Source organism: Pseudoalteromonas atlantica, assembly GCA_007988745.1.
Lineage (GTDB): Bacteria > Pseudomonadota > Gammaproteobacteria > Enterobacterales > Alteromonadaceae > Pseudoalteromonas > Pseudoalteromonas atlantica.
This window is the reverse complement of the sequence record BJUT01000018.1, coordinates 1-57,671: the sequence shown is the minus strand read 5'-3', so window position 1 is coordinate 57,671 and position 57,671 is coordinate 1. Positions and strand designations below refer to the sequence as shown.

General features: G+C 42.1%; 51 protein-coding genes and 1 riboswitch (1 of these 52 running past the window's edge). Of the genes, 24 read left to right on the top strand and 27 right to left on the bottom strand.

From position 1 onward, the window contains the following. The 3 genes from acnA to PAT01_RS09715 all read right to left on the bottom strand — a co-directional run. On the bottom strand, positions 1-62 hold the start of the coding sequence (acnA, locus tag PAT01_RS09725) for an aconitate hydratase AcnA (RefSeq protein WP_154945400.1). It extends 2,680 nt beyond the left edge of the window; only the first 62 of its 2,742 coding nucleotides appear in the window; the start codon lies at positions 60-62; its stop codon lies off the left edge, out of view. A 218-nt stretch (positions 63-280) separates the two neighbouring features. Then, entirely contained in the window at positions 281-709 is a 429-nt protein-coding gene (locus PAT01_RS09720; protein ID WP_126005522.1) for a hypothetical protein, read from the bottom strand. Between the two features lie 107 nt (positions 710-816). Continuing rightward, positions 817-1,200 carry an RNA-binding S4 domain-containing protein gene (locus PAT01_RS09715; RefSeq protein WP_024031994.1) on the bottom strand — a complete coding sequence of 128 codons (384 nt, stop codon included), beginning with the start codon at positions 1,198-1,200 and terminating at the stop codon, positions 817-819. Positions 1,201-1,469: 269 nt separating this feature from the next. Between PAT01_RS09715 and PAT01_RS09710 the strand changes: the two genes are divergently transcribed. Both PAT01_RS09710 and PAT01_RS09705 read left to right on the top strand, forming a co-directional pair. Then, positions 1,470-1,772, top strand: a complete 303-nt coding sequence (locus tag PAT01_RS09710; RefSeq protein ID WP_138578063.1) for a hypothetical protein — start codon at positions 1,470-1,472, stop codon at positions 1,770-1,772. Between the two features lie 81 nt (positions 1,773-1,853). Beyond that, complete coding sequence (locus tag PAT01_RS09705) at positions 1,854-2,519, top strand: hypothetical protein (RefSeq protein WP_154945399.1); 666 nt, start codon at positions 1,854-1,856, stop codon at positions 2,517-2,519. Positions 2,520-2,528: 9 nt separating this feature from the next. On the opposite strand, the gene PAT01_RS09700 is transcribed toward PAT01_RS09705, so the two are convergent. From PAT01_RS09700 to glnA, 5 genes are all read right to left on the bottom strand, one after another. After that, entirely contained in the window at positions 2,529-2,987 is a 459-nt protein-coding gene (locus tag PAT01_RS09700) for a cyclic nucleotide-binding domain-containing protein (RefSeq protein ID WP_004589450.1), read from the bottom strand. 27 nt (positions 2,988-3,014) lie between these two features. Continuing rightward, entirely contained in the window at positions 3,015-4,400 is a 1,386-nt protein-coding gene (gene glnG, locus PAT01_RS09695; protein ID WP_004589451.1) for a nitrogen regulation protein NR(I), read from the bottom strand. A gap of 15 nt (positions 4,401-4,415) precedes the next feature. Then, positions 4,416-5,486 (bottom strand): nitrogen regulation protein NR(II), encoded by a 1,071-nt coding sequence (gene glnL, locus PAT01_RS09690; RefSeq protein WP_004589452.1) that lies wholly within the window; start codon positions 5,484-5,486, stop codon positions 4,416-4,418. A gap of 89 nt (positions 5,487-5,575) precedes the next feature. Beyond that, complete coding sequence (locus tag PAT01_RS09685; RefSeq protein ID WP_154945398.1) at positions 5,576-6,088, bottom strand: DUF4124 domain-containing protein; 513 nt, start codon at positions 6,086-6,088, stop codon at positions 5,576-5,578. Between the two features lie 131 nt (positions 6,089-6,219). Further along, positions 6,220-7,626, bottom strand: coding sequence for a glutamate--ammonia ligase (gene glnA / locus PAT01_RS09680; protein ID WP_024031998.1), 1,407 nt, complete (start codon positions 7,624-7,626; stop codon positions 6,220-6,222). Positions 7,627-8,133: 507 nt separating this feature from the next. Here glnA and typA point away from each other — a divergent pair. Together typA and PAT01_RS09670 are read left to right on the top strand one after the other, a co-directional pair. Next, a complete protein-coding gene (typA, locus tag PAT01_RS09675; protein WP_004589455.1) occupies positions 8,134-9,957 on the top strand; it encodes a translational GTPase TypA in 1,824 nt (607 codons plus the stop codon). 144 nt (positions 9,958-10,101) lie between these two features. Then, positions 10,102-10,701, top strand: coding sequence for a hypothetical protein (locus PAT01_RS09670; RefSeq protein WP_154945397.1), 600 nt, complete (start codon positions 10,102-10,104; stop codon positions 10,699-10,701). A 123-nt stretch (positions 10,702-10,824) separates the two neighbouring features. On the opposite strand, the gene PAT01_RS09665 is transcribed toward PAT01_RS09670, so the two are convergent. From PAT01_RS09665 to PAT01_RS09655, 3 genes are all read right to left on the bottom strand, one after another. Next, complete coding sequence (locus PAT01_RS09665; RefSeq protein WP_154945396.1) at positions 10,825-11,559, bottom strand: CBM9 family sugar-binding protein; 735 nt, start codon at positions 11,557-11,559, stop codon at positions 10,825-10,827. Positions 11,560-11,622: 63 nt separating this feature from the next. Then, positions 11,623-12,714 (bottom strand): MBL fold metallo-hydrolase, encoded by a 1,092-nt coding sequence (locus tag PAT01_RS09660; RefSeq protein ID WP_154945395.1) that lies wholly within the window; start codon positions 12,712-12,714, stop codon positions 11,623-11,625. A 130-nt stretch (positions 12,715-12,844) separates the two neighbouring features. Continuing rightward, positions 12,845-13,501 carry a DUF2959 domain-containing protein gene (locus PAT01_RS09655; RefSeq protein WP_004588426.1) on the bottom strand — a complete coding sequence of 219 codons (657 nt, stop codon included), beginning with the start codon at positions 13,499-13,501 and terminating at the stop codon, positions 12,845-12,847. A gap of 85 nt (positions 13,502-13,586) precedes the next feature. Here PAT01_RS09655 and PAT01_RS09650 point away from each other — a divergent pair, with 85 nt between their 5' ends. Together PAT01_RS09650 and dtd are read left to right on the top strand one after the other, a co-directional pair. Further along, positions 13,587-14,489 carry a virulence factor BrkB family protein gene (locus PAT01_RS09650; protein WP_029773504.1) on the top strand — a complete coding sequence of 301 codons (903 nt, stop codon included), beginning with the start codon at positions 13,587-13,589 and terminating at the stop codon, positions 14,487-14,489. Then, on the top strand, positions 14,490-14,927 hold the full coding sequence (dtd, locus tag PAT01_RS09645; RefSeq protein WP_096040994.1) for a D-aminoacyl-tRNA deacylase: 438 nt from the start codon (positions 14,490-14,492) through the stop codon (positions 14,925-14,927). It begins immediately after the preceding gene. Here the strand turns inward: dtd and PAT01_RS09640 are convergent. Further along, positions 14,924-15,625 (bottom strand): spermidine synthase, encoded by a 702-nt coding sequence (locus PAT01_RS09640; protein ID WP_096040995.1) that lies wholly within the window; start codon positions 15,623-15,625, stop codon positions 14,924-14,926. The two genes, dtd and PAT01_RS09640, sit on opposite strands and share 4 nt — an antisense overlap. A gap of 430 nt (positions 15,626-16,055) precedes the next feature. Here PAT01_RS09640 and PAT01_RS09635 point away from each other — a divergent pair, with 430 nt between their 5' ends. After that, positions 16,056-16,949 (top strand): bifunctional GNAT family N-acetyltransferase/hotdog fold thioesterase, encoded by an 894-nt coding sequence (locus PAT01_RS09635; RefSeq protein WP_138578053.1) that lies wholly within the window; start codon positions 16,056-16,058, stop codon positions 16,947-16,949. Between the two features lie 72 nt (positions 16,950-17,021). Here PAT01_RS09635 and PAT01_RS09630 read toward each other — a convergent pair whose 3' ends face one another. The 5 genes from PAT01_RS09630 to dapA all read right to left on the bottom strand — a co-directional run bounded on the left by PAT01_RS09630 (position 17,022) and on the right by dapA (position 22,238). Continuing rightward, positions 17,022-18,056: a phospholipase A gene (locus PAT01_RS09630; RefSeq protein WP_004588421.1), complete on the bottom strand. Its 1,035-nt coding sequence runs from the start codon at positions 18,054-18,056 to the stop codon at positions 17,022-17,024. A 209-nt stretch (positions 18,057-18,265) separates the two neighbouring features. After that, the gene (locus PAT01_RS09625; protein WP_064386563.1) at positions 18,266-19,387 is read right to left on the bottom strand and encodes a succinylglutamate desuccinylase/aspartoacylase family protein; all 1,122 of its coding nucleotides are present in this window, start codon (positions 19,385-19,387) and stop codon (positions 18,266-18,268) included. Between the two features lie 5 nt (positions 19,388-19,392). Beyond that, positions 19,393-20,598, bottom strand: a complete 1,206-nt coding sequence (locus tag PAT01_RS09620) for a PLP-dependent decarboxylase (protein WP_138578052.1) — start codon at positions 20,596-20,598, stop codon at positions 19,393-19,395. Continuing rightward, positions 20,598-21,338, bottom strand: a complete 741-nt coding sequence (locus PAT01_RS09615; RefSeq protein ID WP_029773501.1) for a 2,3,4,5-tetrahydropyridine-2,6-dicarboxylate N-succinyltransferase — start codon at positions 21,336-21,338, stop codon at positions 20,598-20,600. Before PAT01_RS09615 ends, PAT01_RS09620 begins: the two co-directional genes overlap by 1 nt. Positions 21,339-21,353: 15 nt before the next feature. Then, positions 21,354-22,238 carry a 4-hydroxy-tetrahydrodipicolinate synthase gene (dapA, locus tag PAT01_RS09610; protein WP_029773500.1) on the bottom strand — a complete coding sequence of 295 codons (885 nt, stop codon included), beginning with the start codon at positions 22,236-22,238 and terminating at the stop codon, positions 21,354-21,356. Between the two features lie 128 nt (positions 22,239-22,366). Beyond that, a riboswitch (Lysine riboswitch) is annotated at positions 22,367-22,563 on the bottom strand. A 194-nt stretch (positions 22,564-22,757) separates the two neighbouring features. On the opposite strand from dapA, the gene PAT01_RS09605 reads away from it, so the two are divergent. From PAT01_RS09605 to PAT01_RS09580, 6 genes are all read left to right on the top strand, one after another. After that, entirely contained in the window at positions 22,758-23,462 is a 705-nt protein-coding gene (locus tag PAT01_RS09605) for a DNA-3-methyladenine glycosylase I (RefSeq protein ID WP_096738934.1), read from the top strand. Between the two features lie 2 nt (positions 23,463-23,464). Beyond that, complete coding sequence (locus PAT01_RS09600; RefSeq protein WP_154945394.1) at positions 23,465-24,871, top strand: protein adenylyltransferase SelO; 1,407 nt, start codon at positions 23,465-23,467, stop codon at positions 24,869-24,871. 335 nt (positions 24,872-25,206) lie between these two features. Next, positions 25,207-26,265 carry an OmpA family protein gene (locus PAT01_RS09595; RefSeq protein ID WP_138578050.1) on the top strand — a complete coding sequence of 353 codons (1,059 nt, stop codon included), beginning with the start codon at positions 25,207-25,209 and terminating at the stop codon, positions 26,263-26,265. A 308-nt stretch (positions 26,266-26,573) separates the two neighbouring features. After that, positions 26,574-29,171, top strand: coding sequence for a bifunctional aconitate hydratase 2/2-methylisocitrate dehydratase (gene acnB, locus PAT01_RS09590; RefSeq protein WP_138578049.1), 2,598 nt, complete (start codon positions 26,574-26,576; stop codon positions 29,169-29,171). A gap of 198 nt (positions 29,172-29,369) precedes the next feature. Beyond that, on the top strand, positions 29,370-30,002 hold the full coding sequence (locus PAT01_RS09585) for a 2OG-Fe dioxygenase family protein (RefSeq protein WP_004588163.1): 633 nt from the start codon (positions 29,370-29,372) through the stop codon (positions 30,000-30,002). Positions 30,003-30,011: 9 nt separating this feature from the next. After that, entirely contained in the window at positions 30,012-31,247 is a 1,236-nt protein-coding gene (locus PAT01_RS09580) for a cysteine desulfurase-like protein (protein ID WP_138578048.1), read from the top strand. A gap of 20 nt (positions 31,248-31,267) precedes the next feature. On the opposite strand, the gene PAT01_RS09575 is transcribed toward PAT01_RS09580, so the two are convergent. After that, positions 31,268-31,972: a 2OG-Fe(II) oxygenase gene (locus tag PAT01_RS09575; protein WP_029774123.1), complete on the bottom strand. Its 705-nt coding sequence runs from the start codon at positions 31,970-31,972 to the stop codon at positions 31,268-31,270. A gap of 36 nt (positions 31,973-32,008) precedes the next feature. Between PAT01_RS09575 and PAT01_RS09570 the strand changes: the two genes are divergently transcribed. The 7 genes from PAT01_RS09570 (at position 32,009) to PAT01_RS09540 (ending at position 43,106) form a co-directional block, all read left to right on the top strand. After that, a complete protein-coding gene (locus tag PAT01_RS09570; protein WP_024032015.1) occupies positions 32,009-32,398 on the top strand; it encodes an acyl-CoA thioesterase in 390 nt (129 codons plus the stop codon). Between the two features lie 187 nt (positions 32,399-32,585). Continuing rightward, complete coding sequence (locus tag PAT01_RS09565; RefSeq protein ID WP_249318376.1) at positions 32,586-33,560, top strand: aldose epimerase family protein; 975 nt, start codon at positions 32,586-32,588, stop codon at positions 33,558-33,560. Between the two features lie 186 nt (positions 33,561-33,746). Then, positions 33,747-36,494, top strand: a complete 2,748-nt coding sequence (locus tag PAT01_RS09560) for a TonB-dependent receptor (protein WP_024032017.1) — start codon at positions 33,747-33,749, stop codon at positions 36,492-36,494. Positions 36,495-36,667: 173 nt separating this feature from the next. Further along, positions 36,668-38,194, top strand: coding sequence for a tryptophan halogenase family protein (locus PAT01_RS09555; RefSeq protein ID WP_138578045.1), 1,527 nt, complete (start codon positions 36,668-36,670; stop codon positions 38,192-38,194). Between the two features lie 12 nt (positions 38,195-38,206). Beyond that, positions 38,207-38,968, top strand: a complete 762-nt coding sequence (locus PAT01_RS09550; protein WP_138578044.1) for a SapC family protein — start codon at positions 38,207-38,209, stop codon at positions 38,966-38,968. An 81-nt stretch (positions 38,969-39,049) separates the two neighbouring features. After that, the gene (locus tag PAT01_RS09545) at positions 39,050-40,528 is read left to right on the top strand and encodes an SLC5 family protein (protein ID WP_024032020.1); all 1,479 of its coding nucleotides are present in this window, start codon (positions 39,050-39,052) and stop codon (positions 40,526-40,528) included. A 445-nt stretch (positions 40,529-40,973) separates the two neighbouring features. Next, the gene (locus PAT01_RS09540; protein WP_138578043.1) at positions 40,974-43,106 is read left to right on the top strand and encodes an alpha-galactosidase; all 2,133 of its coding nucleotides are present in this window, start codon (positions 40,974-40,976) and stop codon (positions 43,104-43,106) included. 63 nt (positions 43,107-43,169) lie between these two features. Here PAT01_RS09540 and PAT01_RS09535 read toward each other — a convergent pair whose 3' ends face one another. After that, positions 43,170-43,871, bottom strand: coding sequence for a FadR/GntR family transcriptional regulator (locus tag PAT01_RS09535; RefSeq protein WP_004588172.1), 702 nt, complete (start codon positions 43,869-43,871; stop codon positions 43,170-43,172). Between the two features lie 178 nt (positions 43,872-44,049). On the opposite strand from PAT01_RS09535, the gene PAT01_RS09530 reads away from it, so the two are divergent. Both PAT01_RS09530 and PAT01_RS09525 read left to right on the top strand, forming a co-directional pair. Next, positions 44,050-44,808 (top strand): SDR family NAD(P)-dependent oxidoreductase, encoded by a 759-nt coding sequence (locus PAT01_RS09530; RefSeq protein ID WP_054983386.1) that lies wholly within the window; start codon positions 44,050-44,052, stop codon positions 44,806-44,808. Position 44,809: 1 nt separating this feature from the next. Beyond that, positions 44,810-45,760 carry a 2-dehydro-3-deoxygalactonokinase gene (locus PAT01_RS09525; RefSeq protein WP_126005559.1) on the top strand — a complete coding sequence of 317 codons (951 nt, stop codon included), beginning with the start codon at positions 44,810-44,812 and terminating at the stop codon, positions 45,758-45,760. Between the two features lie 76 nt (positions 45,761-45,836). On the opposite strand, the gene glpD is transcribed toward PAT01_RS09525, so the two are convergent. The 7 genes from glpD to galE form a co-directional block, all read right to left on the bottom strand. Beyond that, a complete protein-coding gene (glpD, locus tag PAT01_RS09520; protein ID WP_096041020.1) occupies positions 45,837-47,342 on the bottom strand; it encodes a glycerol-3-phosphate dehydrogenase in 1,506 nt (501 codons plus the stop codon). Positions 47,343-47,543: 201 nt separating this feature from the next. Then, positions 47,544-49,046, bottom strand: a complete 1,503-nt coding sequence (gene glpK, locus PAT01_RS09515; RefSeq protein ID WP_039972273.1) for a glycerol kinase GlpK — start codon at positions 49,044-49,046, stop codon at positions 47,544-47,546. Positions 49,047-49,251: 205 nt separating this feature from the next. Next, a complete protein-coding gene (locus PAT01_RS09510; RefSeq protein WP_154945393.1) occupies positions 49,252-50,580 on the bottom strand; it encodes an alpha/beta hydrolase family protein in 1,329 nt (442 codons plus the stop codon). Positions 50,581-50,611: 31 nt separating this feature from the next. Beyond that, positions 50,612-51,613, bottom strand: a complete 1,002-nt coding sequence (locus tag PAT01_RS09505) for a Gfo/Idh/MocA family protein (protein ID WP_154945392.1) — start codon at positions 51,611-51,613, stop codon at positions 50,612-50,614. 19 nt (positions 51,614-51,632) lie between these two features. Next, the gene (gene galK / locus PAT01_RS09500) at positions 51,633-52,781 is read right to left on the bottom strand and encodes a galactokinase (RefSeq protein WP_024032028.1); all 1,149 of its coding nucleotides are present in this window, start codon (positions 52,779-52,781) and stop codon (positions 51,633-51,635) included. Beyond that, positions 52,771-53,835, bottom strand: a complete 1,065-nt coding sequence (locus PAT01_RS09495) for a UDP-glucose--hexose-1-phosphate uridylyltransferase (RefSeq protein ID WP_154945391.1) — start codon at positions 53,833-53,835, stop codon at positions 52,771-52,773. The genes galK and PAT01_RS09495 overlap by 11 nt, the downstream gene beginning before the upstream one ends. A gap of 1 nt (position 53,836) precedes the next feature. Further along, positions 53,837-54,850, bottom strand: a complete 1,014-nt coding sequence (galE, locus tag PAT01_RS09490; RefSeq protein WP_154945390.1) for a UDP-glucose 4-epimerase GalE — start codon at positions 54,848-54,850, stop codon at positions 53,837-53,839. A 306-nt stretch (positions 54,851-55,156) separates the two neighbouring features. Between galE and PAT01_RS09485 the strand changes: the two genes are divergently transcribed. Then, positions 55,157-55,984, top strand: a complete 828-nt coding sequence (locus PAT01_RS09485; protein WP_154945389.1) for an SDR family NAD(P)-dependent oxidoreductase — start codon at positions 55,157-55,159, stop codon at positions 55,982-55,984. 145 nt (positions 55,985-56,129) lie between these two features. Here PAT01_RS09485 and PAT01_RS09480 read toward each other — a convergent pair whose 3' ends face one another. Next, a complete protein-coding gene (locus PAT01_RS09480; protein WP_004588182.1) occupies positions 56,130-56,369 on the bottom strand; it encodes an HP1242/YdcH family protein in 240 nt (79 codons plus the stop codon). A gap of 301 nt (positions 56,370-56,670) precedes the next feature. On the opposite strand from PAT01_RS09480, the gene PAT01_RS09475 reads away from it, so the two are divergent. Continuing rightward, complete coding sequence (locus PAT01_RS09475; protein WP_154945388.1) at positions 56,671-57,660, top strand: zinc-dependent alcohol dehydrogenase family protein; 990 nt, start codon at positions 56,671-56,673, stop codon at positions 57,658-57,660. Positions 57,661-57,671: the final 11 nt, after the last annotated feature.

Genomic DNA, 57,671 nt, shown 5'->3' with positions numbered 1-57,671 from the left:
GAGTGAATATGGTATTGCTCGCCATTAATCGTTAATTGTTGTTGGGTGTCGAAACTATTCATTTTTTGCCCCTTTGATAGTTAGGATTATGTCCTTGATAAAATAACGTGTTTATTTGCCAATAGTTTGCAAAGTGCATACCAGAGATAATAAATATGACAAATCAGGCTAAAAAGCAGGTAGCGCAATGCATGTTTTTTAGACAGTACTAAGTATAGAAGTGCTACCTAAAATTGTTTTTTCAAGTAGCAAAATAATGAGTTTACAAAAGGGGGGGAAGTTAGTTCAACCAACCTTGTTGTTTGCTTTTTATACTTAAATATAAAAGCAAAAACGCAATAACAATCACTAAAATAGGCATAAACACCGCGCTTACCCCCAGCATTTTAATGCTATTTATCACAATGAAATTATAAAATTGCTGAATAAATATCGCTACCAACGATAGCGCAAAGGTAGGCGTTGCAAATGCATTTTTGACCAATAGTAGTATGCAGCCAAGGGTGCCACCAAATACCGCTACAGCAAATGCAATGGTAGACCATAAAGGCACGTTTGAATATGCAGCTTGTTGATCTAACGGAAGTTTACTTATCATCTCGGGGGTCATCATAAGGTGCATTATAAATGCAAACACACCTAATAAATTCCAGATAAGTGCTGCCCACAGGGCGGGTTTAAACCAATTGGGTGTAGCTGAGGTTGTCATATTATTACCTTGTTTTTATTGTACTTTACGAGGTAATTAAAGAGCAAAAAGGCTAACTGTTCAAGCTAGCCTATACACATAATAAAAACGGCACAAAGCGCTAAGGGCTAGCCAAATGAGATAGGGCGGCGCCCTGTATTTTCATCAACCTTTGGCTTTTTAGTGCGCTTTCTTTTATTTTTTGCCGGCTTTTGAGCTGTTTCATTAGGTGTTTTTTCTGGCTGTGGCTGGGTTGTTGCCACTGGGCGCTCTACAGGAGTCGCATCTTCACTTAAAGTGAGTTGAAAAAGCTCGCCATCAAATTCTAGTACATCGCCACTGTATAATTTTTTCCGTTTTATTGTACATATTTCATGGTTAACCCCAACATAACCTTGCGCTATTAGGTTTTTAGCTTGGCCGCCACCTTCTACTAAATCGAGTACTTTTAGTAATTTACAAAGCTCTATAGGTTCTTCTTCAAGTTCAATTTCAATGTATTCTTCTGACATGGTTATCTCTGTTGGTGGCGCATAAGCAGCAAGTATAAAGGCTTGCACTGTTTTTTGCACCTAGCAAGCTCGCCCGAGTGGGATAAAAAAGAGTGATAAATATAAAACTTTTTTCAACTTTAAAAAAACTGCAGCATTTGATGCGTATGCTCTAGCAAAAATTTGGTGTGCTATTTGCTATTGCTTTGGCAAATAAAAAATCGTACCTAAAACATGGTAATTATTTCACCGTTTTAATTGTTTAGGTCTGCATATAATTGGAGCAGTAAATGGGCATAAGATTAGCAATGAAAAAAGAGCTAATGGGCTTAGATAATTCAGATATGCTGACAGCAGATGATGTAAGAGCTCACTTAGCTAACTTGGTAAAAACACAAAAAGAGCAAGATGAACGCGGCTTTTCGGTTATTTCTAAGTTTAACGATACGCACAGTCGGCTAATTAGTGGTGATCCACTTAAAAAATCAAAACTGGAATTTGAACGTCATCGCTTATTTAATGAAGTTTTATATACGCGCCAAAGTGTAGATGCCTGGTTAGACAGCCAAACAAATTATACCAACGTACAATAATACTTAATTAAGCACATGAGTATTAAGTTGCTGTAGATAGTTTCCTCCAATAGACAACAATTGTAATCATTGGAGGAAACTATGAAAAATGGCATTTTAATCTGTATGTGGGTACTTTTATTAACTGCGTGCCAACAACCTACCGTTTATGTTTTTAGTGAAAACTTGCAAGATGAGCAGCGCAAGCAGCTCGATGCTGCGCTAAAAGCACAAAATCTCCCTTATGAATATGTTGAGCTAGAAATCCCATCTACCTTTGGTGAGGCTACATTACTCTTATCAAGCGATAAAATTTACCCAAAAGAGACTGAGCAGTTAGCTATTATTATGCAAGAGTTAGGTTATCAGCCCGAAATTAACTACACGACACGATCAAATCATTTTTATGGTGATGGCAATATAGGCTTTTATTTAAAGAGCACTGATGGAGAAGACGCTTTTACTATGCCGTCTCGGCTAAGAACAACCCATTGCAGCGAAGACAAGTACAATGATTTACTCGTCACATTTACAGATAAATATGCTGACTTTACCTTACCCAGTGGCGCTGTTGTAAGGTTAGGTTGGGAGTTTTTATATGGTTATGTTGTTATTTATTATAAAACCTACTCGCAAACATATAGCCACTCACAGCCGCTTGTAGCAACGCCCTTTGGCGCTAAGCCATCCGATACGTATACATTTACGGCGCATGTTAATAACCCCAGCTGGCTTGATTGCTCACTACAAATTGTTTATATGGACTGAGGGATAGAGTTAACCGTGGGTTTCTATGTGCTCACTCAGCTTTGCAATACGCAGGCTCATACCTTCTATGATTCTATCTTTAATTTTTTCGCGTATTACATTAGGCAAGCGAGTAAGTGCCTCTGGGGTAATGGCAAGTACTATGGTGTCGGTTTTAGCGCGAGCGCTCGTACTGCGCTCGCGGTTATTAATAAATGCGCCTTCACCGATAAACTCACCGGGCTCTATAGTGCCAAGCTCCAGCAAGTGGTTATGTTTAAAAACAAGTAACGCACCACTTAATACAATGTATAAGCGTTTGTCGTTATCGTATTGTTTAAATAAAAACTGATGCTGGTTAACTAAATACAATAACCCAAACGACTCTAGTAGCACTTGGCGTTCAGCAAGGGTGAAGTCTTTAAAAAAGTGCAATCTATTCACTATTTCCATTTGTTTAAACAATGGAATGTGTTCTATTAATTTCATCCTAGGGCCAACGAGTAACAGTAGAAACTAGCTAATATTGCGCTCTTTTAATTTGCGGGTCAACGTGTTGCGCCCCCAGCCAATTTTTATGGCTGCATCTTGTTTATGGCCAGAGCAATTAGCCAGTGCTGTTTTTATAAGGCGAGTTTCAAGCTGAGCTTGAATATCAGGCCAAATGTTTTCTTTACCTTGCTTAAGCTCTTGATTGAGCCATTGCTGAAACGCATCAAGCCAATCACCTTCTTGTTGAACAGGCGCTGCATCAATGATCTCTGGTGGTAGGTCTTGCTCACTTACTAATTCACCAGGGGCCATAACGGTCAACCAGCGACAGGTGTTTTCAAGCTGGCGAACATTACCAGGCCAGCTAAATAGCCTAAGCTGCTCTGTGGCTTTTGGGCTTAGTACTTTACTTTCTACTTGTAGGTCTTTTGCGCTTTTGTGTAAAAAGTGCTGCGCTAGGCGCTCAATGTCTTCAGTTCTTTCTCTAAGAGCCGGTAAACGAAGGCGCACAACGTTTAAACGATGAAATAAATCGTCCCTAAATTTACCCTGTTTTACTAAATCTTCTAAATTTTGATGCGTTGCAGCAATAATGCGTACATCAACTTTAATACTTTGGTGCCCGCCCACGCGGTAAAACTCACCATCGGCGAGTACACGTAATAAACGTGTTTGCACATCCAGTGGCATATCGCCAATTTCATCTAAAAACAGTGTGCCGCCATTGGCTTGTTCAAAGCGGCCTTTACGAACGCTATCGGCACCAGTAAATGCGCCTTTTTCGTGGCCAAATAGCTCAGACTCCACAAGCTCTTTTGGAATAGCGGCCATGTTTAATGCAATAAACTGGTTTTCTTTACGTGGGCTGTGGTTATGCAAAGCGCTGGCAACAAGCTCTTTACCTGTGCCAGACTCACCATTAATTAGTACGCTCATACTTGAAGCCGACAGTTTACCTATCGCTCTAAACACTTCCTGCATCGCAGGGGCTTCGCCAATAATGTGCGCGCTTTTAGGTGGAACTTGTTTACGCTTAGTTTTTTTAGTTGAGTTTGCTCTACAGGCACTTTCGATTAATGCCACGGCTTCGTTTAAATCAAATGGCTTGGCTAAGTACTCAAACGCGCCTTTTTGAAATGCGTTAACCGCTGAGTCTAAATCTGAGTGGGCGGTCATTATAATAACCGGCAACCCTGGGTTTTGCTCTGCTATGAGTTCAAGTAGTGCCATGCCGTCCATGCCTGGCATCCGTACGTCAGATACCAACACGGTTGGCTGGCTAAATTTAAGCGCGCTTAACACGTCTTGCGCATTTGCAAAGCTTTCTGCTTCAAACCCTGCGCGTGTCAGCGCTTTTTCTAATACAAAACGAATTGATGCGTCATCATCTACAAGCCAAACTGTTTTCATGCCAACTCCAAAACATTAATCTGCAAAAGGCAGATAGATATTAAATTCAGTATGGCCAGGCCAGCTATCGCAGTCTATATAACCGTCGTGCTGATCTATGAGCGTTTGTGCGATTGAAAGCCCTAGCCCTGAGCCACCTTCTTTGTTGGTGATCATCGGGTAAAACAATGTTTCGCGAACGCTAGGGTCTATGCCTGGTCCATTATCAGAAACCTGGATCAACAAGGCTTTTTTAGGGGCTTTTCCGGGGCGGCGATACTGATGATTAATGCGGGTTTTTATTTTTATTTCACCGCCATCAACTAACGCCTGTTGAGCATTGCGTACAATATTAAGTACAACTTGCTGAACCTTGCCTTGGTCAATAAACACATCAGGGATACTTGGGTCGTAATCTTTAACTAGACTAATATTTTTACAATTATCTAATGTGCTTAATTTAACAACCGACTCAAGTGTTTGGTGGATATTGCCATACGACTTTTGCGGAAGCTGATTTGGCCCAAGTAGCCTATCAACTAATTCGCGTAATCGGTCGGCTTGCTCAATTATAAGCTCAGCGCATTCGTCCCTTTCTTGTTGATCTACCTCATACTGCAATAACTGCGCCGCTCCGCGTATTCCCCCTAAAGGATTTTTAATTTCGTGAGCAAGCCCTCTAATTAAATTTCGTGCCGCTTGATATTGATGCATTTGGTTAGAGGCTTTGTCGTGTTTTATTTCTTCATCGGTTTTACGACACTCAAGTAAAATATAGCGCTCGTTTTTAAACTTAACTTGGCGCGATGTAATGGCTATTTTTGCATGGCGAGAATCTATAAAGACCACGTCAGCTCTGTGCTGGCTGCAATCTACACCATCAACAAGTGAGTACTGGGCTATGCGCTCTAAATCCACAGAATGGTAATTAAATAAGCTGTTAAAGGTTTGCCCAATAATGCGCTTTTTACCCAAGCCGAGTAGTTCGCTGGTGCTGGTGTTGGCATAAACAAGGGTAAAACTTTTATCAAGTAACATGACCGATGTAGTTTGATTTTGCCAAATGGCATTGAGAAGTTCAGGGCTAAAATTTTGTTCGTTTGACATCTTTGCACCACTTTAGTGCGTTAATATTTGCAAGCAAGTTTTAATCAGTAAATACTGCTGCGCTAATTTTGCTTCATGAGACATTGTACTTAGTTTACAGCCTTTCTTTGCATCACAAAGGTACTGGGCTGACTGATAGCAATGGCTTGATTTTGTTTATTATAAAGTTTGAGATACAAAGTATGAGCTCCGTTTTCTACATCCCGTATGGCAAACGTTGATAAATCGCTTGCGGGCCCATAAGCGTTACCGTTTAAAAATAGCTGTATGGTAAAGCCATCTTCAAAACGCGGCGTTATGCGGCTTGTTACGTACACCGAGCCAGTGTTTTCGCGTACGGTTTGGTTATGTGTAGGCGACGATATCATAATTTGAAAACGGTTAGGGTGTGTTGGCTGTGGTGAACCAGGGGTGTGTTTATCGGTTTCAGACAGGGTAAGATCTTGGCTGCTTAGTTTTATTTCGTGCGCGCCACTACGTGGTGTATCTGAGAACACTAAAACACCATTTTTATCTTTCCAAGCATAAATTTTCTTATTGCCTGCATAACTATAAATGCTTAATCCTAAAGCAAAAAATAGTAATAATATCCTGTAATTCACATTGCTACCCTGCATATTTTGTAATTACATAACTTTAGTGGAGATAACCCTAATTTACCATAAAAAAAGCCCGCTAAGCGGGCTTGAGAACACACATTTATTATCTTATCGATAATTTTGTCTACGGCGTATTAAACGCTGTAGTACATTTCAAACTCAACTGGGTGAGTTGTCATGTTAAGTTTTTCAACTTCTTGAGATTTAAGTGCAATGTAAGCATCGATTAAATCATCAGTGAATACGCCACCTTGCGTTAAGAATTCACGGTCAGCACTAAGTGCTTCTAGCGCTTCATCTAGTGAAGATGCAACTTGTGGAATTTCTGCTGCTTCTTCTGCTGGTAGGTCGTATAAATCCTTATCCATAGCATCGCCAGGGTGGATCTTGTTTTTGATACCGTCAAGGCCAGCCATAAGCATTGCAGAGAAAGCAAGGTATGGGTTAGCAGTTGGATCTGGGAAGCGTACTTCGATACGACGACCTTTTTCAGATGGTACAACTGGAATACGGATTGATGCAGAACGGTTACGTGCAGAGTATGCAAGCATTACCGGTGCTTCAAAACCTGGTACTAAACGTTTGTACGAGTTAGTTGAGGCATTTGCAAACGCATTGATTGCTTTAGCGTGCTTAATAATACCGCCAATGTAGTAAAGTGCATCTTCAGAAAGACCACCGTACTTATCACCAGCAAAAAGGTTAACACCGTCTTTTGCTAAAGATTGGTGACAGTGCATACCAGAGCCGTTATCGCCTACAACAGGCTTAGGCATAAATGTGGCCGTTTTTCCGTAAAGGTGAGCCATGTTATGAATAACATATTTCATCTCTTGGATTTCATCCGCTTTTAATACCATTGTATTAAAGCGAGTTGCGATTTCGTTTTGACCCGCTGTTGCAACTTCGTGGTGATGCGCTTCTACTACTTGGCCTAGTTCTTCAAGTACTAAACAAGTAGCTGAACGCCAATCTTGTGAAGAGTCAACTGGTGAACATGGGAAGTAACCACCTTTAACACCTGGGCGATGACCTGTGTTACCACCTTCGTAGTCTTTATCTGAGTTCCATGCTGCTTCAACAGCATCAATTTTGTACATAGAACCTGACATATCTGACTTGTATTTAACATCATCAAATAGGAAGAATTCTGGCTCAGGGCCAAATAAAACTGTATCTGCGATACCGGTAGATTTCATGTACTCTTCAGCGCGTTTAGCAACTGAACGAGGGTCACGCTCGTAGCCTTGTAGTGTAGATGGCTCTACAACATCACAACGTACGATTAGCGTAGCTTCTTCTGTGAATGGGTCTAATTTTACTGAATCAGCTACTGGCATAAGTACCATGTCTGATTCATTAATGCCTTTCCAACCTGCAATTGAAGAGCCGTCGAACATTTTGCCGTCTTCAAAAAAATCTTCATCTACTTGGTGATGAGGAATAGAAACATGTTGTTCTTTACCTCTAGTATCAGTAAAGCGTAAATCAATGAACTTAACGTCATTTTCTTTAATAAAATCTAAAACCGATTGTGACATGTGTCCTCCAACTGTTGGGTTTTATTATTGCTGCATTAAATGCTTTGGTTTTTTAGTAAGCCGATTTTATGCCATTATTTTAACTTGCTGTTTATTAAGTTAAAAATTATGATTGCACAAAAGTGGTCACGGGCTTTGCACTTTTGTGGTGCGTAAAATATCCACATTGGTGCAAAAATTTCACGCTCGATTCTGCACGTATTTTAATCACCTAAATCAGCTTAACTTAAATAGTAAATAGTGCCAAAGCAATCAACAAATTAGCTAAAAAACGACAATTTATGTAATTTGTCGAAATTTATTTCATATAATTGTCATATAAAAAACAGATACTTAGTAAAAGTATTAAGAAAGTTTTTAAAATTGTATTGGATAAACTTTCATCCATGTCATTAATGAGGGATAATATGCGCCCTTTTAAATCCTATGCTGGGACATCTGGTGAAAACGCAGATGAGTGCGTAGATCTTGCAGGATCAATGAGAATAAACTTCTCTGAGTAAAAATATGAGCATCGAACAGTTAAGAAATATAGCGATTATCGCGCACGTTGACCACGGTAAAACGACATTGGTTGACAAACTACTTGAGCAATCAGGTACATTAGAAACACGCGGCGGTAACGAAGAGCGTGTGATGGACTCAAACGACATTGAGAAAGAACGTGGTATTACCATTTTGGCTAAAAACACAGCCATTTCTTGGAAAGACTACCATATCAATATCGTAGATACCCCGGGACACGCCGATTTTGGTGGTGAAGTTGAACGCGTACTTTCGATGGCTGACTCAGTATTATTACTTGTTGATGCTCAAGAAGGTCCAATGCCGCAAACGCGTTTCGTAACGCAAAAAGCATTCGCGCAAGGCTTAAAGCCAATTGTTGTTATCAACAAAATCGACAAGCCAGGTGCACGTCCTGATTGGGTTATGGATCAAATCTTTGATTTATTCGACAACCTTGGTGCAACTGACGAACAGCTAGACTTTAAAGTAATCTACGCTTCAGCAATCAACGGTTGGGCTACACTAGATTTAGACGAGCCGTCTGACAACATGGAACCTATGTTCCAAATGATCGTTGACGAAGTATCACCACCGGATGCAGATCCTGAAGGTGACTTCCAAATGCAGATATCTCAGCTTGATTACAACTCTTATAAAGGTGTAATCGGTATCGGCCGTATCAAACGCGGTTCTGTTGTGCCTAACCAGCAAGTAACGATTGTTAGTGCTGATGGCTCTACGCGTAACGGCAAAATTGGTTCAGTACAAAGCTACCTAGGTCTTGAGCGTATCGAAACAGATAAAGCTTACGCTGGTAACATTGTAACGGTAACAGGTCTTGGCGAGCTTAAGATTTCAGATACTGTTTGTTGCCCTAACAACGTTGAAGCATTACCACCACTAAGTGTTGATGAGCCAACAGTAACAATGACGTTCTCTGTAAATAACTCTCCTTTCTGTGGTAAAGAAGGTAAGTTTGTAACATCACGTAATATTCGTGAGCGTTTAGACAAAGAATTAGTACATAACGTTGCACTTCGTGTTGCAGATACTGACAACCCAGATAGCTTCCGCGTATCGGGCCGTGGTGAATTACACCTTGGTATCTTAATCGAAAACATGCGTCGTGAAGGTTATGAGCTAGCTGTATCTCGTCCAGAAGTAATCTTGCGTACTGTTGATGGCGTATTAGAAGAACCGTATGAAACACTAACAATTGACTGTGAAGAAGAGCATCAAGGTTCTATCATGGAGCAAATTGGTCTTCGTAAAGGTGAACTTACTGATATGGCACCAGATGGTAAGGGCCGTATGCGTTTAGACTTTATGATCCCAAGCCGTGGCTTAATCGGTTTCCAAACTGAGTTCATGACGTTAACTTCAGGTTCTGGTTTACTTTACCATACATTCGATCACTACGGTCCGCACAAAGGTGGCGAGCTAGGTGTTCGTAAGAACGGCGTAATGATTGCAAATGCAACAGGTAAAGCACTTACTAACGCATTATTCAATTTACAAGAGCGTGGTAAATTATTCATCGGTCACGGTGTTGAAGTTTACGAAGGTATGGTTATCGGTATTCATAGCCGCGATAACGACCTTACAGTTAACGCCCTTAAAGGTAAGCAACTTACTAACGTTCGTGCATCTGGTACAGATGAAGCACAAACATTGACGCCACCATTGAACTACACACTAGAGCAAGCGCTTGAGTTCATCGATGATGACGAGTTAGTAGAAGTAACACCTGAGAACATTCGTATTCGTAAACGTCACTTAACTGAAAGTGAGCGTAAGCGTGCGGGTCGTGCTCCAAAATCATAATCTATTAATTTAGAAAAATGATTTCAAAAGCCGCTGTATTGCAAAATACAGCGGCTTTTTTGTGTTTGGTCGAATAAAGTTAGTGGTAAAAATGGCTTATACTAAGGTTTTTGATAATAGGTATTTTAATTTACAGGGTAAAAAATGATGAGCTCCATTACTGTAAAGTTTGAATCGCGCTCCGCTAAAGATAACTTTAGAGTTGCAACAACTAGCTATGAATTAGCTAAACGAGCTAGCGAAGAGTGGGAAATTGACCATCATTGTGTTACCGGAATTGTATTTGTGGCATTCTCAATTGAAGCAATGCTTAATCACTTTGGGCAGATTTTATTTGATGATTGGGATACTGATAGATTAGATAGAAAGAAGTTACATAAAAAATTATTTGGAGAAGTAAATTTACCAGACTACCTTGGAACAAGAGAATATCAAAACGCCAAAAAATGCTTTGACCTTAGAGATTTACTAGCTCATGGGAAAACTATTGAAGAAACTATCATTATTAAAATGCCAGATGATATTAGCAGAGATGAAGTTGTTCATGCAGTCACTTCAATACGAAGTAAGTCACATAGAAATACGAGTTGCGAGGTATTGAAAGTATTCATCGATACAGCTAGGAAAATAGAAAGAGATATTCAAATGAATGGATATTATCCAAATCAATTAGATTTACCAAAAGAAGATAGAGAGAGATTATTAGAATCCCCGCTAAGTGTGACAGGGATATATACATGGTGAAATATACCTACGAAGTATAAGAAGATTTAAAATAGCTAGGATGCAAAGCATCTGTCATTGTTGGTAGGGTATTTTTTCGTTGGGTTTCGCTACGCTCAACCCAACCTACTTCTCAACTATTTATTAGTTGTTACTTTTTGGCAGCAGGGTAATTTTGCCAATCACATCTGCGTCTATAAAACCGCGGTTTCTGTCGCCATTGACTGGCTGTACTTCGTGAGAGCCCATAAAGTGCTCGCGTACTTCGCTGCCATCGTTATCGCAATACGCGAGCATAAAACCAATGACTTGTTTTTCATTAAGCGTAATGGGCGTGTTTACAGCGCCTTCTTGGTAATCGTTAGGGTAGAGCTTTATAGCAACTTCCCAGGTGATGTTATAAGGGGCTTGGGTATTACGCTTCCAGTTACTTGTTAAGTGGTCGGTGTATAAATGGGCTTTTTTATCGGGGCCGTAATCGGCGGCTTGGTTATCAAGGCCAATATGATATGCCAACGCGGTATGGTTAAACTGGTGAATACCGCCTGAGGCGTCGCTATCGATAAAAATTTCCAGCGCATCGTCATCCCAATATTTTATGGTCGGGTCTGGGTGCGTATCAATAAGTACATCGTCAGTTATATCAGCTTGTAAATACAGGTAGTTTTTATCCCACAGCAGGCGGTAGCGGCCTTTAAAGTCGGCATCTGATGAGGGCAAGGTGCCATCCATTAAATACGGCATATCATGCCACGTTGCTTTATCCCATGCGCTTTCAGATACGCCATCAATAGTAATAGGGGTCGATGTGTGCGCTACATCAATGGCCATTACTGGGGCGCTTAATAAACAGCTTAAAGCTAATGCGTGTTTTTTCATTAATTTCTCAATGTTAATATGTATTTAGATATTACAATCATCCTAAAACAGTTCAGCAATGAGTTACAGTGAAATACTTTCGCCTTCGTTTAAAATATATAAAGGTGTGGTTGAAGCCATTTTATTGTGCATATAAAGCAACCTTAACAGTGCTGAATGGCTTGTCCGGTCGCCCATTTTCCAGCTTGAGTTACCATAGCCCCACGGTATCATTACTTTACAGTTAAGGTCACTAGCTGCATTTACAGCATCCTCTGGTGTGGTGTGTACATAACGATACCAAGTAGGGCTGTCTTCACTGTAATACGAGGCTATGGGCAGTAGGCATATGTCTATATCGCCATACTTTTGCTGAATGTCTTTAAAGTGTTTTGAGTAGCCGGTATCGCCTGCAAAAAACACGGTACTGCCGTTTTGCTCAAGCAACCAGCCATTCCATAGGTCTTTATCGTTATCTTCGTAAATAAAGGGTACCAATACACGGCTACTAAAGTGGTGCGCTGGTAGGGCATGAATCGTTAAATCATCAAGCTGTGTTTTTGCGTACCAGGCCATTTCGCTAATGTTATAGCCACCAGTAGGGAAGTTGTCGGCCATACCTAATGGCGTTAAGTAGCGAGGTTGATTACCAAGCTCTTCTATATCGGCTTTATTAAAGTGATCGTAATGAATATGCGAGTACATCACTGCACTTAAGTTTTTAAGCTCGGTTTGTGTAAGCCAATCGCCGGGTTGCCTGTAAAACCCTGAGGCTAACCTAAAGGCTAAATCAACAGGTGAGTCGAACTGCTCTTTTACAGGATCAAATAGCACGTGCTGTCCGTTAGGTGTGCGGATCATAAACCCAGCGTGTCCTAGCCAGCGCACGGTAAAGCCCGTATTTAAATTAATTGGCTTTTGCTCAGCAATAAATTGGCAATCTTCAGCGTCTTGTTTGCATTGTAATTTAGGGCTTGGCGTGTAGCAGCCGGTTTCGCAGGTGGTGGGGTAGGTTTTTTTGCCAGGGTAGAGGTTATAAAAGCGTCCTTTTCGCTCGCCTGTTTGATGCTGCGGGGTAAGCGTGCTTTCCCCTGCAATCACCTCAATGCGATTAGCGGTTTCGCAAGCGCTAAGCAATCCACAAATAAATACAAGGCTGGTGGTTTTTAGTTTCATTGTTGCTATCTATTATTATTTTTATAAAAGTATAACAACATCAAAAGATTAACAAATAGTTCAAAGGTAACAAAACGTAACAACAAAAAAGCCTGCAATATGCAGGCTTTGTTAGGCAGATTTTAATTGATTAGCCAGCGCTATTCATTTGCTCTATAAACTTGTTTGAATCGGCAATTGATTTATTCATGTCGTTCATCAGCACTTGAATATCACGCTTTAAATTAGTGAATTCGCCTTTAATAGCGGCAACCGCTTGTGCGTTTAAGTTATGCTTTAGGTACAGTACGTTATCTTGTAAAGACGATAGCACTGGTTCCATTTTGCTTTCTGCACTGCGCATAGAGCGAAGTAACTGGCTAAATTGGCGTTGTGTAGCCGCTAGTTTTTTACTGCTTTCGCGTTTAAGCGACGCGCTTTTGTATTGCTCAAGCTCATCGCTCCACTCGTCAAATAAAGCTTCTGCTACATCTTCAACTTTATTAATATTGCTCGACACTTCATTAGCGGCTGCTAAGCTCGACTCATAATCATCGTTAAGTTGATTGTAGGCATCTTGTAACTCGCCGCCATCAAAATTAATTAAAGTTGTTAGGCGCTCAAGTGCTGATTGAAATTCTTCTTGAGACTCTTCTTGTGAATCTTTGGTTTCTTCTACGCGGTCAATAAGAATGTCGCGCTTATGTACACCTACTTTTTCCATTGCAGAATAATAGGCCGACTGACAGCCCGATAAAGTAAGCGTAATGGCCAGTACCGAGGCGCTAAGTAATGTTTGTTTTTTCATTTGGATCCCTATTTACCAGTAAGTGCTGTAAATTATGGTGCTGATTGCTATCATAATCAAAATTCGATTAGCACAAGTCAATTGTATGAATGATAAGCTCTCCCTTTATAAACAGCAAGCTATCTCCTTTTTAAGGCAACAGCCAAGCTGGTGGATGCAGTACGTTAACCGCTGTATAGACGATCAAATTACAGTGAATGCAGGCTACCTTGCCTATGTTACTTTGCTTTCTTTAGTGCCTTTGATAGCGGTAGGCGTGGCAATATTTTCGGCCTTCCCGGGGTTTGAATCGACCCGTATAGCCATAGAAAGCTTTTTGTTTACTAACTTTGTACCTACCTCATCTGATGTGATTAAAGAGCATATAAGCTCCTTTGCTGGCAATGCGAACCAAATGACCGCCGTGGGTATTGGCTTTTTAGCGGCGATTGCACTGCTGCTTATACGTAATGTTGATGCCACGCTTAATCGTATTTGGCGTATTAAGAAAAAACGCCCCATGATGATCTCTTTTGCGGTTTATTGGATGGTATTGAGCTTAGGCCCCGTACTTCTGGGCGCAAGTATTGGTGTTACATCGTATATTGTTTCGTTAGTGTCGTTTGCCGATCAGGGCATTCCTGGGTTTAGTGGTTTTTTGTTAAAGCTGGTGCCTTATGGCTTTTCGATGATTGGCTTTTTAATGTTATACACTTTAGTGCCTAACACACCTGTATCTATTAGGGCTGCGCTACCTGGGGCTCTTTTTGCGGCAGTATTATTTGAGCTGACTAAAAAAGGCTTTGCGCTTTATATTAGCCACTTTCCTTCGTACGAAGTAATTTATGGCGCTGTTGCGACTATTCCTATTTTATTTGTGTGGGTGTATTTGTCGTGGGTGGTGGTGTTATTAGGGGCCGAATTTACCGCCTGTATAAGCCCTAATCATGTACCACAAACACCAGAAATAGACATTGATGAAGAACTAAAAACAGAGGAACGCAGTTAAATGCAGGGCTTAATACAACGTGTAAAAAGTGCCAAAGTAGAAGTTGATAACCAAGTTATAGGTGAAATTGGCCAAGGTATATTATTGTTACTCGGTGTTGAAAAACCAGATGATGAGCAAACCGCCGACAAACTATTGCATAAGGTAAGTAATTACCGAATATTTACCGATGAAAACGACAAAATGAACTTAAGCCTAAAAGATATAGGCGGTGAGTTACTCGTGGTGTCGCAATTTACATTAGCGGCTGATACTAAAAAAGGCATGCGCCCAAGCTTTTCATCAGCAGCCACACCTAGCCAAGCTAACGCGCTTTACGAGTACTTTGTAACTCAAGCTAAAGCGCAGGGTATTAGTGTTGCCACGGGAGAGTTTGGCGCCGATATGCAAGTGAGCTTGTGTAACGATGGGCCTGTTACGTTTAACTTATCGGTTTAATTACCAGCTTTAGTAACAATAATAATATGATTCACAAAGCCCGCAATTTTATGCGGGCTTACTTTTACGCCAAACACATTAAATAGTAATTGCTGTAACTGAATTAACTGCGACTCATGTTGCGATAAAAAGTTAATAAATAACGTGCCACCTGCGTTTAGCGCATCGTATATTTTTTGATAAAAAGTGCGTTCAAACAAAAATCGTGGTGCATCTATCTGGCTAAATAAATCAAGAATAATCCAGTCATGGTTATGTGCCTTGCTAAGTACATTTTGCGCGTCATCACACTGCACGTCACTTTGGTTTTTAACAGCGAAAAAATCTGTATAGCAGGCAATTATATCAGCATTTTTTTCAACTGATGTTACGTGTGCCTGCGGGTAAGAGTATTGTAAGTAATTACGTATAGCGCCACCGCCAAGGCCAAGTTCTAACACATGATTTGGTGGTGCTAAGGTTTGCCACTGCTTAGCTAAATAGGTTAAATGTGGAAATAGTAAGCGCTGTGGATTGTTAAGCTCTATCACCGATTGCAACGTATCGTTAATCAGCAGCCAGCGAAGCTGCCCGAATTGGCGAACCTGTATGTGATCGCCTGCATATTTATGCCAGTAAACTAGTTGCCCAATATCTTGGCTGTGACTAATAAAGTGGCTACTCACTACACCCGTTAAAGGGTTTATAAAATCGCTCATAACATTAAGGGCCTGTTGACCTTTCAGGATTAAAGTTTGTTCAATCTAGGGGCGATTTAATCGCGGCGCGAGATTTGTAACCTAGTGGGCTAGGTAACTGCTCCTGCGTTACTCTACTGGCTTATATCCATGTAGGCAACAAAGAGTAAATTCCCCCAAGGCAGAACCCTTCGCTCAGTGCATGTTCAATCTCTAAAGGCCCAGCATAAACTAGCTGATGCGATGGGTAAAACAGTTATTTTTTCGCTTGCTTACCAAAGTCGTATTGGCAGTGTTTAAAAGATGGAGTATGGTATTTGCCATAATAATTCCAACCAACTTAATCTTTAATTTTCTAATGTAAAAACCAATGTGCAGGTTAAAGAGTTATTCAGTTGGATTACATGCCGTAGCCTTTATTTTTATTTACGGCAAAACAACAGGAGTATATATGTTTCAAGTAACTACACCGCAGAGCAGCGAAGACTGGCAAGCGTACTATCAATTACGTTGGGAAGTACTACGTGCGCCTTGGAATGAGCCTCGTGGCTCTGAACAAGATGATATGGAACAAGACTCAGAGCATCGCTTTATAAAAAATAACAACGGTGATGTGCTTGGTGTGGCCCGTTTACATTTTAACAACCATGAACAAGCGCAAGTACGTTACATGGCCGTAGCCGAAGGCAACCGTAATCAACATATTGGTAGCCGTTTATTACATGAGCTTGAAAAAATAGCATGGACGCAAAATGCAGGCGAATTAGTGTTATTTGCTCGCGAGCGTGCGCTTGAGTTTTATAAGCGCCACGGCTACGAGCTAAAAGAAAAAGCCCACCTTGCGTATGGCGATGTACAACATTTCAAAATGATTAAGCAAAAGCCTAGTGAGCCGGGTTGGTTTCGCCACCCTGATTGGACGCAAGTACTGCAAAATATTTGGCGTGAATCAATCCCAATTAGTGATGCAATGGGTATAAAAGTAGAAAGCTACACTGATTGGCAGTTTACAACGCGTGCTGATTTAGACGCTAACTTAAACCTACACAACACCATGTTTGCAGGCTCTATATACAGCTTAGCAACCTTAACAGGTTGGGGCGCAACGTACTTAGCGCTTAAAGAGGAAGGGCTTGAGGGCAATATTGTATTAGCCGATGCCACTATAAAATACTTAAAACCACTTAATACCGACCCACGCGGTTGTGTTGATGTGCAAACCTGTAAAGGTAAGCTCAGTGAGCTGGAAACAACAGGCAAAGCAAGCTACGTAGTACCTGTTACTATATTTGATGGCAGCGATGTTGTTGCAGAGTTTGAAGGGGTGTTTGCCGTTAAAAAATAACGAGTAACGCTTTAATAAAAAAGCCAAGCACTTTATAAAAGGGCTTGGCTTTTTTTATGGTGTATTAATAAATTATAGTAAATCGGTAAGTAATATACCTACACCAATACGCTCTACATCAGCGTTATAATCAATTAGGCTCTCACCGTAACCGTTAAAGTACTGCGCGTAGCCACGCAAACGACCCCAAAGCGGGAATGACCAATCTAGTTGAAGTGCACCACGGTTATCTGAATTTAAATTGTTACGAGTCATAAAGCTAAACTCGTGATCGTGATAACGATACGCCCCGCCAAATTCAAAGTAACCCATGTATTTGTAAATATCTGGATTGTCGTCGCCATCGGCTTCTAATATATTGTCTTTTTCATCCTCGGCAATGCGATACCAAGGTTTAAAGCTAAATACAAAACCGCTCTTTTCCCATATAAAATCGGCGTAAATTCGGTTCCATGAACGAGAGTTTGGCTGGCTGCGGCCATTAGATTGGTGCGAAATACCCAGCGCTATGGCCATTTCGTCGCCCCAAAGTACGTTTTCTTGGTCTAGGTAGTTTACCCAAAATATTTCTGGTTCGTAGTTGGTTTCACGAAACGGAGAAGAAATCTCTGAGTTATAAATTTGCCAATACGACTGCAAGGTAAAGCCAAAAAAGATGGCTTGGTCGTCATCTGCAAAATCATCGTACAGTGGTACCTTAATAGAAAGCTGGTATTTAGCCTCTAGGTTATCAAGGGGTTCGCCATTTTCTTCATCTGTTAGCTCGTCAAAGCCATCAAACGGGCGATCGTTAGGGTGCGAGACATACGATAAAGGTAAAATGTAGTTACGTTTATGCGGCGTAATTACGTTACGATTTTTTTTACTTACCTCTTCGCGAGCCTTGCGTTTATCAAGTGCGGTAAGTTGTTTGTTTTCTTCAAGGGCGGAGCATTTTGTACGCAGCTCGTCTAAGGTTTGCTTACCATCGCCACCAATTACTTCATTTAAAATACATTGCTTAACTAGCTCTATGTCGTTGTCTTGTTCATTTTTTTTAACCTCTTGTTGGGCAAAAGAGGGTGTGCTTAGTAAAGCCGTAACTGCAATCCAATAACGCCAGCTCATTGTTTATTCCTTTGAGAGTAAGGTAGATTTATAAATTATAACGTGTTTTTACATTTGTAACGGTGAACTTTCACTGAATTTACACTTATTTGATTACCTTACGTTTACACCGTTATCACAGATCAAAAAAAGCGGCATATAGCCGCTTATATTGTAAGTTAGTTAACTTACTCTCACGCAATGAGAAGGGGGAGTTATAGCGCGGTGCGTTATAACTCAAATACGTTAGTAAAAAACTTATAAAGTTCAGTGCCTTGGTTTACGCTTGCTGAGGCAAAATGCAAAATAGCAATTGCATCGCAATCGAGGCTTAATGTTTGTAGGGGCTGCTCAGTTAAATAGCGCTCCATGCGCAATATATGGGCTATTGGCTCACCTGCCTTTATGTGTGCGCCTAATGGGGCAACATATTCAACCATGCCGCCAATCGGCGCATAATAAGCAAAGTAGTCATCTAAATGGCACGCATAACGGGTCATCTGCTTAGGTTGATGCACTGCATCTACCAATACATTTTTATGGTTCAAATAGCTTAAAATGCTGTTTGCATCGTCAAAGGCGGCTGCTAAATCTATTTTTTCTTGGCTGCCTAGCTCTACTGTAAAGGCTTCAACCTGTACATTAAAGTCCCTGCCTTGCGCACTAAGTGCATCACTTAGATGCCACCATGGGCAAAAGCTAGCTTCATCCATTGCGCCATCAAAGTCGCTTGGAATAAGCAGTACGTGTTCAATATTAAAATAACGTGCGCTGTCGCTGGCATACGTTGGACAGTACAGATGCTTACTTGAAATAGGCCCCGTGTGTAAGTCGAGCACGATATCGGCTTGATGCGCAAGCTTTTGCAGGTTAAGCGCAATGCGTTTACCGGTATTGAGCAAGTAAGCTGGGCCATTAAGTTTGGCATCTATTTCATCAAGCAGGGCTTTTTTAAAGTTACTTTTTAAAGCTGCATCGTCGTACTGGCTATGCTCGTGTGCAAACTGGGTAACTAAATCACTATTGTAGTGATACATACGGTTCCAGTTAGTGCCAGTAATAGGGTCGAATCGGCCAAGGGTAAATTCCCCTGACTTTTGATTACAACCAATAGGGTTAGCATAAGGTACTAAGGTAATGTCGCCTTTTAAATTGAGCTGTTTTAACTGCTCTAGCAGCTGAAAAATAACCGCGTTACCTTGTACCTCGGCGCCATGCATATTGGCTTGGATATACACGCTTGGCCCGCTGCCATCGCCTTTTAAGCGATACACCGGAATAGTTAGAGGTAAGCCGTTTGCTACTTCCCCTACTACAATATTTTCTTGGCTAATGGGTGTTGTTATGCTCATGTTTATTACCTTAAGTAGTGATTGGCATCTTCTGCTTGGCGCACACACGTGAGCTCGCCATTTTGTAACACGTATTCTGCAGCTAGTTCATGGCATAAAAAATAGGGCATGCTTTCGGTAAAACCATAGGCGCCACATTGGCTAAACACCAGCCAGTCTTGCTCGTTTAAATCGCTTGGTAGGCTATGCTCGCCTAAGCAATCAAGGGCAGTACATAATGGGCCGTATAAGCTCATTGCTTGTTCTGGCGCTGTTGATTCGCGCAGTAACGCCGCAGGAAAATCTTGGCTTGTAACAGCAGGGCGTAATAAGTGGTTAATACCACCGGTTAAAATAACTTGCTGTTGCCCGTAGTTTTGTTTGCACTCAACGACGGGGTTAGCGTAATGTCCGCATTCGCCTACAGCGTAACGGCCAAGCTCCATCCAAAGCTCGTCTACACCCGCATCTTTTTTAATTTTTGCCAGCGCGGTGATTAATCCATCCCACTCAAGTGTTGCATCGTTTGGTGTGTAAGGAATACCTAAACCGCCGCCTAAGTCTAAAATTTTCAGGTTTATATTTAAGTTATTAGCCAAGGTGGTAAGCGGTGCAATCATTTGCGACCACAGCTCGCTTAGCTTTTGTGTGCTAAGCATGTTGCCCCACTGAAAAATATGTAGGCCATCAAAATTAAGTGCTGGGTAATCGCCAGTATTGAGCGCTTGCCATTCATCGCAACCAAGCCCAAACGGTGTAAGGCTGTCACCCCCTAATGGGTTTTTTTCACCTTCTGGCCAGCGTAATTGCACACGCAGTAATACTTGCAGCTGCGTATTTTGCAGCTGCGCTTGCTGGTTTAACCAACGTACTTGATTGAGGCTTTCGGCAACAAAAATACGCACGCCGCGCTCAATAAAGTGTTTAATTTGTTTAGGGCTCTTTGCAGGCCCTGTGTTGAGCACGCGCTGTGAACTAATACCTTGTGCAAGGACTTGTTCAAGCTCACCTTTACTTGCTACGTCAAAGTTAAATCCGGCGCTGTCTAGGCATTGAATAACCTTAGAAAGCGGATTGGCTTTTACCGCATACCAAAGCTTTACATCGGTTTGCGCAACTAAACGGGTAAGGTGTGCGTTTAGTTTGTCTAAGTCGTAAACAAAAAAAGGTGTATCAAGTTGCTGAGTAAGTGTATTTACGGCGGCCTTGATAGGCGTGCTCAAAAAGCTCATTATCGTAAAACCTCTTCTAGCAATAACGATGCATCGCTTTGCTCGTCGCGGTATTTAACAATGAGTGCACACGACATGCTTAGGCCTTGCTCACGAGCCCATTCGTTAGACGCAGGGCGAGAACCTGGTATTACAATAGCGTACTCTGGAATTGGCTCGCCTTTATCTAGCTGGCGCTCGTTAACACAGTCGTAAACCGGAATAGTTGCAGATAAACGCACACCTGGTGCAAGTACAGCGCCTTTTTTAACCACTACGCCTTCAACAATGACACAACCTGCGCCAATAAACGCATCGTCTTCAACCACGACTGGGCTTGCCCCAATTGGCTCAAGTACACCACCAAGTTGAACAGCTGCGCTTAAATGTACATTTTTACCAACTTGTGCACATGAACCCACTAATGCGTGGCTATCAACCATCGTACCTTCGTCGATGTATGCGCCAATATTTACGTACGCTGGTGGCATAATAATAGTGCCTTTAGCTACGTAGGCACCGCGGCGAACACTGGTGCCACCTGGTACCATACGCACGCCATCGTCAGTGCTAAATTCTTGTGGTGCAAGGTTGTGCTTATCAACAAACCCGCCTGCAAACTCGGTGTTAGTGCCATTTTTAAAGGCTTCTAAAATGCCTTGTTTTACTTCTACGTTAGCTTCCCATTGGCCGCTTTCGTTTTGTGATGCTGCGCGTACTGCGCCCGATTCTAAATTATTTAGTAGTTCTAACCAGCTCATTATAAAAACCTGTGTTTAATGCCAAGATAAAATGGTGTCGTTTGCAGTGGTAATGCAATCGGTTTGCGTTAACTCAAGATGCGTTAAAGGTGGACGCAACAGTGGGCTATTTAAACGCCCTTGCTGGTGCATTAGCACTTTAACGGGAATAGGGTTTGCTACAGCAAATAGGCTATTGATAGCGCGAGTCCACTGAGCAAATAAATTGGGGTGTTGACCGCTTAGGCTGCGCTTTACAAATTCGTGTGTTTGCAAAGGCCATGCATTGGCCGCAACCGAAACTAAGCCTTTTGCACCTGCTTGGGCAAAGTAGGGCATAAGTGCATCGTCGCCACTGTATAGCGCTAAATTAGGCGCGGCTTGTCGGTATGCTTCAAATTGGGTGATGTTGCCACTGGCTTCTTTTAAAGCCCACAGTTTTGGGTGCGCTTTTAAGTTTTCAATGGTTTCGATAGGAATGCTTACACCGCTGCGCCCAGGTACGTTGTACAACATACACGGATGCGCGCTTTCGTTTAATAAGCTTTCGTACCAATGTGTTTGACCTACAGCCCCTGGTTTTGCATAAAGAGGCGAGCCTAATAAGTAGCTGTGAATAGGTAATTGGTTACAGTAGCTAACCCATTCTTTTTGTTGGGCCAAATTACTACCACCAACAGCAACCATAAGCGGTACACTGGGTTTTAATTGGCACACGTGCTCAACAATGCCTTGCTGCTCTTTAAGCGTAAGGGCTAAGCCTTCACCTGTGCTACCGAGCAGTAAAATACCGTTGTGTGCCGCTTCTTGTTCGCTAACAAGTGTTGTGAGCGTGTCGTAGTCAACATTACCTTGTTGATCAAACGGCGTAACAAGCGCTGTCCACAGTGCGTAGTCGTCTAAATTGAAGTTGTGAATCATCTCTTACGAACCTATAAGGTGTTCGAGATATTAAGGAGGCTGTATGATGTGAGCCGCATTAACGTCGTTCGAACAGTATTCGAAGAGCGAATGGGCTTAAAATAATAGGGCGCACGGCCTTATTATTTAAGACCAGAAGCTCTCCACCAAACTAATAAGCTGTTTTAAAACAGCTATTGGTGACAGTCGCTAGGATTCAACCTAGTCGCCCGAAGTAATTGCTTCGCAAAAGCGTTTACCTCTCGGCGGTATTCCCCTCACATATGCTCACTGGAGTTTGCGCTCCTAACATACGCTACCTGAATAACGCACCTCTTCTAGCCCTTTGTATTTTGTTTAACCGCAAAAGGTTTAACAAAATACAATTTAAATAGGGTAATTGCGGCGATTAAAACATTTTAGCCGTCTAGGTGTCAAGTTGCAGGATACAGATTAGTTCATCGAAAATGCGGGTGGTTACGTATTGGCTGCTTTTCTCGTAAACTAACCCTATGAGCAGTGATGAGGTATTTAATAAGTATGGAAAAATTTAGCGATATTTATAAGCGAGCAGTAGAGCGAAAAGGCTCTGAAAAAATGCTTAAGTTATTACTCGCAAAACCCTTATCTAAAAAAGCATTAAGCGCATTAAGTGACGACGACTGGCTTGAAGAGTTTACCCGTAAAGTATTTCAAAGCGGGTTTTACTGGTCGGTAATAAACAGTAAATGGCCAGGTTTTAGAGAGGTTTTTTGGCAGTTTAGTGTTGATAAATTACTTATGATGCCGCCCGATATGCTCGAGCAAAAAGCAACTGATGAGCGCATTATTCGTAATTATAAAAAGGTAAAAACAATTCCTGAAAATGCCTACATGATCCACGAAATAGCACAGCAACATGGCAGTTTTAGCCAGTTTGTAGCTAACTGGCCAGGCGATGACATTATTGGTTTATGGGCGCATTTAAAAAAACACGGCGCCCGTTTGGGCGGCAATACAGGCCCGTATGCCTTAAGAGCGCTTGGTAAAGATACTTTTTTACTTTCGCGAGATGTGGAAAGCTACCTAAGAGCGCACAAAATTATCGATGGCGGCCTGCAAACTAAAAAATCACTCACTGCCGCACAGGCGTTTTTTAACGAAATGCAAAAGCAAAGTGGTTTGAGCCTGCAAGAACTTAGCTTAATTGTGGCTTACAGCGTGGGCGACAATCGCGTAGGCATAAGCCAACAAACAGAGGATTAACCATGAAACTAGTGCCAAGATACACAGACATAGCAGATAACTTCGCAATAGAGGACAGTTCTTCAAGCGTTGCAGCCCCGCAATTACTTTTGTGGAACGAAGCGTTAGCACAGCAGTTTAATATAGATGTTGAGCCAGCGCTGCGGGCCAGTACTTTTGCTGGTAACGAGCCACAACCGGTAAATGCTGTAGCGCTTGGCTATTCTGGGCATCAGTTTGGGCACTTTTCGCCGCGCTTGGGGGATGGGCGAGCGCACTTACTGGGTGCTATCAGCGATGATAAAAATCAGCTGTGGGATATTCAGTTAAAAGGCTCAGGCGCCACGCCTTTTTCAAGAGGAGGCGATGGACGATGTGCACTAGGCCCCGCTATTCGCGAGTATATTATGAGCGAAGCTATGCATGGCTTAGGAATTAAAACCACGCGGTGTTTAGCTGTTGTCGGCACAGGCGAAGCTGTTTATCGTAATCCGCCGCAACCAGGCGCAATTGTTACCCGCTTAGCAAGTAGTCATATTCGCGTTGGCTCGTTTCAGTATTTAGCAACTCAAGGTGATGTAGAGGGATTAAAAAAATTAGCTGATGTAGCCATTGAACGCCATTACCCAAGTATTCAATCAACAGGGGCTCAGCGCTATTTAGACTTTTTAGAAGCCGTTATAAATAGTCAGCTAGCGCTGGTTATTAGCTGGATGCGAGTAGGCTTTATTCATGGCGTTATGAATACTGATAATACCTTGATAAGCGGCGAAACTATCGACTACGGCCCGTGTGCAATGATGAATACCTTTGATTTTGATACCGTGTTTAGCTCAATTGATAAGCAAGGTCGCTATGCCTATGGTAATCAGCCAAATATTGTAAGTTGGAACTGCGCGCGTTTAGCCGAGAGCCTAATCCCGCTAATAGATGAAGATGACGAACAAGCTGTAAGTTTAATGACGCCGCTAATTAATCAGTTTTCTACGTTATTTAACGAGCAATATAATCAAATGTGGGCACAAAAATTAGGCTTAGCAGGTTATAACGAAGACGATGTAGAGCTTGTAAGTAAGTTATTATTGTTATTTCAAGAGCATAAGCTCGATTACACCAACACCTTTGATGCCCTAACCGAGTCACTAAAGGGTGGCAAAGTGCCAGATAAATTAACGCAATGGGCCCAGTTATGGCAAAAAAGATGTGATGAAAACAGCTATAACCTTATGAGAGCGGCTAACCCAAGGGTTATACCGCGTAATCACATCGTCGAAGAAATCCTCGCGCAATATAATCAACACGGCGAGAGTGAGCTGCTAAGCGACTTCTTAGCGGTGATGAGTAACCCATATGATAAAACAGCTAACTTAGCCCGCTTTCAAGAGACAGGTAAAGATGACAAGGGCTATCAAACTTTTTGCGGTACTTAAGTATTGTAATTAATTGTAAGTTACTGATTATAAATAGTCATTTTTAAATGGTTCAGTGTCCAATGATTGAGCAGTTATATACTCGGTGGTATTGTTCGCATTCATAAAAAGTAACTATTTGTAAATTACCATAATTTATTAATTGCCGATTAGGTAAAAATTTTCACTTAACCTACAATTGGTGGTTGGAATGTCTGTATATCGTTGAAAAAATTTATAATCTTTATTTTTTCGTTAAGTATCGATTAACAAAAGCTCAGGTAGTGTGTACAAAACTGGTTGAGCTAGCATTGATTAGCTACAATTTTCTAAGTTGTTAAAATGGGAAGAAAACAATGAAATTAAAATCACTTACAATTGCAATTGCGTTAGCTGCAACTAGCGCGTCTACATTCGCTGCCGATAAAGAAGAAGGCCTTTACCTTGGTGTTTTCGGTGACTACTATGATGCGTCATGGAAAAACATGCGCGCACAAACTGGCCTTGATGTAAACGAGTCAACTGGTTGGGGTGTAGAAGCAGGTTACCGTTTCAGCGATTATTGGAGCGCACGTCTTGAGTATGCAGATATGGACTTTAACGCGTTCGATAAAGTAGCGGGTAATCGTAATAATATCGACGGCGAGCGTTACGGTATTGATGCGCTTTACCACCTTGACGGCGGCCCTTTCTACGGTCTATTCGGTATTAAAGAAATGGACGTAGTAGATGACAACACATTCTTAAACGCAGGTGTTGGTTACCAACACTTTATTACTGATGGCTTTTTCGTAAACGCTGAAACTGCGGTATACCAAGGTCTTGATAAAGGTTACACAGATGTAGGTGCTAAAATTGGTATTAACTACTTATTTGGCCAAAACTCTATGCCTGCACAGCCTGTAGAGCCAGCGCCTACAGCAGTAGTAGAAGTACCTGTAGAACCTAAAGACAGTGACAACGACAACATCCTAGATAAAGATGATAAATGTCCTAACACGCCAATGACAGACGCTGTTGATGGCGATGGCTGTACTTTATACGAAGACCGTGAAGTAACAACAAGCTTATTAGTTACTTTCCCACATGATTCTGCACAAGTTGGTCAACGTTACTTTGACGACATTGCATCAGTATCTGAGTTCTTAAAAGAGCACGAAGATACAACTGTACTACTTGAAGGCCACGCGTCAGCGGTAGGTAACGCAAACTACAACAAGATGCTTTCTAAAAAGCGTGCTGATGATGTAGCACAAGAGCTAATTAAAGATGGCATTGCTGAAGATCGCATTACAACTGTTGGCCTAGGTGAAGAACGTCTTAAAAACACAGCTAACACGAAAGAAGCTCACGCTGAAAACCGTCGTGTAGAAGCACATGTAAAATCTATTGAACGTGTAAAAGTTAAGCGTTAATAGTTACTTACTTTATTTTAAAAACCCAGCTTAGTGCTGGGTTTTTTTATGCCTTTAAAACAGCATATGCAGTATTAACCTGATTAAACAAGAATGATTATTACTTAACAAACATTCACGAAAATAGAATTTACGCTTACCACTATTCATAATATTTATAGTCGGTATAATCAGTTGCTTAGCTGGATGGATTTTCATCTATACATAAAAGCTTTATAATCCCGCGTTAGAATACTATAAGTATTGGGTTACTTTTTTTGCGCATGATGCGCTACCGAATACTTTCACGTCACCAAGAGGGCAATATTGTGCTACAAGAATATCGTAAACACGTAGAAGAACGTGCCGCGTTAGGTATCGTACCAGCGCCATTAGATGCTCAGCAAACGGCTGGTCTTATTGAACTAATTAAAAACCCACCAGCGGGTGAAGAAGAGTTCATTTTAGATTTACTAATCAACCGCGTACCACCAGGCGTTGATGATGCAGCATACATCAAAGCAGGCTTTTTAGCGGCAGTTGCTAAAGGCGAAGCACAATCTCCATTAGTATCTAAAGAAAAAGCAGCAGAATTATTAGGTACAATGTTAGGTGGTTACAACATTGCCCCAATGATTGAGCTACTTGATGACGAAACACTTGCGCCTATCGCTGTAAAAGGTCTATCAAACACATTATTAATGTTTGATGCATTTTACGACGTAGAAGAAAAAGCAAAAGCAGGCAACGAGCACGCTAAAAAGATTATTCAATCTTGGGCAGACGCTGAATGGTTTACTAACAAGCCAGCTGTTGCTGAAAAAATCTCTGTTACTGTATTTAAAGTAACCGGCGAGACAAACACTGATGATTTATCACCTGCACCAGATGCATGGTCACGTCCAGATATCCCACTTCATGCTTTAGCAATGCTAAAAAATGAGCGCGACGGTATCACTCCTGACAAAGCGGGTGAAGTAGGTCCAATCACTAAACTTGAAGAATTAAAAACACAAGGTTTACCACTTGCATACGTAGGTGACGTTGTAGGTACTGGTTCTTCTCGTAAATCTGCAACTAACTCTGTGCTTTGGTTTATGGGTGATGATATCCCATACGTACCTAATAAGCGCGTTGGTGGTGTATGTTTAGGTAACAAAATTGCGCCTATCTTCTTCAACACAATGGAAGATTCAGGTGCGTTACCAATCGAGTTAAATGTTGATGAGTTCAACATGGGTGATCAAATTGATATTTACCCATACGAAGGTGTAGTTAAGCGCCACGGTACTGATGACGTTATCTCTACTTTTGAACTTAAATCAGACGTAATTTTAGATGAAGTACGTGCCGGCGGCCGTATTCCTCTAATCATTGGTCGTGGTTTAACAGACAAAGCACGTACCTCTTTAGGTTTAGGCGCTACTGACGTATTTAAAGTACCAGCAGTCACTGAAGTGTCTGATAAAGGCTTTACACTAGCGCAAAAAATGGTTGGTAAAGCATGTAACGTAGCAGGTATTCGCCCAGGCCAATACTGTGAGCCTAAAATGACCACTGTAGGTTCGCAAGATACTACAGGTCCTATGACACGTGATGAGCTTAAAGACTTAGCATGTTTAGGTTTCTCTGCAGATTTAACAATGCAGTCATTCTGTCATACCTCTGCTTACCCTAAACCAATTGACGTAAACACTCACCATACGCTTCCTGATTTCATCATGAACCGTGGCGGTGTTTCACTTCGCCCAGGTGATGGTGTAATTCACTCTTGGTTAAACCGTATGTTATTACCAGATACTGTAGGTACTGGTGGTGATTCACATACACGTTTCCCATTAGGTATTTCGTTCCCTGCGGGTTCAGGTGCAGTAGCGTTCGCAGCAGCAACAGGTGTTATGCCACTTGATATGCCTGAGTCTATTTTGGTTCGCTTTAAAGGTGAAATGCAACCAGGTATCACTTTACGTGACCTAGTACACGCAATCCCTTACTACGGTATTAAGCAAGGCTTATTAACAGTAGAGAAAAAAGGTAAAATCAACGAATTCTCTGGTCGCGTACTAGAAATTGAAGGTGTTGAGCACTTAACTGTTGAACAAGCGTTTGAATTATCAGATGCATCAGCAGAGCGTTCAGCAGCAGGTTGTACTGTTAAGCTTTCTAAAGAGTCTATCAGCGAATACCTTGAGTCTAACATTGTTATGCTTAAGTGGATGATCTCTGAAGGTTACGGCGATGTACGTACAATCGAACGTCGTATTAATGCAATGCAAGAATGGTTAGCAAACCCAGAACTTATGGAAGCTGACGCTGATGCAGAGTACAAGCACGTTGTAGAAATCGACCTAGCAGAAATTAAAGAGCCAATCCTTTGTGCTCCAAATGACCCAGATGATGCGCGTTTACTTTCTGATGTTACTGGCGAGAAAATCGACGAAGTATTCATCGGTTCTTGTATGACTAACATTGGTCACTTCCGTGCTGCGGGTAAATTACTAGATGGCTTTACAGGTCGTATCCCAACTCAACTTTGGGTAGCTCCACCAACGAAGATGGATAAAGACCAACTAACTGACGAAGGTTACTACGGTATCTTTGGTCGTGTTGGTGCACGTATCGAAACGCCAGGGTGTTCACTGTGTATGGGTAACCAAGCACGTGTTGCTGATAAAGCAACGGTTGTTTCTACCTCAACACGTAACTTCCCTAACCGTTTAGGTACAGGCGCAAATGTATTCTTAGCATCAGCTGAGCTTGCTGCAGTAGCGGCAATTTTAGGTAAATTACCTACACCAGCTGAGTACCAAGAATACGCAGAGAAAATCAATGCAACGGCTGCAGATACATACCGTTACTTGAACTTCCACCGTATGCCTCAGTACACTAAAAAAGCAGACAACGTAATTATTCAGCAAGCTGTATAATTTAAAGCTGTTTTAAAAAAACCCGCTTAGGCGGGTTTTTTATTGGCTAAAATAAAATTGAATATTTCATGCTGTAATAAGTTTTAATTGAATTAAATATAAACATTACCCACTTTTTATATAAATAATAAAGCAAATATTCCTTTCTACATGCATTAAAATCTCTTTCAATATTCTCATTATTTTAAGCGAGATTTTATGACTGCATTAAACAACCAGAATTTACTGCAACTTCGTTTTATTAACCAAGCAAATATTGATTTGGTTAAGCCTTCTTTTGATAACCTACCTGCTAATCCGTATGCAGATGGTGAATTTCGTAAGCGTCGTTACTCGGTAATTAAATTTCAAAATGGTGAGCTAAAACTACAAGCTGCCAAAGCGTTTGTTCAAGACGATTCTATTAATACCTTTCAGGGTAATGTTGAGCGTACTTATGAAAACTTAGAGCAAAGCTTACTTGAGTCAGAAGGTATGAAAAGCATTGTAAGTGAGTTTTGTGAGCTTACCGGCATTGATGAAGGCCGTGATATTGAAATTCACCAATTTAGAATGCTTGCCATTGATAGCGATACGCCCGCAGCACCTGAAGGTGTGCATCAAGATGGGTTTGACCATGTTTGTGTATGTGGTGTTTCTCACGAAAACTTAGAAGGCGGCGAGCTGCTTGTATACGAAAACAAGCAAGCTGAACCGTGTTTTAAAATGGAAATTAAAGACGGAATGTTTGCACTAATAAACGACCGTCAAGTTTGGCACAATGCAACGCCAATGAACAAAGTAGATACAAACAAGCCGGGTTACCTGGATTGTTTTGTACTTACCTCTTAAGGAATGCTCATGAACATAGCGCAATTACGTGAGCAGTTTCCTGCATTAATACAAACCGTTGATGGTAAATCGCCAATATTTTTAGATGGCCCAGGTGGCTCTCAAGTGCCGCAGTCTGTACTAAGTGCAATGACTGCTTATTTAGGGCACTACAACTCAAACTTAGGCGGTGCGTTTTTTTCAAGTGATAAAACCGTTGAGTTGATGGCAAATGCGCGCCAAGCAGCAGCCGATTTACTTAATGCGCCAAGTGCACAAAATATAGTGTTTGGCCCTAACATGACCAGCCTTACCTTTAGCTTTAGCCGTGCTATTTCACGCGATTGGCAAGCCGGTGATGAGATTATTGTAACTAACGCCGATCACTTCTCAAATGTATCGTCATGGCAGCAAGCAGCGCAAGATAAAGGCGTTAAAGTTCAAACCGCTTTAATTAACGAGGCTGATTGCAGCTTAGATATGGCGCAGTTTGAAAGCTTATTAAACAGCAATACTAAACTGGTTGCGGTAACTTACGCTTCAAATACTACGGGTTCTATTAACGATATAAAACGTATTATAGAGCTTGCCCATGCTGTAGGCGCATTAGTGTACGTTGATGCCGTGCATTATGCACCGCACGAGCTTGTTGATGTTCAGGCCCTTGATTGCGACTTTTTGGCTTGTTCTGCCTATAAGTTTTTTGGTCCTCACTTAGGCATGGTGTACGGTAAAACACAGCACCTTGAAGGTTTTACGCCTTACAAAGTAGAACCAGCTAAAGATGTAGCACCAGGTCGATGGGAAACAGGCACGCAAAGCTTCGAAGCCTTAGCTGGTTTTATTGCCGCTGTTGATTACATTGCTGCAATTAGCGGGCTTGATGAAGGCCACACGCGCCGTGAAAAGTTAGCTGCGGCTTTTGCTAAAACAAAGCAGCATGAAATGGCGCTTAGTGAGCACTTTTTAACACGTTTGGTTAATTACCCGCGTATTAAATTGTTTGGTATTGATGATTTTGATCGCTTAAACGAGCGTACACCTACTTTTGCTTTAACGTTTGAAGGTTTAGAGCCACGTGAAGTGTCTGAATTTTTAGGTAAGCAACACATATGTGTGTGGGATGGACATTTTTACGCGCAAGGTTTGTGTAAGCAATTAGGTGTGCTTGATAAAGGCGGTGTAGTACGTATTGGTTGTATGCACTACAACACCATTGAAGAGCTAGATCAGTTGTTTAATTTATTTGATGAACTGCTCGGTTAAATGATACTAATTTTGGTGCGCTAACTTTTAGGCGCACCATATATTTGCTCTGCACGGTTAAATAGCACCCACGAGGTTAAAATATACTTATCGTTAGAGACAGGTTTATTACCTCGATGGGTATGCGTAAAGTAGCCAGGGGCAATGACCATAGTGCCTTTTTTAGGCGCAATTTTACGTTTTTGATAATAAAACTCTGTTTCGCCACCTTCCTCTACATCGTTTAAATAAAACATAAATAATAATACACGGTGCAGGGCTTCATTGTGTTGTAGCTGTGGATACACTTCACTATGCCAGTAAGGGTAGCCGCCTTTATTTACCTCGTACTTTTGCGCCTGAATGTTCCCAAGTCTAAATATTTGCTGCACCAACACAGAGAGCTGTGGTTTGCCCACTTCGTCAAAGTTATCCTGTGTTAAATCCACCACATCCCCCGTTTTTGGGTGATAAACTTTTAAGCCAAATGCGCCAATTAGCATAAAAAAGTGTGCTTCTACATAGTTAAAAACATGCTGTGCAGTGGTTTGCTGAATATGCTTTAATTGTTGGGCGTATTCTGGGTAACTGTTTAATTGCAGGTCGTGGCTGTCTTTCTTTTTTAAGTCCACACCACCAGAGGTTACACCTTGTTTTACATGCGGGCTGTTAGAGAATGTGGTAATAAAGTTATCGCAAAAATCATCGCTTAACGCGTTATCAATAACGTGGATAAAGTCCGTCATGATTTACCTTTTTATTTAGTTTTTATTTGGATTTTTATGTTTATTGAAAAAGTGATGCCGCGCTTTAGCGAAACAGATGCACTCGGACACATCAACAATACCGTACTACCTGTGTGGTTTGAAGCCGCACGCGTCCCTATTTTTAAATTTTTTACCCCCGATCTAAACCCACACGACTGGAAACTGATCATTGCTAAAATAGAAGCATCGTTTGTAGGGGAATTATTTTATGCTCACGAAGTGACGATTAAAACAGCTGTTGAGCATGTAGGAAATAGCTCTTTTACCATTAAGCAAGAGGCGTGGCAGCAAGGTAAATGCTGTGTTGTGGGTAAAACTGTATTAGTGCGTTATAACTTTAAAAACAAAGCTAAACAAAATTTAAGCGAAGCAGAAGTCGCAGCACTCAGCGAACACCTAGTTTAACTAGGTGCATTTACTCCACGCAACGAGGAGCGGTGATGTAAACCACAAGCGACAGCTGTGAATTTTTATAGCGTTATTTTAACGCATTTTGATTGAGTTACGCTTCTCACTTATATACTATTTATATTATATATTGTTGCACCGCTATGACAGGTACTGTTGAGCTGGTAGTTTATGGAGAATGAATGTGGCATCTACAACTGGCAATAAATCGTTAGAGGTAATAACGCTTAGCGATGGTAAAAGCTTAACTGCAGAAATATTGCCATTTGGCGCTATTATCAAAAGCATAAAGTTTAATAACCAAGAGATGACACTGTGCGTTAACGAACCTGCTTATTATTTAGAAAACCCATTTTATTTAGGGGCAACAGTCGGGCGCTACGCAAATCGTATTGAAAACGGACGTTTTGTATTATCAGGCACAGAGTACCAACTTAAAGCAAATAATGGCCCAAATAGCTTACACGGCGGCGAAAAAGGCTTTAATAAAGTACTGTGGCAAGTCACTAAACAAAGCAATAATGAAGTGGAGCTCTATTACTGCTCGGCAGATGGAGAAGAAGGCTTTCCTGGCCAATTACAAGTTTGGCAAACAATTACTGCACGCAATGGCGAGCTAATCCTCAGTTACAAAGCCATTACCGATAAAGAAACTCTCGTTAACTTTACCAACCACTGCTATTTTAATCTTGAAGGCAGTGAAAGCATTAATAATCACCTGCTGCAAATAAATACCGCAACGTATTTACCTATCGATAGTAACAGTATACCGCTTGTCCATCATGAAGATGGCTCGGGCAGCTGCTTTGATTTTACTCACCCTAAGCCCATTGGCGATGCACTTTGCGCACAGCATGCGCAACTTGATGCCGGTAGTGGCTTTGATCATTGCTATATTTTTAGTGATGACAATCGTTTAAAAACAATGGCTACATTAACCTCGCCACACACGGGCGTTAATTTAACCCTTAAAAGTACCCAGCCTGGTATGCAGCTTTATACGGCAAATTTTGTAGGCTCTCCTTTTAAAGCACGCCAAGCGGTGTGTTTAGAAGCTCAAAACTGGCCCAATGCAGCAAATAGAAGCGATTGTCCAAAAGCTAATTTATTGCCGGATGAAGAATATAATCATCAAATAATTTTTGCGTTTTCGCAATAACGTACTAATTCTACTGTTAAATTAAAGAAAACAAAAAGAAAAATACACGTAACAAAAAGATAGCCATAATTAAGGAAAAGGTTGCACTTTTGCTCGATTTAAAGTATTTATATTATAAATAGTATTTGAAGCTATACACACCACACAACGACAAAATGACTACACACAATCAGGAGTTTTTAAAAAATGATAATTAACAATAAGTTATCGTTCAACAAGAAAACCGCACTCAGTATTGCTATTACAGGCATATTGGCAAGCGGCCACGTTGCAGCTCAAGGCGCTGAAGGCGACACACCGACAGTAGTAGATAAAGATGTTGAGGTTATCGCAGTAACGGGTATTCGCAGCAGCTTACGTTCATCAATGTTAGATAAAAAAGCATCTAATGTTGTAACCGATGGGATTAAAGCAGAAGATCTTGGTAAATTTCCTGATTTAAACGTAGCAGAGTCTCTGCAACGTATTACAGGTGTAGCCATTGACCGTAGTGGCGGTGAAGGACAAGCAGTAACAATTCGTGGTTTTGGCCCACAATTTAACACGGTACTTGTAAATGGTCGTCAAATTGCGACTGACAGTGCAGGGCGTGAATTTAATTTTGATGTATTAGCGGCAGACCAAATCACCGGTGCTGATATTTATAAAAGTAACAGTGCAACGCTTCAAGAAGGCGGCATTGGTGGTACGGTTAACGTAACCACAGCTCGTCCATTCGATTTTGGTGGCTTACATGTGATTGGTTCAGTGAAAGGCATGTACGAAAGCCTTTCTGAAGAAGTATCGCCATCGGCTTCATTTTTAGTAAGTAATACGTTTAACGACGACAAGCTCGGTGTGCTTTTTGCCATCACTAACCAACAACGTAAGCTGCAAAATAACCAAATTTTAACGGCTGGTTGGCGCGGTGGACAAACTATTTCAAATCCACAAGACGGCGTATTGTACGACAATGCATACATCCCACGTAACTGGGACCAAGTTGTAGATGAGCAAGACCGTGAACGTACTAATGCAAGCTTAGTATTACAATATGCACCGTCTGACGATATTACTATTACCGTAGATGGTTTAATTTCTAAATTTGAAGTGGACTCATCAGTACGCGATTTAGCTTCTTGGTTTGAACCAGACCGCGTAGGTAGCGCAACAATCGATCCAGAAACGGGTACCTTGCTTACCTTTACGCAAGAAGTTGGTTTAGGTAACGCCAGTGGCAACCCTGCAACCGACTTTGTATCACACACACGTAACTCGCGTGATGTAACTAACAAAGCATTTGGTATTAACGTTGACTGGCAAGTAAACGAGTCATTAAAAGCAAAATTTGACGTATCTCGCTCAACAGCTGAAAACGACCGTGCTGGTAATGACCGCTTTAACGTAGTGGGTATTATTAACAGCTACAGCTTTGACGGCACCGGTAGCGTTCCTACCGTACAGCATGATGGTTTTGAAAATGGCTCGCTGCCAGATGCAAGCCTTGCGCGTCTTCACTACAACGAAATTGGTAATCAGTTTACTGATGAAGATGAAATTACTGAAATCAAAGCCGATTTTGAATATGTACCAGATAAAGGCCCGGTTGATCGCATTAACTTTGGTGCTTATCGTCAAGAACGTGAAAAATCAAGCTTCCAAATTTTTGGTAGCCAATGTCAATTTTGTGGTTACGGCACTGAAGCACCACTTGATGAAATTGATTTTGAAGCTTACTCAGCAAGTAACTACTTCCCAGGTTTAATTGATACATTTTATAGCTACGACGGCGACAAAATGCTTGATTACCTTGCTGACCAAGGTTTCCCTGTAGAGCCAACACTACAGAATAACCGTTACACAATTAACGAAGATATCACTAGCCTTTACATGGACTTTACCATTGGTTTTGACCTGGCTGATATGCCAGTTACGGTTAACATGGGTGCACGTTACTCAGAAACTGATATTGAAGTAGCTGCTGTACAAAGCTTTATCAGCGATGTTATTCCTACCTCTGATGCCACTTTATTCCAAAACGTATTTGGCCCGGCAACAGACATTCAAGAAGGGACGAGTTACTCAAACTTACTTCCTTCTTTTAACGTTAAGCTTGAACTGCAAGACAACATGATTTTACGCTTTGCAGCGTACGACAGTATTACTCGTCCTACTATGTCACAGTTATCACCTGCGACCACGTTTAACGAGCCTCGTCGTCAAAACTTAACAGCAAGTGGTGGTAACCCTGCACTTAAGCCATTCCAATCTGAAAACTGGGATATCTCTTACGAGTGGTACTACAACGACGCTAACTTATTTAGCTTTGCCGTATTTAGTAAAGAAGTGGATGACTTTATTGTTACCCTAACCGGCGACGAAACATACGACATGACTGACCGTACAGGCCCTGATTTTGCGTGTACAACCTGTACTGACCAAACCGATGCCGAACTTAACGGTAGCTCAGAAGTTTACACTGTAAGTCGCCCGCAAAATGGCGAGTCTGCAACGGTAACGGGTTACGAAATCGGTGTAACTCATATGTTTGAAAACGGCTTTGGTTTTATTGCTAATGCCACGGTAGTAGATAGCGATATTAGTGTTGATGGCGATACAAGCCAAACATTTGCGCTTGAAGGGTTAGGTGATTCACAAAACTTAGTGCTGTTTTACGAGCAAGATAACTGGCAGGCACGTGTTGCATTTAACAACCGTGAGGGCTTTTTACGCTTAGTTGATAACGGCTTTAACGGCGAACCAGTGAACGTAGAAACGTACGGTCAATGGGATATTAGTGCAAGCTACGATATCAACGAAAACTTCACTATTTTTGCCGAAGGCATCAACATTACTGAAGAAGAGCTAGTGCAAACGGGCCGTTTTGCTAATCAAATCTACTCTGTAGAAGATAATGGCTCACGTTACGCGTTTGGTATTCGCGGTACGTTTTAATTGATAGCAGAGGCAGTGATTGCCTCTTAGTTTTCATTGCAGTGCATTATAAGTACTGTTACTAATAAAGTTAGTAGCTAATTTGCACAAAATGAGACTAATTTAAACAAATGCCCGAAAGGGCATTTGTTGTCTAACCGGTTATCAATAAAGTACTCAAAGAGTAGTCCGTTATGAATAAAGCAATAAAAACAATCGCCGTAATTGGTGGCGGCACAGCAGGATGGCTGAGCGCTGCAATTATCGCTTCGTATCACCAAGGTAATAAGGGTGATGGCTTAAAAGTGATGTTGGTAGAATCATCTGATATTCCAACAATTGGTGTAGGTGAAGGTACCTGGCCCACTATGAAAAACACGCTTCAGCAAATTGGTTTGCGAGAAGTGGATGTATTTAAAGCCTGTAATGCCACCTTTAAACAAGGCGGTAAATTTGTAAACTGGACGCATGGCAACAACGATTTTTACTACCATCCCTTTACGGTACCGCTAGGCTACGGCCGTATAGATTTAGCCCCCTATTTAGATAATGTTGAAAACTTTGCTCAGCAAACTAATTTTCAGCACGATATTTGCGAAGCAAACCTAGCCCCGAGAGGCATTGCGCAAGGCGAGTATCAAGCAAATTGTAATTACGCATACCATTTAGATGCCGGCGCCTTTGCTGAGCTATTAAAACAGCATTGTAAGAGCAAACTAGGCATTGAGCACATTATTGGCACCGTTGATCAGGTAAAGCTTGATGAAAGCGGGGCTATAGACACGCTTACCTTAACCGATCAAACCCGCACAATAAACGCTGATTTATTCATAGACTGCACGGGGTTTTCATCGCTGTTATTAGGCCAAGCCCTTAACGTGCCATTTAAAAAAATGGATCACGTATTATTTAACGACAGCGCCCTAGCTATGCAAGTCCCCTACGATGAAGGTGATGAGTCACTGGCCAGTCATACCATTGCCACCGCACAAAATGCTGGGTGGATTTGGGATATAGGCCTAACGCATCGCCGTGGTGTAGGGCATGTATATTCAAGCAAGTTTTTATCAGATGAAGAAGCCGAGCAAAACTTACGTAACTATTTAGGTGATGCCGCTAAAGGCTTAACTGCCCGAAAAATAAGTTTTGAGTCAGGCTATCGCGAAAAATTTTGGCACAAAAACTGTGTTGCAGTGGGAATGTCGGCAGGTTTTGTAGAGCCCCTTGAAGCAACCGCCATTATGTTGGTTGAAATTTCGTCTCGCTTTGTTGCAGAGCACATGCCAGCCGATACCCAAGTAATGTCCATTGTTGCAAAGCGCTTTAATGAGCAAATGGATTATCGCTGGCAGCGTATTATCGACTTTTTAAAACTACATTACATGCTAACTAAGCGCCCAGAGCCTTATTGGCAAGCGCACGTACAACCGCAAAGCATTCCGCAAAGTTTACAAGAAGACTTGCTGCTTTGGGGGACGCGTGGCCCACTTATTCAAGATTTTCATGGCGCATTAGAGCTATTTCCTGCCGCCAGTTACCAGTATGTTTTATACGGTATGGGCTTTAAGCCCGACTTTACTAAGCAAGCGTATTTGTACTCAAACGATGCGCAAGCAAGTCAAATAATTGAACGTAACAGCCAGCTTACACAGCAGATGTTGCAAACGTTGCCGCCTCACCGTGCTTATATTGAGCAGTGGCTTGCGGCTAACCCAGTTTAAGGATGTGTAACTATGGCAATTAGTGAACTATCAAATACTCAACACCAAGCAATAAAAATTAACCCTAATGCGGGTGTTGAATACGCAAAAACACAGCATTTAGTTAACCTGCGTGCAAACGAAGTAGCAAAAGCGGCCTGCGATTTACCTATTTTTTTAGCGCGTAACGCACACAACGGCAGCTACACCATTTCGGGTTTAACCAGCTTTAGTGCTCAGCAAAGTTTATTTGTGAGTAACAATCAATGGCAAGCGTTGTACACACCTGTGTGCATGCAAACCCAGCCGCTTTATTTACTCACTCGTGAGGCAAATAGCAGTGATTACTTTATTGCTATTGATGAGCAAAGCTCAGCCGTTAATACCCAGCAAGGCGAGCCGCTATTTGATGCCAAAGGCAACCCAAGCCTGTATTTAAGTGCGCAGCAAAAGCTACTAGAAAGCGATTTAAAAAATGATTACCAAACGTATCAATTTACCCAAGAAATTGCCCGCTTAGGGCTTATTAAAAACATAGATATTGTTTTGCAGTTTGAACAAGGCGAGGCGCAAACTATTCAAGGTTTGAGCACTGCTGATGAAGATAAACTGCAAACTTTAGACAGCGATACCATTGCCAATTTACACAAACAAGGTTACCTGAGCGTACTTAACAGCATGCTTATTTCGTTGTTTCAGTTAAATGCGTTAGTAAAGCGTCACAACCAGCATCCTGAACTTATGCCATTAAAGCAAATTAAGTTAGAACTAAGTCGAGATGCACACGCACTGTAAGGTGCAATTTATTAATTAGCCTTCATAGGTTAATACGTTCACATAGACAGACATTGCGTTTAACGCGCTGGAGACACACACATGTCAGACAACATTTTGCAGTTGGTGGTTTTTTTCTTTGTAACCGCTTTAATTGGTGGACTTACATATTGGAAGTGCCGAGGCCAAAACCGTAATAGTGGTGATAATCAAACAAAAGAGTATTTTTTAGCGGGCGGTGGCCTTACTTGGATGTTTGTAGCAGGCTCAATTACGCTCACAAATTTAAGTACCGACCAGCTGGTGGGCATGAATGGTAATCAAATGGCCTTGCTCGTGTGGTGGGAATTGGCGGCTATTTTAGGGCTTATTATTTTAGCCAAAGTATTTATTCCTGTTTATTACAAGTACAACTGTACAACCACCACGGAACTGTTAGAAAAACGCTACAACAACAAGCACATTCGCGCTGTTATTGGTGGCTTATTCTTTTTAGGTAATGCGCTAATTTACATGCCTGCGGTTATTTATTCTGGTGCGCTATTTATGCAGACCATGTTTAAGGTTGATATTCCGCTAATGTACATAGCGACCGCATTCGCTTTAGTAGGGGCTATTTATGCATTTTTTGGTGGCTTACGTGCGGTTGCCGTATCCGATACCTACAATGGTTTATTAGTGTTAGGTATGGCAATACTGGTCGTATTTTTAGCGCTTAACGCGATTGATTACGACTTTAGCGGTATTCCACAAGAGCGCTTAACATTAATTGGTGACGCTGACTCGCCAATCCCTTGGCCTACGCTTTTAACCGGTATGATCTTTATTCAAATGTATTACTGGGGTACTAACCAAACCATTACCCAGCGTGCAATGGCTGCGCCAAACGTTAAAGAAGCGCAAAAAGGGATATTTGCAGCAGCGGGTATTCGCTTTTTAATTGTACCGGCGATTGTGGTACTACCGGGTATTATTTCGTACAAATTGTATGGCGACATTGGCGATGCAGCTTATGGTCGAATTGTAGGTGATGTAATGCCTGCATGGTTAACGGGTGTGTTTGCCGCAGCAATGGCGGCGGCAGTGCTTTCTACTTATAACAGCTTATTAAACTCGGCTACGGCACTTTACGTGTGTGATATTCACGAAGCTTACTTTAATAAAGAGCCAAGTGTAGTAAAGCTAAGTGGCTACGTTACGTTGTTACTTACTAGTTTAACGCTTGTGCTTGTGCCAATTTATCAGCAAGCCGACAGCATTATTAACTTACTACAACAGTTAAACGGCTTATTAAGTATGCCTATATTCTCAATTTTTGTAGTGGGCTTATTGTTTAAAAATGTAGATGCGCGTGCAGGTATTGCCGCGGTAATTTTAGGCGTGGTTATGTATGGCATGCTGACGTTTGAAAATTCGCCGCTACATACTGAACTACACTATATTCACTTAATGCCAATTACACTTATTGTATGTGTAGCCTTTGCGTTAATCGTTAATAAAGTAGTGTTTGGTTTAAATGCACAGTGGGCAGGTAAAACACCTGCTATTGAAGATACGCCACCAGTGCACGCACCAAAATAACCAGCAATAAAAAGTTAAGTCACTTTTTATTAGCCAGTTAACACATTACTAAATCGGCCTAAGGTAACTTAGGCCGATTTTTATTTATTCAATTAATCGACACTGTAGATAACACCCATGGGCAATAATACTTAATCATTTTGCGGGGCTAAACGTGTGACTACCTGCTGGGGTTTTACAGACTACCCCAGGCTAAAAGCCTACTAAATATAATATTGCTCAAGGTGGTATTAAATTTTTTAACCGCTGTTTAAGTTAATGACTGGTATAGCCAGTAATAATATTGGCTAAATTACACCGTAAACACTATCTAAAAGTAATTTGTATGATATATACTATTATTTTAAAATCACTGACTGCAATTTGATGCAGTAAGCGGCGAGTAAGCACACATATAATGTACTCGCGTATTAAACTCATCTTCATTAAAGAGGACAGGAGAATCATGGCTGATATTAAACCATTCTTTCGATTAGACAGCGCAAACAGCACCGTTATTTTCGACTGCCAGAGCAAAACCCCAGCTTTACTTTATTTTGGTAAGCGCCTATCTGAGCAAACAACTGAAACAATGCTAACTCAGCTTGCGACTCGTCAGGAAGTAAAATGTGCCGTGGTTGAAGAAGCACCTATTTCTCTTTCTCCGCTATTAGGTGAAGGCTTTACAGGCGCGCCAGGGCTAGAGCTGTCAAACGACACCATAGCTTGGTCAGTTGGGCCTGCTCTTCAAGATGTTCGTCAGCCAACCCCTTCTAGTTTAGAGTTTGTAAGTGTTGATGAGCTGCGTGGTATTGAAGTAGTGCACAGCATCACACTTGATAGCAACACCGATGTGCTAAGTGCGCATACTGTATTAACTAATTTAAGTGATGCCCCGCTAAGCGTTAATTTTTGCGCCGCACCTACGTTCCAACTACCCGATAGCATGAACAAGCTAGTGAGCTTTGAAGGACGTTGGTCTAACGAATTTCAACGTCAATCGGTTGATTTAGTATTAGGCAGCTTTGTACGCGAAAACCGCAAAGGTAAAACATCGCACGACGTATTCCCTGGTTTATTAGTTCATAGCGAAGGCGCAGGCGAGCAACAAGGCGAGTGTTATGGCTTTCATTTAGGTTGGAGCGGTAACAACAAGCTACGCGCTGAGCTACTACCAGAAGGGCGCCGTTATGTGCAAATGGGTGAGTTATTATTACCGGGCGAGCTAACCCTTGCTAAAGGCCAAACGTATCAAAGCCCAAGTATTTATGGCTCGTTTTCGAGCGATGGCTTTAGTGCGCTGTCGCGTAATTTTCATCGTTTTGTTAAAGCTAACTTACTTAGCCAGGCGCAGCGCGAAAAAACACGCCCAGTACATTACAACACGTGGGAAGGTATTTACTTCGATCACGATGTAGACACGCTAAAGCAGTTAGCCGATAAAGTAGCGCCATTAGGTATTGAGCGTTTTGTACTGGACGACGGTTGGTTTAAAGGTCGCCGTGGTGATTATGCAGGCCTAGGTGATTGGACCGTAGATTACGAAATTTACCCAGACGGCCTATCGCCGGTGATTGACCATGTAAATAGCTTAGGCATGGAGTTTGGTATTTGGTTTGAACCTGAAATGGTAAACCCAGATAGTGACTTATACCGCGCCCATCCTGATTGGGTATTAGGCTCAGAAAATAACGAGCAACTTAGCTTTAGAAACCAGCTAGTGCTTGATTTAACGCGCACTGAGGTTATTGAATACCTATACAAAGCGATTGATGACATTTTAGTTGAATACCCAACAATTAAGTACATTAAATGGGATATGAACCGCGATATAAACCACGCGGGTAACTTCTCAGGCAAGCCTGCGGTGCATCAGCAAACACTGGCACTGTATCGCTTAATCGATCGTATTAAAGCGGCGCACCCTGGCCTTGAAATAGAAAGCTGTTCGTCAGGTGGTGCCCGTGTAGATTATGGTGTGCTTGCACACACAGACCGTGTATGGACGTCAGATTCTAACGATGCACTTGACCGTCTTGAAATTCAACGTGGTTGTTCGTTCTTCTTCCCATCGTCGGTTATGGGTGCACACGTAGGCCCTCGTGATTGTCATATCACAGGTCGTAATGTCAGTATTGAAATGCGTGCTGCGGTATCTATGTTTGGTCACATGGGTATTGAAATGGACCCACGTGAGCTGACCGATCACGAATACAATGCGCTTAAAGCGGCTATTTCGCTGCACAAAGAGCACCGTGAATTTATTCATGCTGCCGATTTGTACCGCCTCGATAGCGACGATTTATCAATTAACTTTGGTTTAATCGACGAGCAAAAATCAAAAGCGTTATTTGCGTATAACAGTGTACGCGAAACACCGCGCACTGCGCCTAATAAGCTTCGTTTTGTTGGTTTAGATGCAGATACGCAGTACACACTTAATTTAGTGTGGCCTGTTAAATTTGAAGAATACCGACCTTCGTCTATTGCTGCTGTTAACGGGCAAACCTTTACGGGTGAAGTGTTGATGGAATTTGGCCTACAAATGCCAATTTCATTCCCGCAAACATCGCTTATTTTTGAGCTTAACAAAGCTTAAAATATAGCAAGCAGTAAAAAGGGAGCTAATTAGCTCCCTTTTTTAATAATGTTTTTTAAGCTATTAGTCGAGTTTAGACTCAATCAGCTCAAGCGCTTCTTCTAAAATGGTTTCTACTGCTTTTTTAGCGCGCTCTGGATTGCGCGATTTAATCGTATCTAAAATATCAGCATGCTTTGCAACGTCGGCCCCTGGCACACCTTTAATGTGGTTGGTGTAACGAATACTTACGCGCAGCGCGGTGCTAATAAATTCAGTGAGCTGTACAAAAAAGCGGTTATTACTGGCTACTAAAATACTGGTATGAAAGGCAATATCGGCTTCAAGCGGATCGTCTAAGCCTTGGTCTGCATCGGCCATGCGGGCAAGTGCGTTATCTATTTCAGCAAGTTGTTCGGCGCTGGCATTTTCAGCTGCTAGGGCAGCGGCTTGTGGCTCAAGTGCGACACGTACTTGTGTAAACTCTTTTAATAAAGAAAGCGACGGTTTACTGCTTAAAATCCAGCGCAGTACATCTGTGTCAAACATATTCCAGCTGCTTTCTGGCAGTACACGGATCCCTTGCTTAGGGCGAGAAGATATTAAGCCCTTAGCAGAGAGCATTTTTACAGCTTCGCGTGTTGCACTGCGGCTCACATCGTATTTTACGCATAGGTCAGCTTCTGAGGGCAGGCCTTCGTTAACTGGGTAAACGCCACGCACAATTGCAAAGCCTAAATCATGGGTTAATTGTTGTGTTAAATTTTGACGAGGTTGGCTTTTCATTGAGCGTTATCCGAATGAGTTATTGCTTTATTATATATCATATATCATATTAATGTACGAAAGGATATGTTATAAACTTTGTTAAAGGCAAGTATTTTAACACAGCTGTAACAGTAATCCTCTTTAGCAAATAATTATAAATATTGAGAGGGGCAGTCTGTATTATGGAGAAACGCATTTGAATAATCACGCTCACTACCCCAGTATTTCTGGCAAAGTTGTTTTTATTACCGGGGGCGCTTCAGGCATTGGCCGTGCAATGGTAAAAGCGTTCGCCGCTCAAGCTGCCAAAATTGCCTTTATAGATATTAATAACGAGGCTGCCCAATCTCTTATAGCCTCACTGCCTAACGCTAAATTATGGTTTAGGCAGGTTGATGTAACCGACTCAAATGCTTTACAGCAATCTTTGGTAGATGCATGTGCTGAACTAGGCGCTATTAATGTACTGGTAAACAATGTAGCCAATGACCGCCGCCAAGCCAGTGAAGACGTTACAGTACAAGATTGGGATCAATGCCTACAAATTAACTTAAATCCGGCGTTTTTTGCCTCGCAAGTCGCTATGTCTTTTATGAAGGGCGAAGGCGCGGGGAGCATTATTAATTTTAGCTCTATCAATGCCATCATGGGGCAGCCACAAATGGCGGGTTATGTAACGGCAAAGGCCGGTTTAATCGGCATGACTAAAGCACTGGCACGCGATTATGGTGAATTTGGTATTCGGGTGAATGCTATTTTACCGGGTTGGGTTGCCACCGACCGCCAATTAGCCAGTTGGTTTACCGAGCAAGAGCAAGTGAAGTGGATGGAAGCCATGGCACTTAAAAAGTTAGTAACCCCTGAAGATGTAGCTAATTTGGCACTTTTTTTAGCTGCCGACGAAAGCAGTATGATCACCGGTCAAGGTATTAAAATTGACGGTGGGAGGCTCTAAGTTGCAGCACTTAAACCTTTTTATAGCCGTAGATTGGGGCACGAGTCATTTACGCGCCTATTTATGCAGCGTAAATACCACAGGGCAGTTAACTTTAATTGCTCAGCGCGACGGCCCAGGTGTGATTAGAGATAAACAAAACTTTGAACATACTTTAATTGGTGTCGTTGCACCATGGACCAGCGAATACGGCGTTTTACCTATTTATATGGCAGGGCAAATCACCTCAAGTATTGGCTGGAAAGAAACCCCTTATTTAGCGTGCCCCATAAACCCCGAAAGCCTACTTAGTGGCGCAATTAATTTTGATTGTGCAGGTAACAAAGTCAGTGCTTTACCTGGTACAAAATGCACATTACAAAACAATTTATTTGATGTAATGCGCGGCGAAGAGCTGCAAATATTAGGTTTTTTAAAACAAAACCCGGCCTATCAGCACGGCAACGTACTCATTTGTTTACCCGGTACCCATACTAAATGGGTGCTGTTAAAAGATGGCCAAATCATCTGTTTTAAAACCGCAATGACCGGCGAATTATACGACTTGCTATGTCATCAAAGTGTACTTATTCCTAACGACTGTGAAGCGGGGGAGTTTGATTGGCATGCATTTGAGCAAGGCTGTGAACTCACGTTAGGCAGTGACAGCGGTAATTTGGCGCACGGTATCTTTAGTGTCCGTACGCGCCAGCTTTCAAAAGAGTTAACACCAGTGCAAGCCAAGGCATACTTGTCGGGCGTACTTATTGGTAGTGATGTACGCGCTGCACGCCATGCCAGTGAGTGGCAATTGGTGAATAATTCTAAAGTGGTCGTTATTGGCACAGAGCAACTAAATGCCTGCTTTACTCATGCGTTAAATTGCATTGGTGTGCAATGTTTAGAGTTTGACGTGAAAGAGGCTACGTTAAGTGGTTTTAACTACTTATTTAATAGTAATAAAACCAAATAATATAAAAAAGCCCCCAATATTGATTGTGCAATTATTGGGGGCTAGTTCTTAAATTAAGTAAGGATTAAAGCTGCTGTTAAGCTGTTTTAGCCGCTTGGCTTTGCGTAATATAATGATTAAGCGTTGCCACTTGTGCTTCATTAAAGCGCAGCCCTAGTTTACTTCTGCGCCATAAAATATTGTAAGCGTTACCCGCCCATTCTTCATTTAGTAAGTAATCGACTTCTGCTGCAAATAAGCCATGACCAAAGTCTTGGCCTAAATCACTGAGCTGGGTTGCACTGCCTAAAATTAGTTTTGCACGAGTCCCGTAGGTACGTACAAAGCGTTTAAGAGTGATTTCTGGTAACCAACTATAAGCCGCTTTAAGCTCATTGGTCAGCGCTTCTACCGAGCTAAAATCGCCACCAGGTAAGGCGCTGTGTTTGGTCCACGCTTCACTCATTTGCGGGTAAAATTCTTCAAGCTTATTCACTGCAGCTTCGGCAAGTTTACGGTAGGTGGTAATTTTGCCACCAAACACACTTAACAGTGGTGTGTGTTTGCCTTCACTTGAAAGCTCTAACTTGTAATCACGCGTTACTTTTTGTGCATTCACTGATTCGTCATCAAGCAGTGGGCGCACACCCGAAAAGGTATGTACTATGTCTTCGCGTTTAATGTGGTTTTTAAAGTAGCTGTTAGTAATATCGATTAAGTAATCGATTTCTTCATCACTAATTTTTACATCTTGCGCTGCGCCTTTGTGTTCAACATCGGTGGTGCCTACTAGCGAGTAGTCATCTTCAAACGGTATAACAAACACAATGCGCTGATCTTTATTTTGTAAAATGTAGGCTTGTTTTTCATCGTGAATACGCGGCACCACAATATGGCTGCCTTTAACAAGGCGAATATTTTGTGGTGACTTTTCTATCAGTGCTTCGTCAAATAATTTTGCAACCCACGGGCCTGCTGCATTAACAATACCTTTGGCTTTAATAGTCTGTTGCGCCTTAGTTTGTTGTTGCTCAAGCGTTACCTGCCATTGGTTATCGATGCGTTTTGCACTTACACACTTGGTTTGCGTAGCAATGGTTGCGCCTTTGTTTTGGGCAGCTAAGGCGTTTAAAATTACCAAACGTGAATCATCAACCCAGCCATCTGAGTATTCAAACCCTTTGGTAATTGAAGGTTCTAATACGCTGTTTTCACCAAATTTAATGCCACGCGAGCCAGCCAGTGTTTCGCGCTTAGCTAGGTTGTCGTACATAAATAAGCCAATGCGGATCATCCATGCTGGGCGTAGGTGCGATTGATGCGGTAGCCTAAAGGTGAGCGGCCACATAATATGCGGGGCATTTTTAAGCAGCACTTCGCGCTCAGCCAAGGCTTCTTTTACTAATCTAAATTCGTAATGTTCAAGGTAGCGTAAACCGCCGTGGATCAGCTTAGAACTATTTGAAGACGTTGCACTGGCAAGGTCTGATTGTTCACACAATAGAACTTTTAATCCTCTGCCTGCTGCATCAGCTGCTATTCCAGTGCCGTTTACACCGCCACCGACGACGAGTAAGTCGTATTCGTTATCTGCTAATTCCACCGAGCTAACCTTTTTATTTGTAATATAAATAAGACATATAGCATCATAAAGCTGCGGCTCTTATTTGACAATAGATAACCGCGCTTTTTGCTTGTTAATTTTTAATCCTGATCTTTTTAAAACATACAGCGTACAACGCGCCATTTAAGCGCTGTTGCCGGTGTTTTGTAAGCCGCTAATTTTAATTAGCGGCTGGGCGTATTACGCTTGTTTGCTATCGTCACTAGAGAGACAAACTTGCGCTACACAGTGCTGCCACTTTGCGTATAAATCGTTACGTTCGTCAGCGCTCATTGTTGGCTCGAAACGACGGTCGCAGGTCCACATTTTTGCTAATTGCTCAGTTGACTCATACACACCGGTTTGTAAGCCTGCTAAGTATGCTACGCCTAAAGAGGTGGTTTCGGTCACTGTTGGGCGCTCTACCGTTGCGCCTAAAATGTTTGATAAAAAGGTCAGTACCCAGTTATTTTTAACCATACCGCCATCTACCCGTAACACGCTTGGGCGTAAGCCATCACGTTCCATTGCTTTTTGTAGGTCTTTGGTTTGATACCCAACCGATTGCAGCGCAGCTGCAACAATGGTGCTAATGCCCGAGTCGCGGGTTAAACCTAAAATAGCGCCACGTGCATTTGGGTCCCAGTAGGGCGCGCCTAAACCTGTAAACGAAGGCACTAAAAATACCCCATGATCAAGCGGTACATCTTTTACTAACGATTCGCTCTCTCCGGCATGGCTTAATAGTTTTAAGCCTTCAACAATCCACTGCATCGTGGCGCCTGCCATAAAAATGCTGCCTTCAATGGCATATGTTGGTTTGCCATTTAGCCTGTAAGCCACCGTGGTTAGTAAGCGGTTTTCAGAGGTAAGCGCTTTTTCGCCGGTATTCAGCATTAAAAAACAGCCCGTACCGTAAGTACTTTTTGCCATGCCTTGTTCAAAACATGCGTGGCCAACAAGGGCAGCTTGCTGATCGCCGGCAATACCACATACGCGTATTGGTGCACCAAAAATATCGTCGCTGGTTGAGCCAAATTCGTCGGCTGAGTCCATCACTTGGGGCAGCATAGATTCAGGAATTTCGAATAAATCGAGTAGTTCTTGATCCCATTGCTGAGTATGAATATTAAATAACATAGTGCGTGATGCATTGGTGGCGTCGGTGCGGTGCTCTTTACCACCGGTTAACTGCCATAGTAAGTAGGTATCAACGGTACCAAACGCCAGTTCACCTGCAAGGGCTTGTTCGCGTGCGCCTTCAACGTTGTCTAAAATCCAGCGCACTTTAGTGGCCGAAAAATACGGGTCTAGCAGTAAGCCGGTTTTATCGCTTATGGTTTGGCAAAGCTCGTCAGTGCTTAGGCTTTCGCAGTAATCGCTGGTGCGGCGGTCTTGCCACACAATGGCGTTATAAATAGGTTTGCCGGTTTTTTTGTTCCACACTAAAGTGGTTTCACGTTGATTGGTGATACCAATGGCAATAATTTCTTCAGGTTTAACGTTTTTATCTGCTAATACTTCGCGGCTGGTACTTAGCACGGTTTGCCAAATATCGTTAGGGTCGTGTTCTACCCAACCATTTTGCGGAAAATGCTGCGAAAATTCTTGTTGTGCTGAGCCAAAAACGTCTGCATCTTTTGTAAACAAGATGGCCCGAGAGCTTGTGGTTCCTTGATCAATTGAGAGTATGTATTTTGACATGATATTTATGTTATTTATCTTATCTTATATATGACTAGATTGCCTTTAACTTACATTAATGGCAATGATTTTTTCTTAAAATAGCCGTTTAAAAAATAAGCACGCTGTTTTTATTTGCTAACTCTTTTAAATAACAGGTGTTTTATAGCAGCATTATTTTAAGTGCGTATGCGGCTAAATATAAAAATAGCCGCCAAAGTTTGTGTTACTTGGTGCGCGGTTTAGCTTGTTGCCAATCCATACCAGTAGAAAAACGATTATCAAACCCATGCCATGCTGGCAGTGGCTTACCATTAACCACAGCTTGGTCGCCATTTTGTGGTAAGTCTAGGTATTCACATTGGCTGGTAATGCCTTTTACGTGGCAGTCCATCATAGCAAGTACAAAGTGTTTGTTGGTCTCGTTTAGGGTGCGCATTGACCACGAAGGCTCGTAGTAATGGCCTATATCTAATTCGCTGCTACGTTTGGCAATAGCAGGAGCAGGGTGCGGCGCAATATTATGGCGCGCATTTTTGTAAGTAAGCAGGTACTTGTCGGTGCTGCCCGTTTGGTTATATAGGTTTTTAATGCCTTCATAACCGGATATATCGTCTAAGCTACCCGCGATATAAAGCGAAGGCACTTTAATGTTTTGCATAGCACTGGCATTAAATAAGTTATGTTGCCCGCCCCAAGGCGCAAAGGCCACCATAGCTTTTATGCGTGTATCTACTTGCGGATTTTTATATTGCCCACCCGCGCAGCTATTGAGTAATTGCTGCACTTGTTTAATTTGCGCCGAATCTTTTATACCGGTAAACATTGCAGTGGCTTGCTCGTTAAAGCCATAACAGCCACCAATTGTATTAACCGCGCCAAAACCACCCATAGAGTAACCAATTACGCCTGCTTTTTTGTTATCTACTTGCTTGCTGGCAAAGTTGTTTTGTTCGTTAAAGTAGTTAAGTACAAATTGTTGATCGCGTGAGCGGTTAATAAGGGTACTAAAAAAGCCCGAAAACGGCGCATTTTTAAAATCAACATCTGCATTGGTTGAGTCGGTATGATCTATGGCTGCCACAATGTACCCGTGCGATGCTAAATGTTCGCCCAAGTAATACATAATTGTACGATAGCCGGTATAACCGTGTGAGAGCACAATAACAGGGTAGTGCTCTTTGTTATTAATGGCTACATCGCGCATGGCATCGGCTTGTAAGGTAAACGCTTTACCTGTACGGGTTATGTCGCTGTAGCTGGTTAAGGGTGCGTTTGCACTGTCTGCTGCTGGGTACCACACTTCTACTTTTAAAGGGCGATCTTTTTCCCCTTGGGTTGCAGGGTCAAACTGCGCGGGATTTATCAAATCAAGCGTTTGTACGCCAACGCTGTAACTACCTTTAGCAGCAAGCTCAGGAAGTACTTCGCTGGTTAAAGGTGGGTAGAGTTGCTCTGGCGTTTTTTGTTCTGCAAAAACAGTACTTGCTGTTAAGCAGCCCGTTGCTAGCAGCAAGGCTTTTGAAAGCGCCTTTAACGTGTGTGTGGTTGTCATTGTGTATCCTTGTTGTGTGTATTTTTTATTATTAATCTAGCTGATGGGCTTCAACGCTATCGCTGTATTTAAGCTGCCACTGCGCCCGAAGCGTATCCATTATGTGCATTACCCGCAGGCTTGTGCTGAGCGGTAATACATTGCTTTGTGTTTGTTGTTGTAAAATACATTCGCTAGCGTGAGCAATTTCAAATTTAAAGTTTTCATCGCCATTAAAGCTAAAATCAAACTGCTGCACTTGTTGTGCGTTTAAATGAAGCTCTAGCGACTGTGCACCAACAAATTCAGCAATGCGAATATACCCGTGCTCCCCTAAAATACAGGCTTCGGTAGGGCCATTTTGTTGTAACGCGCTACTAAGCTGCGCAAATTGCCCTTGGCCGTAATTTATAAGGGTTACACTGCGCTCATCTACGCCGGTCGTGCTTTTGTGTACTAATGATTTAATTTGTTCAGGGGCTTTATTAAATACCACATCGGCAATTGATATAGGGTAAATACCTAAATCAAGCAATGCGCCACCTGCTGTCGCTGGGTTCATTAAACGGTGTGAGTCAGCAAAGTTGCCCGCTAGGCTAAAGTTGGCATTCACACTGTGTACTTTGCCTATTACGCCCTCGCTTAATAACTGCTGCAGTTTTACTATGGCAGGTAAAAAGCGCATCCATACACCTTCCATTAAAAAGCAGTTTTGTTGCTCGGCTAACTGGCTAAGGGTTGTGAGTTGCTGTGCATTAACAGTAATGGGCTTTTCGCTGAGTACATGCTTATCGTGCACTAAGCATTGCGCAATAGTTTTAAAGTGTTGCTCGTGGGTATTAGCAATATATATGGCGTCAATGAGTGGGCATTGCATAAGGGCCTGGTAGCTCTCATAGCCTTTAACTGAATAGTGTGTGGCAAATTCTTTTGCGCGTTGCTCGCTGGTCGATGCAGCGCCAATAAGCTGTGCATTAGCGCAATGCGCAATGCTTTTAGCAAAGGTGTGAGCAATATTGCCACACCCAATAATACCCCAATTAACCTTTGCCATGCTTATTCCTTAATGATGTTTAAAAAGACGTAATTTGTAATCCTGAACCTGCTGAACATACGTAAATGTCGGCATTTAAATTAAAACGCTCAAAGTAGTGCTGCTCAACCGCTGCTTTGATAAGTGGTACTTCTGCATCACGGCATAAACACACAATCGCACCGCCAAAACCGCCGCCGGTCATACGTACTGCACCGCGTTCGCCCATCGCTTCTTTACAAATTTCTACTAGGCCGTCGGTCGCTGGCACGGTTACTTCAAAGTAATGCTTAAGCGATTGGTGCGATGCCGCCATGAGCTCGCGTAGCGTATCAATGTCGTTATTTTGCAGCGCTTTAGTTGCTGCAATTACACGCTCGTTTTCGCTAATTACATGGTGTGCACGTTTGTATTCGTTTTCGCTTAGTGCATCTTTAGTTGCTTCAAGCGTGTCCATGGTGGCTTTACGAAGCGTGGCTACATTCATTTTTGCAGCTGCTTGCTCACAGTCAACACGACGTTGGTTGTACTCGCTATCTACCAATTTGCGTGGGTAGTTAGAGTTAACAATAACAATGTTTAAATCATCGGGTACTTTTACTGATTCAGTTGCTAGGTTTTCACAGTCAATTAAAAGCGCATGGCCGTTTTCGCCTTTTGCCGAAATAAGCTGATCCATAATGCCCGATTGGCAATGCATAAAGTCGTTTTCGGCTTCTTGGCCTAGTAAGGCAATTTTTTCTTCGCTTAAACCAAGCTGTGCAATATGGTTAAACATACCACCAATGGCCACTTCTAATGCCGCCGATGACGATAAACCACTGCCTTGCGGTAAGTTACTGTCAATAAGTAAATCGGCGCCGCGTAAAGTATGGCCCGCGCGCTTTAGTACAAATGACACGGCACGGATATAGTTACCCCATTGCGATTGCCCTTCGCTGATGTCTTCATCAACACTAAAGCTGTCTTTTTCGCCTGGGTAATTTAACGAATGCACAGTAATGATGTTGTCGTCGCGCTCTTTAAACATAACTTGAGTACGAAACTCTAACGAGCACGGAAATACAAAGCCGTCGTTATAATCGGTAAATTCGCCAATTAGGTTTACACGCCCAGGTGCTGCAGCAATACCTTGAGCAGGCGCACCGTACAGTGATAAAAATTGTTGTTGAAAATCGTTAAGCGTCATCTGTGTGTCCTGCTGTTTTTTTGTAGTGTGTGGTACTGGCTGCTTGTAAAATAGAGGCAGCTGTTTCTGCGCTTAAATCGCGCTGGCTTTCGCCTAACATTTCGTAGCCAACCATATGTTTTTTAACGGTGGCAGAGCGAAGTAGCGGCGGGTAAAAATGAGCATGTAAGCGCCAATGTTGCTCATCTGAGCCACGATTAGCCGGTGCATTGTGCCATCCCATAGAATACGGGAAGCTACAATTAAATACGTTGTCGTATTTAGTGGTTAATACTTTAAGCGCTTGTGCTAAGGCGTCTGTTTGCGCATCGTTTAGCTGGCTAAAGTTTTGAATGTTATCTTTAGTTACAAGCATTGTTTCAAACGGCCATGCTGCCCAAAATGGCACCACCACAAGCCAGTGCTCGTTTTCAAATACGACGCGGGTTTTATCTGTTTGCTCTTTTTGCACATAATCGGCAAGCATCGCGCTGCCATGCTTTTTATAATAAGCAAGCTGCTGGGTATCTTCGGCTTCTATTTCGGTTGATAAATGCGCATGTGCCCATACTTGGCCGTGTGGATGAGGTTGCGAGCAACCCATGATCTCGCCTTTATTTTCAAACACCTGAACACATTCATAGTGTTGTGCAAGTTCTGTGTAGTTGTCTTTCCAGGTTTTTACTACTTCGTGTAGGGCATCGTGCTCAAGCTCTGGCAGTGTTTTGTTATGCTCTGGTGAAAAACAAATCACACGGCATTCGCCGCTTGCTTCATCAGCAATAAATAAATCGCTGTCTGAGTCTAAGCTTTGCGATTGCTCGCTTTCATTAGGGGTAAGTGCGCCGAAGTCATTTCTAAATACATGGGTGTATTTGTAATCTGGGTTGCTGTCGCCATTTGCACGGGTGTTGCCTGGGCAAAGAGGGCAGCTTTCATCGTGTTTTGGTAGTACGCTTTCGTTTACTGCTTCTGTAGCACCTAACCACGGGCGGTTATTACGATGCGGTGATACTAATACCCAGCGCCCCGTTAGCGGGTTTTTACGTCTGTGAGTACTTTCTAATAAAGCCATGTTAACTCTCCAACCCACTTGGGTAATTAGTTTGCCAGCGCCATGTGTCGTTGGTCATGTCGCTTAGTGTTAGTTCTGCGTGCCAGTTAAGGGTGGTTTGCGCTTTTGTGGCATCGGCGTAATTACAGGCAATATCGCCTGCACGGCGCGGTGCACTTTTATACGGAATATCTTTATTGGCTGATGCGCTAAATGCTTTGATCATATCAAGCACCGAATAACCTTGGCCGGTGCCTAGGTTGTATGCATGAAAGGCGGTATCTGTTTTATGTTGCATAAAGGCCGCTACATGGCCCTTAGCTAAATCTAAAACGTGAATATAGTCGCGCACGCCGGTGCCATCTTTGGTGTCGTAGTCGTCACCAAAAATATTAACCACTTCGCGTTTACCTACCGCAGTTTGGGCAATAAAGGGCATTAAGTTATTTGGGATACCATTTGGGCTTTCGCCTAATAAGCCGCTTGGGTGCGCACCTACTGGGTTAAAGTAGCGAAGAGCAATGCCCATAAATTGGCTGTTGGCATTACATACGTCTTGCATGGCTTGTTCAACCATAACTTTGCTCCAACCGTATGGGTTAGTAGCGCGTATAGGGTGTTTTTCATCAATAGGTAGGTAATCTGGCTCGCCGTACACAGTGGCCGATGAGCTAAATATAATGTGGTTAACGCCTTCATCTTGCATGTTTTGTAGCATGCTTAATGTGCCCGACACATTGTTTTGGTAATAACGCAGTGGTTGCTCGGTTGATTCACCAACCGCTTTTAGTGCTGCAAAGTGAAATACAGCCTCAGCTTGGGTGTGTTTAAGCGCAAGTTTAAACTGCTGCTCGTCTTGAATGTCACCTAAAATAAACTCAAAACGGGTGCCGGTAATTTTTTCGAGTTGATCAAGCACACGGGGGCTTGCGTTAGATAAGTTGTCGTAAATAACTGGGGTAATGCCTGCCTCATGAAGGGCAATACATGTGTGGCTACCTATATAACCCATACCGCCTGTAACTAAAACTTTCATGTGTTTTCTCGAAAAGTGTATTTATATGATAAATACTACTATTAAGGTAATTTAAAAACAATAGTTATGATTGTCCGTTATTTCAAATAAACGCTTAAAATTCACCCAAGCAAAGGCACAATGGCTATACCTACTTAATAAGGGCGCATAGGTTTATCAATTAATTCTATAAACTGATTCTACTGAGCCACTAATTATTAGTCGCTAAAAGTGGTGGTACTATTAATAAATAGCAGCGAGCTAATGCGTGTGTAATTTGTCGTTAATGCAATGGCCAAAGTCTTAATATAAAAAGGAACGTTCAACATGAAAAAAACAATTTTATTAACCGGTGCCACCGACGGTATTGGCCTAGAGACCGCTAAAATGTTGTTAGCGCAAGGGCATACTGTATTATTACATGGCCGCAACCAAGACAAGTTAAATACCGTACAAGCAAGCTTAAATGCTGATTACCCGCAAGCAAGCACAGCGACCTACATTGCCGATTTAAGCGATATGGCGCAAGTAAACACCTTAGCTCAGTCAGTGTTAGCCGACTTGCAAAACGCGAATAAAATACTTGATGTAGTTATTAATAACGCCGGTGTTTATAAATTGGCAAATATCACTACTGTAGATGGGCTAGATGCACGGTTTGCAGTTAATACGTTAGCGCCTTATTTACTTACTAAAGCGTTACTGCCTGTAATGAACACGCAATCACGTGTGGTTAATGTGTCATCGGCTGCACAAACCAGCGTTAACTTTGACTCGTTAGTGGGCAACAAGCCACTATCAGATAGCGCAGCCTACGCGCAAAGCAAATTGGCTATTACTATGTGGTCGCGTCATTTAGGTTTAGCACTTAAAGGTAACGGGCCATTAGTTGTTGCGGTAAACCCTAAGTCGTTACTAGGTAGTAAAATGGTAAAAGATGCTTATGGGCTTGCTGGTGGCGACTTAAAACTAGGCGCTGATATTTTTTGCCGCGCCGCATTAAGTGACGAATTTAAAGATGCCACTGGCCTTTATTTCGATAACGATGCAGAGCGCTTTGCACCGCCGCATCCAGATGCGCTCAACCCTACTAAAAATCAGCAGTTAGTTGATACGTTAGATAGCCTGCTTGCTCAGCTAAATGCTGATAGCTAGTAGCAAATTAACGCGAAAAGATTTCACACATGCCTTATAAAGCCTAGTTGTTTTTTATAAAGCCGATATGTGCTTTAAATGTTTTACCCTTTGTTGATCGTCAAAGAGTTCACCTAACGGTGAACTCTTTTTTTTGTGTGCAACATTACTCTTGTTGTAAACGCTCGTACAACCAATCTTTTAATTCTGAACGCTCATGTTTTAGTTGATTCATTTGCTCATCGCTAATGGGCGCATCTTTAAGCTCTAAAACACGAATCTCTTTATCTAGCTTGTCGTATTTATCTGCCTTTTTAGCAAATTCTGTGTCGCTTTTATTTAGCTCTGCAATGGTATTTAGGTACTGTGGAAAGTCATTGGTAAGTGAGTGGTCTTCGCCTAACATATTCGCTCCTTAGTAGGATAAATGAGTTACTTAAGTGAATTACTACCTTTTCATATATTACTCTGGGGCTTAGACAATAATAAATCAACCATAGCTAGCTTAAATTGATATAGCGCAGCGACTGGGTAGGATTTTGTTTAATGCCTACTTTTAAACAGTGATGGAGTGATTTTTAAACTCTATTATAAATATTATTTTGAAACTGATTGTATGTTTAGCCTTATTATCATTTGTAAAGGGTGTGTCTACAATGAAGCTTCATTACACAATTACTTATCAACAGATAACAGAGGCAATACCCATGAAAGCAATGACAATTAATAATTTTGGTGGCACTGAAGAGTTTGTAGCAGCTGAGGTTGCAAAACCACAAGTAACAGCAGGTAATGTGTTAGTTCGTATTGCCGCAACAAGCGTAAATACAATTGATATGATGATTCGTCAAATGGGTGCTGACTTACCCTTTGCTCCAAAACTACCGGGCATTTTAGGGATGGACTTTGCAGGCACCGTTGAAGCTGTTGGCGAAGGTGTAACAGACTTTGCAGTAGGTGATGAAGTATATGGTTGTGCTGGTGGACTAGGCGATTTACCAGGTGCACTTGCTGAGTTTATTCTTGCTGATAAGCGCTTAATCGCTCACAAACCTAAAAACCTAAGCATGAAAGAAGCAGCCGCTATTCCACTTGTAGGTATTACAGCACTTGAAGGCTTAACACGTGCAAGTGTAAGTGCAGGCCAAAAAGTATTAGTACACGGCGGCGCAGGTGGTGTAGGCCATTTAGCAGTACAACTAGCTAAGCATTTTGGCGCTGATGTTTACTCAACTGGCGGTAACGCAGAGCAACTAGCACTAATAGAAAGCTTTGGCGCTACAGGCATAAACTTTAAAGACGAAACCGTAGAGCAGTACGTTGAAAAACACACAAGCAACGTTGGTTTTGATATGGTGTTTGACACTGTAGGTGGTGGTAACCTGACTAACTCATTTGCTGCAGCAAAGCTAAATGCACAGGTATCTACAACGCTTTCTTTATTAGAAGTAGATTTAAGCCCAGTACACTTTAAAGGGTTATCGTTAAACGTAATCTTTATGCTTATTCCAATGATCCACGACTTTAACCGTCAAGAGCACGGCGACAAACTGACCAAACTTACGCAAATTGTTGAAGCAGGTGGTATGCGCCCAGTACTTGATGAGCAAGACTTTAGCTTAGAAGAAGCAGCTAAAGCGCATGACCGCTTAGCAAGTGGCCAAGCTATGGGTAAAGTTGTTATTTCTGTACAATAAATTATACCAAT

What these genes read in the sequence shown, in the direction of transcription:
- PAT01_RS09720 (WP_126005522.1), bottom strand. Translation starts at nt 709, where the DNA reads ATGACAACCTCAGCTACACCCAATTGGTTTAAACCCGCCCTGTGGGCA.
- PAT01_RS09715 (WP_024031994.1), bottom strand. Translation starts at nt 1,200, where the DNA reads ATGTCAGAAGAATACATTGAAATTGAACTTGAAGAAGAACCTATAGAG.
- PAT01_RS09710 (WP_138578063.1), top strand. Translation starts at nt 1,470, where the DNA reads ATGGGCATAAGATTAGCAATGAAAAAAGAGCTAATGGGCTTAGATAAT.
- PAT01_RS09705 (WP_154945399.1), top strand. Translation starts at nt 1,854, where the DNA reads ATGAAAAATGGCATTTTAATCTGTATGTGGGTACTTTTATTAACTGCG.
- PAT01_RS09700 (WP_004589450.1), bottom strand. Translation starts at nt 2,987, where the DNA reads ATGAAATTAATAGAACACATTCCATTGTTTAAACAAATGGAAATAGTG.
- glnG (WP_004589451.1), bottom strand. Translation starts at nt 4,400, where the DNA reads ATGAAAACAGTTTGGCTTGTAGATGATGACGCATCAATTCGTTTTGTA.
- glnL (WP_004589452.1), bottom strand. Translation starts at nt 5,486, where the DNA reads ATGTCAAACGAACAAAATTTTAGCCCTGAACTTCTCAATGCCATTTGG.
- glnA (WP_024031998.1), bottom strand. Translation starts at nt 7,626, where the DNA reads ATGTCACAATCGGTTTTAGATTTTATTAAAGAAAATGACGTTAAGTTC.
- typA (WP_004589455.1), top strand. Translation starts at nt 8,134, where the DNA reads ATGAGCATCGAACAGTTAAGAAATATAGCGATTATCGCGCACGTTGAC.
- PAT01_RS09670 (WP_154945397.1), top strand. Translation starts at nt 10,102, where the DNA reads ATGATGAGCTCCATTACTGTAAAGTTTGAATCGCGCTCCGCTAAAGAT.
- PAT01_RS09665 (WP_154945396.1), bottom strand. Translation starts at nt 11,559, where the DNA reads ATGAAAAAACACGCATTAGCTTTAAGCTGTTTATTAAGCGCCCCAGTA.
- PAT01_RS09660 (WP_154945395.1), bottom strand. Translation starts at nt 12,714, where the DNA reads ATGAAACTAAAAACCACCAGCCTTGTATTTATTTGTGGATTGCTTAGC.
- PAT01_RS09655 (WP_004588426.1), bottom strand. Translation starts at nt 13,501, where the DNA reads ATGAAAAAACAAACATTACTTAGCGCCTCGGTACTGGCCATTACGCTT.
- PAT01_RS09650 (WP_029773504.1), top strand. Translation starts at nt 13,587, where the DNA reads ATGAATGATAAGCTCTCCCTTTATAAACAGCAAGCTATCTCCTTTTTA.
- dtd (WP_096040994.1), top strand. Translation starts at nt 14,490, where the DNA reads ATGCAGGGCTTAATACAACGTGTAAAAAGTGCCAAAGTAGAAGTTGAT.
- PAT01_RS09640 (WP_096040995.1), bottom strand. Translation starts at nt 15,625, where the DNA reads ATGAGCGATTTTATAAACCCTTTAACGGGTGTAGTGAGTAGCCACTTT.
- PAT01_RS09635 (WP_138578053.1), top strand. Translation starts at nt 16,056, where the DNA reads ATGTTTCAAGTAACTACACCGCAGAGCAGCGAAGACTGGCAAGCGTAC.
- PAT01_RS09630 (WP_004588421.1), bottom strand. Translation starts at nt 18,056, where the DNA reads ATGAGCTGGCGTTATTGGATTGCAGTTACGGCTTTACTAAGCACACCC.
- PAT01_RS09625 (WP_064386563.1), bottom strand. Translation starts at nt 19,387, where the DNA reads ATGAGCATAACAACACCCATTAGCCAAGAAAATATTGTAGTAGGGGAA.
- PAT01_RS09620 (WP_138578052.1), bottom strand. Translation starts at nt 20,598, where the DNA reads ATGAGCTTTTTGAGCACGCCTATCAAGGCCGCCGTAAATACACTTACT.
- PAT01_RS09615 (WP_029773501.1), bottom strand. Translation starts at nt 21,338, where the DNA reads ATGAGCTGGTTAGAACTACTAAATAATTTAGAATCGGGCGCAGTACGC.
- dapA (WP_029773500.1), bottom strand. Translation starts at nt 22,238, where the DNA reads ATGATTCACAACTTCAATTTAGACGACTACGCACTGTGGACAGCGCTT.
- PAT01_RS09605 (WP_096738934.1), top strand. Translation starts at nt 22,758, where the DNA reads ATGGAAAAATTTAGCGATATTTATAAGCGAGCAGTAGAGCGAAAAGGC.
- PAT01_RS09600 (WP_154945394.1), top strand. Translation starts at nt 23,465, where the DNA reads ATGAAACTAGTGCCAAGATACACAGACATAGCAGATAACTTCGCAATA.
- PAT01_RS09595 (WP_138578050.1), top strand. Translation starts at nt 25,207, where the DNA reads ATGAAATTAAAATCACTTACAATTGCAATTGCGTTAGCTGCAACTAGC.
- PAT01_RS09585 (WP_004588163.1), top strand. Translation starts at nt 29,370, where the DNA reads ATGACTGCATTAAACAACCAGAATTTACTGCAACTTCGTTTTATTAAC.
- PAT01_RS09580 (WP_138578048.1), top strand. Translation starts at nt 30,012, where the DNA reads ATGAACATAGCGCAATTACGTGAGCAGTTTCCTGCATTAATACAAACC.
- PAT01_RS09575 (WP_029774123.1), bottom strand. Translation starts at nt 31,972, where the DNA reads ATGACGGACTTTATCCACGTTATTGATAACGCGTTAAGCGATGATTTT.
- PAT01_RS09570 (WP_024032015.1), top strand. Translation starts at nt 32,009, where the DNA reads ATGTTTATTGAAAAAGTGATGCCGCGCTTTAGCGAAACAGATGCACTC.
- PAT01_RS09560 (WP_024032017.1), top strand. Translation starts at nt 33,747, where the DNA reads ATGATAATTAACAATAAGTTATCGTTCAACAAGAAAACCGCACTCAGT.
- PAT01_RS09555 (WP_138578045.1), top strand. Translation starts at nt 36,668, where the DNA reads ATGAATAAAGCAATAAAAACAATCGCCGTAATTGGTGGCGGCACAGCA.
- PAT01_RS09550 (WP_138578044.1), top strand. Translation starts at nt 38,207, where the DNA reads ATGGCAATTAGTGAACTATCAAATACTCAACACCAAGCAATAAAAATT.
- PAT01_RS09545 (WP_024032020.1), top strand. Translation starts at nt 39,050, where the DNA reads ATGTCAGACAACATTTTGCAGTTGGTGGTTTTTTTCTTTGTAACCGCT.
- PAT01_RS09540 (WP_138578043.1), top strand. Translation starts at nt 40,974, where the DNA reads ATGGCTGATATTAAACCATTCTTTCGATTAGACAGCGCAAACAGCACC.
- PAT01_RS09535 (WP_004588172.1), bottom strand. Translation starts at nt 43,871, where the DNA reads ATGAAAAGCCAACCTCGTCAAAATTTAACACAACAATTAACCCATGAT.
- glpK (WP_039972273.1), bottom strand. Translation starts at nt 49,046, where the DNA reads ATGTCAAAATACATACTCTCAATTGATCAAGGAACCACAAGCTCTCGG.
- PAT01_RS09510 (WP_154945393.1), bottom strand. Translation starts at nt 50,580, where the DNA reads ATGACAACCACACACACGTTAAAGGCGCTTTCAAAAGCCTTGCTGCTA.
- PAT01_RS09505 (WP_154945392.1), bottom strand. Translation starts at nt 51,613, where the DNA reads ATGGCAAAGGTTAATTGGGGTATTATTGGGTGTGGCAATATTGCTCAC.
- galK (WP_024032028.1), bottom strand. Translation starts at nt 52,781, where the DNA reads ATGACGCTTAACGATTTTCAACAACAATTTTTATCACTGTACGGTGCG.
- PAT01_RS09495 (WP_154945391.1), bottom strand. Translation starts at nt 53,835, where the DNA reads ATGGCTTTATTAGAAAGTACTCACAGACGTAAAAACCCGCTAACGGGG.
- galE (WP_154945390.1), bottom strand. Translation starts at nt 54,850, where the DNA reads ATGAAAGTTTTAGTTACAGGCGGTATGGGTTATATAGGTAGCCACACA.
- PAT01_RS09485 (WP_154945389.1), top strand. Translation starts at nt 55,157, where the DNA reads ATGAAAAAAACAATTTTATTAACCGGTGCCACCGACGGTATTGGCCTA.
- PAT01_RS09480 (WP_004588182.1), bottom strand. Translation starts at nt 56,369, where the DNA reads ATGTTAGGCGAAGACCACTCACTTACCAATGACTTTCCACAGTACCTA.
- PAT01_RS09475 (WP_154945388.1), top strand. Translation starts at nt 56,671, where the DNA reads ATGAAAGCAATGACAATTAATAATTTTGGTGGCACTGAAGAGTTTGTA.